Below are 55,587 nucleotides of genomic sequence, written 5' to 3'. Positions count from 1 at the left end.
AAGCGAGTTGGGGAGGGGGGACTACAGGGGGGAGGAGCAAGCTTATCCTGTCGCCGGACAACTTGGCAAGCACAATGGACATGGAACCTTTCGACCTGGTCATCACGAACGGACAGATCGTCACGGCGGCCGAGACGTACACGGCCGACATCGGCGTGCAAGGCGAGAAGATCGCCTGCATCGGTCAGGGATTGCGCGGCCGACGCACGATCGACGCGAGCGGCTGCCTGGTCATCCCGGGCGCGGTGGACGTCCACGTCCACCTGCAGATGCCCCTGGGCGACATCACCTCGTCCGATGACTGGCGGTCGGGCACCGTGGCGGCCGCGCACGGCGGCACCACATCCGTCGTCGATTTCGTGGACCCGCTGCCGGGGCAGCCGCTCCTGGAGGCGCTGGAGGAGCGCCTCGCCGAGGCGGAGGGCCGGGCGTGCATCGACTACGGGCTGCACATGGTGCTGTCCGACGTAAGCGGCAAGACGCTGGCCCAGCTCCCCCGGGTGATCGAGGCCGGCCTCCCCACCTTCAAGCTGTTCATGGCCTATGAGGGGAAGTACCTGACCGACGATCAGCTCTACCTGGCATTGCGGGAGATCGCCCGGCTGGATGCGCTGGCGCTGGTCCACGCCGAGAACTACCCCATCATCCGCCTGCGGGTGCGGGAGCTCCTGGCCGAGGGGAAGAGGGAGCCGCGCTGGCATCCCCATAGCCGTCCCGCCATCATGGAGGGCGAGGCGGCCGGCCGGCTCATCGCGCTGGCGGAGATGGCCGGCGCTCGCGCCTGCATCGCGCACATCTCCTGCGCCCCCGTGGTCGAGCAGATCCGGGCGGCCCACGCCCGCGGGCTGCCCATCTACGGCGAGACATGCCCCCAGTACCTGGTGCTGACCCAGGACGCCTACGAGCGCCCGAACTTCGAGGGCGCCCGCTACGTGTGCTCCCCGCCGCTGCGCGCCGAGGAGGACCAGGCGGCGCTGTGGGGCGCGCTGGCCGACGGCACCCTGCAGGTCGTCTCCACCGACCACTGTCCGTGGTGGTGGCGGGACAAGGAGCGCGGCCGCGGCGACTTCAGCCGCATCCCCGGCGGCGTCGCCGGCATTGAGACGCGCCTGCCGCTGGTATATCATTTCGGCGTGCGCGCCGGCCGCCTGACGCCCCAGCAATGGGTCGACCTGTGCTGCACCCGCCCGGCAGAGCTGTTCGGGCTGCCCGGGAAGGGAAGGATCCAGGTCGGCGCCGACGCGGACATCGTGGTCTTCGACCCCGAGCGCGCCATGCCGCTCACGGCCGACCGCCTGCACAGCCAGGTGGACTACTCCGTCTACGAGGACATCACGGTACGGGGCTGGCCGCGGGTGACCATCAGCCGGGGCCGGGTGCTGGTGGAGGATGGTCAGTTCGTCGGCCCGGACGGGCACGGGCGCTTCCTGCGCCGCCAATAGCCCTCCCCAAGAGGAAGCCCGTCGCCATGCCCCATTGGTATCAAGTTGAGCGATACAGAAGCGTGGCCCCGCATCTCCGGGGTGGCTCGGAGGGGCGGCAGCCCTTCCGAAGAACTCTATTTTCAGAGAACTCTATTTTCAGCCCCTCACCTGCCCCGTGGGGCCGGAGGCCACCGGCCAAAGCCCCAACCAGGCAGGGAAAAGGCGAGAGAAAGAGATTTTCTGCGAAGGGGAAGCCCCTCCGCACCTCCCCTTTCAGGTGCGGCCGCCCGTGGAGGGAAAAAGCGACAGGCGGGAGCCCTCGCCCACGCTGTTAAGTTGACGCGAATAGGGAGCCCGTCGCCATGTCCCCGCAGGATACCATGAAAAGCGCGCCAGGGACATGGCCGCCCTTCGTCGTTCGCCCGTCGTCACATTCCCTGACCAGATGGACCAGCATGGAGGAGATGTCCGGACATCCATGAGTGATAAAGTCTTAGTCGTAGAAGACGAACCCATACTGGTGGAGACGCTGACCTACAACCTGCGGCGGCAGGGCTATGAGGTCCTGACGGCAATGGACGGCCTGTCCGCCCTGAACCTCGCCCGACAGGAGCGTCCAGACCTGATCGTGCTGGATCTGATGCTCCCCAAGTTGGACGGCCTGGAGGTCTGCCGCATCCTGCGCCAGGAGATGAGCATCCCGATCCTCATGCTCACCGCTCGCGCGGACGAGGTGGATCGGGTCGTGGGCCTGGAAATGGGCGCGGACGACTACCTGACCAAGCCCTTCAGCATGCGGGAGCTCCTGGCCCGGGTGAAGGCGCTGCTGCGCCGGGTCCGCATGGACCGGGAATCGATGGAGGCGATGGCGCAAACCGGGCGCCAGGAGACGCTCAACCTGGGCGATCTGATCATCGATCTGCAACGTCGCGAGGTGCGACGACAGGGGGCCCTCCTCCACCTGAAGCCGAAGGAGTACGACCTGCTCGTCTTCCTGGCGCGGAACTCAGGCGTCGTCCTCTCCCGAGATCTGATCCTGGAGCGCGTGTGGGGCTGGGATTATGACGGCGGCAGCCGGACCGTGGACGTGCATATCCGTTGGCTGCGGGAGAAGATCGAGCCCGACCCGGCCCACCCCACCCGCATCGTCACCGTGCGCGGCATCGGCTACCGCTTCGAAGGGTAGAAAGCGGTCGAGGGCGCGGCCCCCGGCCGGGATCCCCAGACCATTTCCTGAAGGCATCTATGATCCATAACATCCGATGGCGTATCGCGATCCCCTATGTGGCGCTGATCCTCCTCATCATGGCCGGCCTCAGCGCGTACGTCTCCCACATCATCAGCGAGACACAGATGGCCAACCTGCAGGCACATCTGACCGCCGAGGCCCGGCTGCTCGCCGATGAGCTCGGCCCCCTCCTGGCCGCCGATGAGGATCGCGCAACCGTGAACGCCCTGGTGCAACACCAATCCGGCCTGCTCAACCACCGCATCACCGTCGTCGCCGCGGACGGCACCGTGCTCAGCGATTCCCACGCCAACCCATCCGAGATGGATAACCACCGCAACCGCCCGGAGGTGCGCCAGGCCCTGTCCACGGGGGAAGGCGTCAGCGTGCGACACAGCCGCACACTCGACGCGGAGACCATCTACGCGGCGGCCGTCATCAAAGCCAACGGGCAGACGATCGGCGTGGCCCGGGTCGCCGTCCCTATGACCCAATACGAGGCCAACGTGTCCCGTCTGCATCGCGCCTTCCTGGGGGCGACGCTGCTGACGACGCCGCTGGCCATCCTCTTGGCCATATTCATCGCCGGACGCACGACCCGCCCCATCCGCCAGCTGACCGCGGTCGCACAACGACTGTCCCAAGGGGACCTGAGCGCCCGCCTCCTGCCCACCACCCAGGACGAGATCGGCCAGCTCACCCGCGCCTTCAACCGGATGGCGGAACAGCTACAGGAGAAGATCACCACCCTGACGCGAGAGCGCGGCCAGCTGATCGGTGTGCTCTCGCACATGGCGGATGGCGTGATCATCACCGACGACGAGGGTCGGATCCAGCTGATCAACGCGGCCGCCGCCCGCCTGCTCGACACCACGGAGGAGGCCGCCATGGGGCGCCCGTGCGCCCAGATCCTGCGCCACCACCAGCTCATCGAGCTGTGGCGACGCTGCTACGAGGCGAACCAGGAGCAGATCGAGACCATCGAGACGAGCCGGCCTCGACTGTTCCTGCAGGCAATCATCACTCCGCTGAAGGGGATCGAACCGCAGGGTTGCCTGATCATCCTGCAGGACCTCACCCGGGTGCGGCGGCTGGAGACGATCCGCCGGGACTTCATCAGCAACATCTCCCACGAGCTGCGCACCCCTCTGGCCTCCCTGAAGGCCCTGACGGAGACGTTGCGCGATAGCGTACGGGAGGACCCGCCGGCCGCCCAGCGCTTTCTGGACCACGTAGAGGCGGAAGTGGATGTGCTGACTCAGATGGTGCAGGAGCTCCTGGAGCTATCCCGCATCGAATCGGGCCAGGTTCCCATGCGGTTCACGCCCACCTCGGCGCGAGATGTGGTGATGCCCCCCGTCGAACGGCTGCGCCCCCAGGCCTCCCGCGCGGGGGTCACCCTCACGATAGACGTGCCCGCCGACCTGCCGCCGCTCCTGGCGGACGCGGAGCGCGTGCGGCAGGTGATCACAAACCTGCTGCACAACGCGATCAAATTCACCCCCTCCGGCGGCGAGGTGAGCATCACAGCGAGGGCCTCTCACGACGAGATCGTCATCTCCGTGCGGGACACGGGCATCGGCATCCCGGCGGAGGACCTGCACCGCATCTTCGAGCGCTTCTACAAGGCCGACCGGGCCCGATCCGGCGGCGGCACGGGCCTCGGCCTGGCCATCGCCAAGCACATCGTCCAGGCGCACGGCGGGCGTATCTGGGCGGAAAGCGTGGAAGGGCAGGGCAGCACGTTCTCCTTCACCCTCCCCGTGAGTCACACTTCCAAGGGAATACACCAGTAGGGCGGCTTTCCGTAGCCGCCTCTGCCACGTCCCGGGCAAACGCCATCTCCCCCAGCGAAAGAGCAGGTATGAGAAACCTGCCCTACCCGCGCCACATCTCCCACACGACCACGTAGGGCGGCTTTCCGTAGCCGCCTCTGCCACGTCCCGGGCAAACGCCGTCTCCCCCGGCGAAAGGGCAGGTATGAGAAACCTGCCCCACCGCGCCACATCTCCCACACGACCACGTAGTTTTCCGTAGCCGCCTCTGCCATGTCCCGGGCAAACGCCGTCTCCCCCGGCGAAAGGGCAGGTATGGGAAACCTGCCCCACCGCGCCACACCTCCCACACGACCACGTAGGGCGGCTTTCCGTAGCCGCCTCTGCCACGTCCCGGGCAAACACCATCTCCCCCGGCGAAAGGGCAGATATGAGAAACCTGCCCTACCCGCTACCCGCTCCACATCTCCCACACGACTAAAGCCACGCAAACCGTTCCACCCCCTTAACAAGACGTTAACATGCCCTTCCACGAGCGTTAACCGGGCTGGGGTACACTCCGAAGTGGTTCACCAATCCACTGAGGAGGAACAGCCATGCGCAAAACCGCAGCCCTGATCGGCATCCTCATGATCGCTGCGCTGCTGGCCGCGTGTAACAGCACCCAGCCCGTGGCTGGGCCGACGGCCGCGTCGGCGGGGGAAACGTCCACCCAGGAAGAGGTCGTGCAGATCACGGGAGCAGGTGCGACCTTCCCCTATCCGCTGTACTCTCGCTGGTTCCACGAATACAGCACGAACGTCGATCCCACCGCCCGCTTCAACTATCAGTCCATCGGCTCCGGCGGTGGCATCCGCCAGATCACGGCCAAGACCGTTGACTTCGGGGCCTCCGACGCGATCCTGGGCGAGAAGGAAAAGGCGGCCGCCCCCGAGCTGCGGATGTTCCCGACCGTCGCGGGAGGCGTCGTCGTCGCCTACAACCTGCAGGACGCCGCCGGCAACCCCATCGACAAAGGGCTCAGACTCTCGCCGGATGTCCTCGCCGACATCTTCCTGGGGAAGATCACCCGGTGGGATGACGCGCGGCTCCAGGCGCTCAACCCGGACATCCCTCTGCCGGGCGAGGACATCATCGTCGCCCATCGATCCGACGGATCCGGGACCACCTTCCTGTTCACCCACTACCTGGCCCAGGTCAGCGAGGAGTGGAAGCGCTCCGTGGGAGCCGGGAAGTCCGTCGAATGGCCCGTCGGCATCGGCGGCAAGGGCAACGAGGGCGTGGCGGGCGTCATCCGTCAACAGCCGAATAGCATCGGCTACATCGAGCTGGCCTACGCCGTCCAGAACGGCATCTCCTACGCCTCCGTCCAGAATCGCGAGGGGAACTTCATCGAGCCTTCCCTGGAGGGCATCACGGCCGCCTCCGACGCCTACGCGGCGGACATGCCGAAAGACATGGGCCAGCTCCTGGTCAACGCCCCGGGCGCCGACTCCTATCCCATCGCCGGCTACACGTTCCTCCTGCTCTATCAGGATATGGACGACTGCGCGAAGGCCGGCAAGATCGTGGCGTTCCTGAAATGGGCGCTGACCGAGGGGGATCCATATGCGATCGAGCTGCTATACGCCCCGCTGGGCAAGCGCGTGGAGGAGAGGGTGATCCAGAAGCTGGATACCCTGACCTGCGAGGGAGGGAATCCCATTCCTTAAGGCGCGGCCAGGCACCGTGAGTCACATGGCGAAGCCATACTCGGCGAATCGAGCACAGAGGGAGGGCGTGCAACGCAACCCTCTGCGCTCTTCGCGCGCTCGCTGGCTGGCGGCTCCCGGCCCCATGAGGCAGGCGAAAGCGGGAAATGTGGACAGCTTCGAAGCCCCCAGCCATCTCAAGGGCGCCGGACCACGCTTTCACGTCATCGAATAGGAGGATCCATGGGGAAACCCACGAACCGTCCCCGCCTCTGGCAGGCAATCTCACGAGGGGAAACGGAATGGCAGCCTTGAGTACCCGGATCACACGGCGACTCCTGAGACGTCCACCCCGTATCAGCATTGGGGATAGGATCTTCCAGGGCTGGACATGGCTCATGGCAGGCGCGCTGCTCGGCCTGGTATTGCTCCTCTTCCTGGAGCTGGTGACCGGCTCCCTCCCCGCGCTGCAACGGTACGGATGGCGGTTCATCGTCCAGAGCACCTGGGACCCCGTGACGGAAACGTTCGGCGCGTTGCCGGCTATATACGGCACCATCGTCTCCTCCCTCCTCGCCCTGGCCATCGCCGGCCCCATTGGGCTCCTCTCCGCCATCTTCCTGGCCGAGCTGGCCCCCGACTGGCTGGACGCGCCCCTCTCCTTCCTGATCGAGCTCCTGGCCTCCATCCCCAGCGTGATCTACGGGCTGTGGGGGCTCTACGTCATGGTCCCCGTGCTACGGGATCTGGAGAAGGCGATCAGGAGGCATGTGGATCTCCCGTTCTTCTCCTGCACGCCGCTGGGCATTGGAATGCTGGCCGGCGTCGCCATCCTGGCCATCATGATCCTGCCCTACACGACGGCCATAGCCCGAGATGTGCTGCGGGCCGTGCCCAACGACCAACGCGAGGCCATGCTGGCGCTCGGCGCCACCCGATGGGAGACGATCTGGCGCGCCCTCGTGCCGTACGCCCGCACCGGGATCATCGGCGGCCTCATGCTGGCGCTCGGCCGGGCCCTGGGGGAGACGATGGCCGTCACCATGCTGATCGGCAACCGCCCAGAGATATCCATCTGTCTCTTCGATCCGGCCTACACCCTGGCCAGCCAGATCGCCAACGAGTTCACCGAGGCCACATCGGATGTATACCTGGCCGCGCTGATCGAGCTGGGGCTGATCCTGTTCGCCATCACCCTGGCCATGAACGCCCTGGCTCGCCTGCTCGTGCTGCGAGCGAATCGGGGTATAATAAGAGGACGTCGATGAGGAAAGCGTACATCTGGCGCAAGCTGACGAACGATCTCATGGCCGCGCTGACGGCGCTCAGCGCGGGGATATCCACATCGATCCTGCTGATCATCCTGATCTACGTCGCGAGGCAGGGGATCCCGGCCCTGAGCCGGGACTTCCTCCTCCACATGCCAACGCCGGTGGGCGTCCCCGGGGGCGGCATCGCCAACGCCATCGTCGGATCGCTCATCGTCGTGGGCCTGGCAAGCCTGCTGGCCCTACCCATCGGTATCAGCGCCGGCATATACCTGAGCGAGTCCGGCGATAACCGGTTCGGCGACGCCGTCCGCTACCTGGCGGACGTGCTCTCCGGCGTCCCATCGATCGTGATGGGCATCTTCGCCTACACGCTGATCGTCGCCAGGCAAGGGCATTTCTCCGCGCTCTCCGGCGGGTTCGCCCTGGGCGTGATGATGCTGCCCATCATCAGCCGGGCCACGGAGGAGATGCTGCGCATGGTGCCCGACTCCCTGCGCGAGGCCGGGCTGGCGCTGGGCATCCCCCGCTGGCGGGTGACGATCCGGATCATCGTCCCCACGGCCGGCCGGGGCATCCTGACCGGGGTCGTGCTGGCACTGGCACGGGTGGTGGGGGAGACAGCTCCCCTGCTCTTCACAGCCTTTGGCAACCCTTACTGGAGCACGGACGTCTCCCAACCCATCGCCACCCTGCCGCACATCCTGTTCACCTATGCCATCTCGCCCTACGACGACTGGCACACGAAGGCGTGGGGGACCGCCCTGGTGCTCACGGCGATCGTCCTGCTGGCCAGCCTGGCCGTCCGGTATGGTGGACGATCACGCTACCAGCCCCAGCCCTGATCCCCGGGCGGCCCAACACGCGGTCCATGGGCGGTAAGGGCAGTCCTTATGGCTGCCCCCTGGGTGCCCACAAGGGGCACCTCTTGTGCATCAACTTAACGACGTAGGCAAGGGCTCTCGCCTACCGCCCATCACCATTCAGAGGCCAACACGCTTCAAAGAGTGTAAGGGCGAGGCATCCTGCAGCGCTGGCACTGCAATGCACGCCCTTCACACCAGATGCGCCGGCGCTCATACCGATGGCGCCCCTAAGGATGCCTCGCCCCTACAAGCTGAACTTGATGCCAACGGGTGCCCGCAAGAGGCACCCCTGCTATGCACATGACAATGAGGAGAGAACGGGAACCATGACCATCAGCGACCTGCAAGTGCAAGGTTTGATGACCCTGGAGCCAGGTGAGGAGACACGGGCCATCCCCGAATCGAAAGCCGGGCTGGTCGTCAGGAGCCTGACGGCGGGGTTCGGCCGCTTCGTGGCGATCCGGGACATCACCCTGACCATTCCCGCCCACAGGGTGACGGCCATCATTGGCCCGTCGGGGTCGGGAAAGTCCACGTTCCTGCGATGCCTGAACCGCATGCATGAGGAGGTACGGGGAGCCTGGATGAAGGGGACCGTGCTGCTGGGCGGCGAGGATATCTACGCCCCCGGGACGGACCCGGTGCGCATTCGCCGACGCGTGGGGATGGTCTTCCAGAGGCCCAATCCCTTCCCCACCCTGTCCATCTTCGACAACGTCGCAGCCGGATTGCGCCTGAGCCATTGGGGACGTGTGCCCGATCTGGAGAAGCGCGTAGAGAACGCCCTGCGCCGGGCAGCCCTCTGGGATGAGGTGAAGGACAAGCTGCACGAGCCGGGGACCGCGCTGTCCGGCGGACAGCAACAGCGCCTGTGCATCGCCCGCGCCCTGGCCGTCGAGCCGGAGGTCCTGCTGATGGACGAGCCCGCCTCCGCCCTGGATCCTATTGCCACGCTACGCATCGAGGAGTTGATGCGAGAGCTGGCCCGCGACTACACGATCGTCGTCGTCACCCATAACATGCAACAGGCCGCTCGCGTCTCCGATTACACGGCCTTCTTCATGACGGATGAACACCGCGCGGGATATCTGGTCGAATACGGGCCCACGCAGAAGATCTTCACCAATCCCAGGGACAGGCGGACGGAGGACTACATCACCGGGAGGTTCGGATGAGAAAGCGGCGCGTCCTGTTCCTGTGCACCGGCAACTCGGCTCGCAGCCAGATGGCCGAGGGATTGGTCAGGCATTTCCTGGGCGACCAATGGGAGGCGCATTCCGCCGGGACGCGGCCGGCCGGGTACGTCCACCCCCTGGCCGTGCAGACGATGGCCGAATTGGGGATCGACATCACCCACCAGCGCTCAAAACCTGTGGAGGCGTTCCGCGACGTCCCCTTCGATCTGATCGTCACCGTATGTGACGACGCCGCGCGAAACTGCCCGGCATGGCCGGGGCAGGGCCAGACGATCCATATCCGATTCCCGGACCCGGCCGAGGCGACCGGATCGCCCGAGGAACAGCTCACGGTCTTCCGGCAGATACGAGACGATATCCGGGAGAGAGTGCTGGGCCATCTCCGGCGATATCCCCTGGAGCCAGGGGGATGAGACAAGCGCCGGGGAGCCCGTGGACCAGATGCTCTCGCATCGCCGATGGCTCCACAACGAGTCCGGCCATACCCCCAGAGAACACCACGAGGAGGAATGATGAGTTTTGAGGTACCTGCCCGACACAATGGGAAATTGCAACAACTGATGGCGCGGATCAACGACGATGCCGAGCTTCTACAGCTCTGGAAGTGCGCCAACGTCAACTCGGTCGACCGCTCCGGCATCAGCGACCACGGCGAAGTCCACATCCGGATCGTGGCCAACGCCGCGCTGCGGCTCCTGCGGCTGCTGGTGGAGGCGGACGTCCAGCCCAACGTGGTCACGGACTACGGACTGGCCGTCGAGGACGCGGAAGTGCTCGTCGTCCTGGGGGCCTGCCTGCACGATATCGGCATCGCCGTGCACCGCGATGACCACGAGCAGTACAGCCTGATCCTGGCCTACCCCAAGGCACGCGAGCTGCTGAGCGAGCTCTACGAGGAGCCCGCCCTGACGACGATGGTCGCCGAGACGCTCCACGCGGTGATCGCCCATCGCTCCGATCAACGCTGCCTGACCCTCGAAGCCGGGGTGCTCAAGGTGGCCGACGCGCTGGACATGACGGAGGGGCGCTCCCGGATCCCCTTTGAGGCCGGCCAGGTGAACATCCACTCCGTCTCCGCGCTGGCGGTGGAAGCCGTCCACATCGAGAAGGGGGAGGATCGCCCCATACGGGTGAACATCAGCTTGAGCAACTCGGCGGGGATCTTCCAGGTGGATGAGCTCCTCAAGCACAAGCTCCGAAGCTCCACGCTGGCCCCCTACGTCGAGATCACCGCGCAAATCGAGGGGGAAACGGAGCGCCGGCTTCTGGGGATCTACAAGCTGTGAGGGACGGCCCCCTCGCGTCACCCTCGAGGATCCGATCCCGCCACACGCCTCGCGCACAACTTGACGCTCTCCGCTTATTTGATAGAATCCGCCGGGGCCTTTGCGTTATCCGCTCGGTGGGGCCGCACGCCCCCGGGCGGATGGCGAACAGCGCCCACAACCGGGGCCAATTTGACCTGAGAAGACGAGGTTCATGATTCGATTCCACATCCTCTCGCGAGGGACCATCCGCCTGTCTCGGGCGCTCCGGCGTCCACGGCGGCCTTCCCGCCTCCGCTCACAGGCGAGCGAGACGATGGCCAGGGGAATCCACCCGTTTCTCATCCGCCTTTTCCCCACGACTCCCACAGACTTCGCCATACATGTCCAATGGACACGCTGGATCCTCACCGGCCTGCTGTGCCTGGGCATCACCCTGGCGGCGATCGGCTGCGGGGCCCAGGCCACCGAATCCGAACATGAGGCGCCGTCCCAGGCCGCGAAGACGATCGAGAACAAGGGGTCGGACACGCTGGTGAACCTGGCGCTGGCCTGGGCGGAGACGTATATGCAACTTCACCCGGAGGTGCGCATCTCCGTCACCGGCGGCGGGTCGGGCACCGGCATCGCGGCCATGATCAACGGCACCGTGGACATCGCCAACGCCTCGAGGAAGATGAAGCCCGAGGAGATCGCGGCCGCACAGGCCAACGGGATCAATCCCATCGAGTTCACCGTCGCCCGGGATGCCATCGCCGTGGTGGTCCACCCCTCCAACCCGGTGGACGGCCTCACCCTCCAGCAGATCTCCGATATCTACACGGGCAAGATCACCAACTGGCGAGAGGTGGGCGGGGAGGACCGTCCCATCGTCCTGCTCTCCCGGGAGTCGAACTCCGGCACATATGTCTACTTTCTGGAACATGTGATCCGCATGGGCGATAAGAAGAGCGACCTGCTCTTCTCTCCCGACACGTTATTGATGCCCTCATCGGAGGGGATCAGCGCGGAGGTGCGCCAGAACCCCAACGCCATCGGGTATGATGGCCTGGGATACGTGACGCCCGACCAGAAGATGCTAGCCATCGCCCGAGATCCGAAGGGGCCCTACGTGCTCCCCTCCGTCGAGACGGTCAACGACGGATCCTATCCCATCTCCCGTTCCCTGTACATGTATACCGCCGGGGAGCCCACAGGCCACGTGAAGGACTACCTGGACTGGATCCTGAGCGATGGGCAGAAGCTGGTCCCCGAACTCGGGTTCGTCCCGCTGAAGTGAGGGAATGACCTGATTCATCGCATTATCAAAGCGATCACGAGGAAGCATAATACTCTCAGCCTGCGGCTGTCGGAATACTTCGAGAGCCTGATCTCGCGAACGGAATGGGTCTATGATGCATGAGTCCTCGCGCGTCCGATGGAGTGAGTTCGCCATCGAAGCGATCATCCGGGTGTTAGGCTTCTCCACGATCGGCTTCGTGTTGTTGATCTTCCTGTTCCTCCTGCGCGAGGGGATGCCCGTCTTCTTCGAGGTCTCCCCGGACAACCTCTTCGGCACACGCTGGTACCCCACTTTTGGCCTGTTCGGCACGCTTCCCTTGATCCTGGGCTCAGCGCTGGTCACGGTGACCGCCATCGTGATCGCGCTGCCGTTGGGAGTGGCGACGGCCGTCTTCGTGCGGGAGGTGGCGCCAGGCTGGGCCCGAGAGGTCCTGAAGCCCACCATCGAGGTACTGGCAGGCATCCCTTCGGTGGTGCTGGGCTTCTTCGGCATGACGATCATCGCCCCTCTGGTGCGCGAGGTCCTGGGCGCGCCGACGGGGCTGACGGCCTTCACCGGGGCGATCATCCTGGCCTACATGGCGCTCCCCACCATCATCAGCGTCGCCGAGGACGCCCTGGACGCAGTGCCCAAGAGCTATCGAGATGCCAGCCTGGCGATGGGGGCCACGCGGTGGCAGACCATCTGGAGGGTGGTCGTGCCCGCCGCGAAGTCCGGCATCGTCACGGCGATCATGCTGGGGATGGGGCGGGCCATCGGGGAGACGATGGCCGTGATGATGGTCACCGGCAACGCGGCCCGTATGCCGCTGACCCTCGATTCACTCTTCCGCCCCGCCCGCACCATGACGGCCACCATCGCCGCCGAGATGGGCGAGGTGGCACAGGGCAGCGTTCACTACCATGCCCTCTTCGGCATCGGCATTATCCTCTTCGTACTGACCTTCCTCATCAACGTGGCGGCCGCTTCCACCATGTTCAAGCAACGGGAGCGGGGAGGGTTGCGCTGATGAACCGCTATCTGGTGCAGCGCATCGGGTTCATCGTCCTGGGCGTGGCGACGTTCCTGGTCGTGGTGCCCATCCTGCTGGTCGTGGGCACCATCGTGGTGCGCGGGATCGGCGCGATCAGCTGGGAGTTCCTGACCGCCGTGCCACGCAACGGCATGAGGGAGGGGGGCATCTTCCCGGCCATCGTGGGCACGCTGCTGCTCACGCTGGGGACCGCCCTGGCGGCGATCCCGGTGGGCGTGGGAGGGGCCATCTACCTGGCGGAGTACGCGAGGGATACCCGGCTCACCCGGGCCATTCGCCTGGCCATCATCAACCTGGCGGGCATCCCCTCGGTGGTGTACGGGCTCTTCGGGTTGGGGTTGTTCGTGCTCTTCCTGCAGTTCGGGACCTCCATCCTGGCCGGCTCGCTGACGCTGGCCATCATGACGTTGCCCATCATCATCAGCACCACGGAGGAGGCGCTGCGGACCGTCCCGAACGAGTTCCGCACCGTCAGCGCCAGCCTGGGGGGCACCCGCTGGCAGGGCATCCGCTACATCGTCCTCCCCCAGGCGCTGCCCGGCATCATCACCGGCGTGATCCTGGGGCTGCTGCGGGCGGCCGGAGAGACGGCCCCGATCCTGTTCACGGTGGCCGCGTTCTACCTGCCGCGGCTCCCCCATTCGCCTTTCGACCAGACGATGGCCCTGCCCTACCATCTGTACGTGATCAGCACTCAGGTCCCGGGGATGCCCATGGAGATCCAGTACGGCACGGCGTTGGTGCTGCTAGCGCTGGTCCTCTCCATGAACATCGTGGCCACGATGATCCGCAGCTATTTCCGACGACGACGGGCGTGGTGATGAGGGGAGATGCGTATTGCGTATTGCGTGTTGCGTATTGCGTGTTGCGTGCTGCGTAATGAGCGTTGCGTAAAACATGAGGTGTAAGGCGCCATCGAGGAACGCGTGGAGCGGGATGCCAGAGGAACGAAACGAACCCAAGATCCGAATTGAAAACGTCAGCTACTCCTACGACGGGAAGCCGGCCCTGCGTAACGTGACGCTGGACGTGCCGGCGCACGCCATCACGGTCTTCTTCGGCCCGGCCGGGGGCGGCAAGACGACGCTGTTGCGCCTGATCAACCGGCTGAATGACCTGGTCGAGGGAACCGAGATGTCCGGGCGCATCCTCCTGGACGGCCAGGACATCTACGCGCCCGACGTCAACGTCTCCGTCCTGCGGCGCCGCGTGGGGATGGTCTTCGCCCTGCCGCTGCCATTGCCCGGCACCATCCGCTGGAACATCGAGTACGGGCCCCGGCTGGCGGGCGTCCGTGACCCCGCCCGGCTTGAGGAGATCGTGGAGCGCAGTCTGAAGCAGGCCGCCCTGTGGGACGAGGTGAAGGACCGACTGGATAGTCCGGCCAGGGCGCTCTCGGGCGGACAGCAGCAGCGTCTGTGCATCGCCCGCAGCCTGGCGCTGGAGCCGGAGGTGCTGCTGCTGGACGAGCCTACGTCCGGCCTGGACCCCATCTCCACGGCCCGGGTCGAGGAGTCGCTCCACCAGTTGAAGCAGGATTACACGATCATCATCGTGCCCCACAGCATCCAACAGGCCGCCCGCGTGGCCGACTATGCCGCTTTCTTCTTGATGGGCGAGCTGATCGAATACCGACGCGGCACCGAGATCTTCACGACGCCTCGCGATCAGAGGACGGAGGATTACATCACCGGACGGTTCGGGTAAAGGACGATCGGACGGACGAAGGGAGCATCGGGTACAGGAGCTATGGCGAAGATCCGGGTTGAACACCTCCACTTCTATTATGGCAACAAGCCTGCGCTGCAGGATATCACCATGGATATCGAGGACCGGAAGATCACGGCGCTGATCGGCCCCTCCGGGTGCGGCAAATCCACCTTCCTGCGCTGCCTGAACCGAATGAACGACACCATCCCGGGCACACGCGTGGAGGGCCGGGTGCTGCTCGATGGGCAGGATATCTACGCGCCCGGCACAGATGTGGTGGAGCTGCGCAAGCGGGTCGGGATGGTGTTCCAGCGCCCCAACCCTTTCCCCCAATCGATTTACGATAACGTGGCATTCGGCCCGCGCATCCTGGGACTCCACAAGAAGGCCGACCTGGATGAGATCGTGATGGAGAGTTTGCGCGGGGCAGCTCTGTGGGACGAGGTGAAGGACCAGCTCGACCAGAACGCGCTGAGCCTCTCCCTGGGACAGCAACAGCGGCTGTGCATCGCCCGGGTCATCGCCGTGAAGCCCGAGGTTATCCTGATGGACGAACCGTGCTCCGCTCTGGACCCCATCGCCACGCTGAAGGTCGAAGAGCTGATGCACAACCTCAAGCGGAACTACAGCATCGTCATCGTCACGCACAACATGCAGCAAGCCGCGCGGGTCTCCGACTGGACGGGCTTTTTCTGGCTGGGCAAGCTGGTCGAGTTCGGCCCCACGGAGACGCTCTTCACCCACCCGCGCCAGAAGCTGACAGAGGACTACATCACCGGCCGGGCGGGGTAAACAACAGGAACAAGGTGCGCCGCCCGGGTAGAACGACCCGTCTTCCATCCCCGAACATGCCCCTTGCCCCCGCCAACCTTCCACAGGTTCCCGCCATATCCGGGTGAAAAGGCCCCCTCCCCAATCTCAGCGCCCTGCCACCCACACCAAGATATCAGTGCGACGTCGCAAAAGAAGCCAAAATGATATGTAAAGTTACCCCATAGGGCACGCGAGATGTCGTGCCTGCGTGCGCCTCAAGGAGGCCCGGAGGGGCTCCGCCCCTTCGGAAAAGTCCTTCTTCTGCCTTCGACCTACCTGGCCTCGGCCCGGGTCCTTCGGGAAGGGCCGAGAACGGCAGGTGCAGGGTGGAGCTGGTGGTTGAGGGAGCCCCCCTCAGGCACCTTGCCGGTAAATTTTCAGACATGCTCTTATCGATTCACATGCGGGGGGATCGCCTACGCTGGGTAATACGCGGGGGCATCCCTACCATCGTGGTTTCCATCGCTGACTTTGAAAAACCCGGGCGGAGATATAGCACGCCTTGCCATGGCAACTATTTCAATGTATAATAAATATACATCACTCACAGAGGTTGCATCATGACAACCCTCACCAAAAAGCCTTTGCAGGTCTATCTGCGCCCGGAGCAGCTGGAGGCATTACGCGCGCTGGCCAAGCGGCGCGGCGTCCCAATGGCGGAGTTGATCCGCCAGGGCGTGGACCGGATCCTGGCCGAGGTGCCCGCCGAAGAAGACCCGCTGTGGGAGATCATGGGCCTCTTTCACTCTGACCTGGACGACCTGGCGGAGAGGCATGATGAGTATATTGCGCGAATGATCGAGGAGGAGAACGGGTAGTGGCCCGCGAGATCTTGATCGATGCCAGCGCCTGGATCGCCATCAGCAACCTTCGAGATAAGCACCACGCGGCAGCGGTTGAGACCTACCAACGTCTGCTGCGGGAGCACCGGGGCCTCGTGACGACCAACTTGATCATCGCTGAAACGTACATCATAATCCGTCGCGCTGGTGGCCACGAACCCGCTATCCGCTTCCTGCACTCCATTCGCCAGAGCAGCCGCCTCACACGAATCTACTCCAACGCGACCTTGGAAACCCAGGCAGAGGAGATCCTGCGCCGCTACGCCGATCAGGATTTCAGCTTCACCGATGCGGTGAGCTTCGCCGTGATGCGTGAGCGAGGCATCGATGAAGCCTTCGCCTTTGATCGCCATTTTCTGACTGCTGGGTTCACTCTGGTTCCCACACCTCGGTGACCCGCCGGTACCACCACAGGCCATAATCGCCTCCGCCGCCGACTCAGAGTGTGTCTGAGAAATGCCGTTGCCTCTGCTGTGGGAAGGCCTGGAGGGGCTCCGCCCCTTCGGAAAAAGCCCTTCTTCTGCCTTCGACCTGCCTGGCCTCGGCCCGTGTCCTTTGGAAAGAGCCGACCCGGTCAACAAAACGGCCGGGCGGCTGTACCCTCCGCCGCCCGGCCCGCATACGCCATAGGTGAATGCCCGCTATCGCCGCCGAACCCGCTCCAGCACATCGTAGGGGTACGGCACCTCCACGGCGCTGACCTCGTTCAGCCGCTTCATGTGTTCCTCGCTCAGCGCCCAGCCACTGGCGCCCAGATTATCCTCCAACTGCTCCATATTGCGGGCGCCGATGATGGGCGCTGTGACGCCGGGACGCTGCAACAGCCAGTTCAGCGCCACCTGCGCGGGCGTCTTGCCGACCTCCTCCGCCACCGCCAGAAGCTCATCGATCACACGCCAGGTACGCTCCGTGTTGTACCGGCTCCAGGACTCACTCCACCCCTGCCGCTCGGCCAGATCCACCCGGGTACCCTCCGGCGGCTTCTCCATCCCTCGCCGATACTTCCCCGTCAGCCACCCGCCACGCAGCGGGCTCCACGGGATCACCCCCAACCCCTCGTTGATGCAAACCGGTATCAACTCCCACTCGGTGTAACGATCCAACAGGTTATAAAGCGGCTGCAGGCATCGGAACGGCTCCCAGCCCATCTGCTTGCTGATATCCACCGCCTTCTGAAGCTGCCAGCCGCAGAAGTTGCTCACGCCGATATAGCGCACTTTACCGCTGCGCACCAGCTCATCCAGCGTGCTCAGCGTCTCCTCCAATGGGGTCGCGTCGTCCCAGGCGTGCACCTGGTATAGATCGATGTAATCGGTGCCCAACCGACGCAGGCTGGCCTCCACAGCGGACAGGATATGCTTCCGGCCAAGCCCCACATCGTTCGGCCCCTCCCCCATGGGAAAGCGCACCTTGGTCGCGATGACGAGGTCATCCCGGCGCTTGCCCTTCATCCAGCGCCCAACGATCTCCTCGGATACGCCCAGGGAATAGACGTCGGCGGTGTCGATGAAGTTGCCGCCGGCCTCCACAAAGCGATCCATCATGCGATAGCTGGTCTCCTCATCCGTCTCCCGCCCGAAGGTCATAGCCCCCAGACAAAGCTCGCTTACCATCAACCCCGTCTGTCCCAGAAACCGATAGTCCATGTGCCATCCTCCCTTCGATCCCTTCCGTCATGCTCGTTCATCGGATGTAGACAAACACAGTATACCATCCAACCGGAGCGAACGAAAAGCCACAGCTATCGGGGAGGCGCGGAGGGCTCCTCCTCCGCCAGGACACCATCTTCGACGAGGCATCCCCGCGAGCGAGCTTGCCTAAAATCCATTCGCCGTTAGAATGGGCTGCGTATTCGCGTGCACGACCGGGCAGGGCGACCGGCCCCAACAGCCGAGGAAGGAGATTCCCTATGCACCTCGCATACGAGCGCTACCTGGACCAAGTGCTGGGCGGATGGATCGGTAAGTCCATGGGGGGCGCCATCGGCGCCCGCTTCGAGGGGAACAAGGGCTGGATCGAGATCAGCCCGGACGAGATGTTCCCCGATCAGATGCCCCCTAACGACGACCTGGACCTGCAGGTCCTATGGCTCAAGGTGTTGGAGGAGAAGGGAGCCGCGCTGACGGCCGATGACCTGGCGGCCGCTTGGCTGGAGGGATGCTGGTACCCCTTCAACGAATACGGCATCTTCCGTCGCAACTGGCGGCTGGGCATCCACCCGCCCACGTCCGGTCGGTTCACCAACCAGTTCTGGGAGACCGGCATGGGCTGTCCGATTCGCGCCGAGATCTGGGGCTACGTCTTCCCCGGCGCGCCCGACCTGGCCGCCCGCTATGCGGCGATGGATGGCTCCCTGGACCACACCGAGCAATCCATCGGCGCCGAGAGGATGTTCGCCGCCATGGCTGCCATGGCCTTCTTCGTGCCCGACGTACGCCGGCTGGCCGCCATGTTCATCCACTACCTGCCCAAAGACACTCCTATCGAGCGGCTGACCCGCGCGGCCTTCCAGGCCTACGACGAAGGGCTTAGCCTGCGCGACGCCCGCGATCGCCTCATGGCGCTGGCCGGCATCCCGGAGGCATGCGATTCCCAGATCAACGTGCCGTTCACGTTCCTGGGCCTGCTATACGGCGGCAACGATCTGCAGGAGACGCTGCTGGCGGCCCTGCGCTGCGGCTACGACACCGACTGCACGCTGGCCACCGCCGGCGCGCTCATCGGGCAGATCCTGGGCGCCAGCCGCATCCCCGAAGCGCTCAAGCGGCGCGTGGGCGATGAGCTGGTGATGGGCATCCAGTACCGCCGGCCGGAGATGACCCTCTCCGCGCTGGCCCGGGACACCGCACGCATGGGCATGCTCCTGGCCCGGGAATGCCACACGGGCGTGCAAATCGACGACGCGCCGGAGATGGCTCCATTGCCCCCCACCGCGCGCCCGCCAGCCACCCGATTGACGGTGGAATACGCGGGCCTGCCCGCGGCCGCCCCAGGGGATACGGTGACGGTGACCGTGCGGGTGGAGGGGGAGGCGCCCCCGAACGGGCAACTGACCCTGGAAGGCCCGCCCGGCTGGACCATCGTGCCCGAGACGGCGACGATCGACCCGATCCGCCGAGCCGTCACCGTCGCCCTGCACGCGCCAACCGACGCCACCGAGTGGCCCATGCGCAACCTCTTCACCGCCCGCCTCAACACCGATCCGCCGCTGGCGTATACCTTCGGCGTCGCCGGGGCCGGGCTGTGGCGGCTCCTGGGCGTCTACTACGACGCGCTGCCAGACGAGAGCGATCCCGTGCAGCAGAGGCGACGCTTCAACCAGCACTTCGTCTCCCTGCAACGGCTCTACCTTCCAGAGCCGGACGTCGACGCGGAGCGGCTATATCGGGAGTGGTCACAGAAGCTGGGACGTCCTGCGATCATCCCCTCATACGAGCACGAGATCGATCTCCCCCGACTCATCGGGCTGCGCGGCCCCTACTGCGCCTACCTGGATCGGACCATCCTCTCCCCGGACGACCGCCCCGTGTATATCGTCATCGGCAACAACGACGGCTATCGCCTCTACCTGAACGGCGAGCTCATCGCCGAGGTGGACGAATGCGTCTGGTGGGCGCCCTTCAACAACGTCCACCGCGCCCGGCTGCGGCGCGGCCCCAACCACCTGTTGGTCAAGCTGCTTAAGCGGGGCGACGAGCTGAGATTCACGCTGGGGCTGCGCGCCGACAGCGGCGACGCACACCCGTTCAGGCCCAACGGCGGCCACAACGTCGAGGATTGGCTGGTCGATCTGGCAGACGAGGTTCCGAGGTGATGAAAGAAGCGCGAAGCGTAAAACATAAGGCGTAAAACGTAAGACGCAAAGCGTAACAAGGGAGGACCTGTTGAGCGAAAAAGAAGCCGAGAAGGCACGAGAGACTCAAGCCGAACACAAGCCCACCACGCTGTTGCTCATCCGACACGCCCTCAACGACTGGGTTGGGAAGAAGCTGGCCGGGTGGACGCCGGGCGTCCATCTGAATGAGCAGGGGCGCCGGCAGGCCCATGCGCTGGCGGATCGATTGGCCCGGGAGAAGATCGCCGCCATCTACAGCAGCCCACTGGAGCGCACCGTCGAGACGGCGGAGATCGTCGCTCAACCCCACCGCCTGCCGATCCGCATCCGTGACGGGCTGGGCGAGGTCAAATATGGGGACTGGACGGGATATTCCACCCAGGAGATGGCGAAGAAGTATCCCGATCTCTGGCGGGTGATCCAGACCTTCCCCACGGGCGCACGATTTCCCAACGGGGAGAGCATCCATGAGATGCAATCACGCGCCCTCCATGAGCTGGATGCGATCGTCCGGGCACACCCTGGGGAGACGGTGGCCATCGTCTCCCACGCCGACGTCATCAAAGCCTGCGTGGCGCACTACCTGGGGGTCCACCTGGACCTGTTCCAGCGCATCGTGATCAGCCCGGCCTCTCTGACCACCGTCCAGATGTTCCCCTGGGGGCCGCGTGTCGTCTGCGTCAACGACACATCCCATGTGCCCGAGGAGCCCCAGCCGCAGGGGCAAGATCCATCGGCTTCCTCGTCTCAGTAGCCCCGCACCCAATCCCGGGACGAGGGCCAACGCATGAGCATGAGGGGCGATCCGGCGGGTCGCCCCTCCCCATCTCCTCCCAAGCACAGCCCTGCCATACCTTCCCTTCCCCGCGGGCCGGGCAGCGCCCATGGATAATCACCGCGAGCCGCTCATTGACACTCTACCATAAGTATGTTAGGATAAAAACGCAACATTTCCATCCTACATCGTTCCCCGACCTTAAATCTGCTACTATCCCCATCGACACCGTCGGTTCCGTGTCCCCCAACGGCCACACAGGTGGCTTGTCAGAGTCAGAAAGGAGAGGTGAAATGAGCGTTCTGGCTTCTCGGTCCCTGAGTCGACGACGATTCCTCTCTCTAGCGGGCAGCGCGGCCGCCGGTGCCCTCATCGCAGCATGTGCTCCCCCCGCCCCAGCGCCAGCGCCGGAGGGCGCCACACCTCCGCCAGCGGAGAAGGAAAAGGTCAAGCTCACCGCATGGTTCACCGACCGCCGCACCATCAATGAGATGACCAAGGAAGTGATGAAGAGCGAGTTCCAGGCGCGGAACCCCAACATCGAGGTCGATATCCAATTCATCCCGGAGCCCGACATCCCCGCCAAGATGGCGACCGCCTACCAGGCCGGCCAGGCACCCGACCTGAGCTCGCTCGACGAGACCCATCTGCCCGGCCTGTGGTCCAACCACTTCGTGAAGCCGATTCCCGAAGGGATCATCGACGTACGGGCCGAGATGGGCGCCCGGGTGGCGGACGTCTACAAGATCCCGCTAGGGGATCCCGACGCCAAGTACTACGCGCTCCCCAACGGCAACATGACCAGCGCCGTCCACTACAACGAGGAGCTGCTGGACCAGTACGGCTACACATGGGAGGACATCCCCACCAAGTGGGAGGACTTCATCAAGTGGGCCCAGGAGCTGACCATCTGGGACGGGGATGAGGTCAAGCAATGGGGCTTCACCTTCGCCGGCAGCGGCAGCGCGCTGGCGGACGCCGTCTGCTTCCAGCTGGGCGGCTGGACCTACAAGAACCACAAGGAGGTCCTGATCGACTCCCCGGAGATGAAGGAGGCGTACCAGTTCGTCCTGGACCTGTTCGACAAGTACAAGCTGGACAGCCGCTTCTCACCCCTGACGCCGCGCGATCGCCTGGGCCAGGGACAGGCTGTCACCGCCTATGAGTGGACCTGGGTCCAGGGCTTCCTCACCAATCAGTATCCGGACCTGAAGTGGGGAACAGTGGTGAACCCCACCTTCACGGGCGAGCCCCCCTACGGGCGGGCCTCCGACGATCTGGGCTTCGCCGTGACCACACAGACGGAGGACCCGGACCGGCTGAACGCGATCTGGACGCTGTGGCGCTACTTGGTCGGGCCGGACTACCAGCGACGTTACGTAAAGTTCCGGGGCACCCACCCCTCCCTGCTGGAGCTCTGGGACGAGCCGGACTTCACTCCGGAGAACCCTCGCTGGCGCGCCATCGCGATCACCACGCAGCCCGGCAACTATCGGGCGCCCGGCATCTGGCCCATCGAGATCGTCCCGCTCTGGGGCAACGCCTGGACGCTGATCCGAGACGAGGGCGTGCCCATCGACGAGGCCGTCGCCCAGGTGAAGCCGCAGATGCAGAAGATCCTCGAGGAGAACGACTACAGCAGCTTCCTGCTGGGCAAGGACGGCTGGGAGGCCAACCCGATCTGGATGACGGAACGATAAACCATACCACAGCTCAGAGCCCCGGCTTCGTGATGAGGCCGGGGCTCTCCTGCTCGGGGGTCGGAGATGAACCAACGCTGGCTGCCCAAAGACTGGATCGCCACCCTGGTGCTCCTGGTGACCGCTGCTTTCTTTATCCTCGTCCTGTGGCAGTCCATCGCCCAGACGTTCGCGTGGAGTCTGTATAAGAAGCAATACTTCCAGATGGAGTGGGTAGGCCTCAAGAACTACAAGACCCTGTTCACGGATGACCCGGTCTTCCTCAAATCGCTCCAGGTATCCTTCCACTACACGCTCATGGTCGTGCCCAGTGTGATGATCCTCGGGCTGATCCTGGCCGTCCTGGTCAACAGCATCACCAACCTGACGCTGCGCGGCTTCTTCACCGCCGCGTACTTCATCGCCTACGTGGTGCCGCTGGTGGCCGTGGCGGTGGTCTGGCGCTACATGTTCGAGCCCTCCAGGATCGGGCTGTTCAACGCAGCCCTCGATCTGATCGGGCTGGGGCCGGTGCGCTGGCTGCGCAGCACCAAGACCGCGCTGCCCTCCCTGGCGATCGTGGGCGTGTGGAAGAACATCGGCTATGCCATGGTGATCTACCTGGCCGGCCTGCAAGCGATCCCCCACGTCTACTATGAGGCCGCCATGATCGACGGCGCCTCCCGCTGGCGCCGCTTCCTGAACATCACGCTCCCCCTGCTGATGCCGACGATCCTGTTCGTGCTCATCATCAACACCATCGGCACCCTGATGATGTTCACCGAGACCTATGTCATGACCGGCGGCCAGGGAGCCGTGTCTGAGCCGCGCGGCGGTCCCAATTACGCCACACACACCGTGGTCTACAACATCTACGAGACGGCCTTCAGCTACGGCAAAGAGGGATACGCCAGCGCGATGTCCGTCATCTTCTTCGTCATCATCGTGCTCATCACGCTTCTGCAGTTCCGCTTCGTGCCATCCAGCCTGGAGGAATAATCCCCAATGCCCGCGACGGAACACCCTCTCACAGCAAAGGCCGCACGACCGCGCATCTCCATCCGGCTGGGACAGGCGGTGGAGCGTACGATCCTCTACGCGGGGCTTCTGCTCTTCTCGCTGATCTTCTTCTTCCCCTTCTATTGGGTCATCACGGCCTCCGTGAAGGAGTCCAGCGAGCTGCTGCGCGTGCCCCCCACCCTCTGGCCGCATAGCTTCACCCTGGAGCATCACATCGGCGTGTGGACCCCGCAGTTCGCCCGCTACTTCCTGAACACCTTCATCTACGCGGGCGGAACGACCCTCATCGTCCTGTTCACCAGCACGCTGGTCGGCTTCGTCCTCGTCAAGCACCGCTCCCGGTTTGGAGACCTCCTGTTCTACGGGATCGTGGCCACCATGACCGTGCCCTTCGCGACGTACATCATTCCGCTGCACGGCCTACTTCTCCGCATCGAGCGCACGTTCGGCATCCCCATGCTGAACACGTACTGGGGCATGATCCTGCCCTGGATGTTCTACCCCTTCGGGATCTTCCTGATGCGCCAGACGATGTTCACCATTCCCGACGATCTCATCGACGCGGCCAAGATCGATGGCGCCGGCCTGCTCAGCACGTACTGGCGGGTCGTGCTGCCCCTGGTGCGCTCCAGCCTGGCCGCCATGGTGGTCTTCGTCTTCATCTTCAAGTACGACGACCTCCTCTGGCCCCTGGTGGTGGCCACCGAGAGCCGCATGTACCCCCTCACGCTCGGCCTGGTGGAGTTCATCGGCGTCTACTTCGTGGAGTACGGCCTGTTCACCGCGGCCTCCGTCGCCGCCATCATGCCGATCATTATCCTCTATATCTTCGTGCAGCGCTTCATCGTGCAGGGCGTGGCGCTGACGGGGCTGAAGGGGTAGCCCGGCGACGGACGACGATCTCCTGACCGGGCTCGGCGCGCAAGGCCGCAGTTCAGGCCAGCGCCTCCAACACCCGGCTTACCCCCTCGATCGTCTCCTCGACGTCCTCGTTGGTCAGCAGCGGGTTGACATCCAGATGGACGGCGCGGCCCAACAGGTCCAACGTGCGCGGGCACATGTCCGGAGCATACCGGATCTCCCGACGCGCCCAGCGCCAGGGACCGACCTCCGGCGTCCAGGTCCTCCGCTCCATGATGGGCGTCCAATGCCTGTAGATATGGTAATCCGCCCGATCCGGATGATACAGCACGCTCGCGCCGATGTTCTCCGCCCGCAACGCCTCCACGACCCTCCCGGCCACCTCGGGACCCTCCATGAAGAACACCAACGCGATGCCGGTATCCCCCTCTGGATCGGTGATCTCTCGAAAGCGGATGCCTTTGCGCCGCACCACCTCGTCCAGGCCGGCCTTGAGCATGCGTTTGCGCTCCCGCATGGCCGTGAGCAGCCCATCCAATCGACGGAGTTGCACCAACGCCACGGCGGCCAGCAGCTCCGGCATGCGGAAATTGACGCCCCACAGGATCTCGTCAGCCGGGAATCCGTTGCGCAGCCCGCCGATGACGTCGTGGAACATGACCGCCCGCTTCCACACCTGCTCGTCATCAGTGATGACCATCCCGCCCTCGCCGGCGGTGATGATCTTATTGAACTGCAGGCTGAAGCAGCCCACGTCGCCGATGGAGCCCAGCCGCCGTCCCTTGTAGCCGCCGCCGTTCGCCTGCGCCGCGTCCTCGATCACCTTGAGCCCATGCTGCCGGGCGATGGCCATCAGCTCGTCCATCCGGCATGGCGCGCCCCGCATGTGCACAGCCATGATCGCCCGAGTATGGGGCGTGATCTTCGCCTCTACGTCCTTCGGGTCCAGGGTGAGGGACGCATCCACCTCGGCGAGCACGGGCACGGCACCCACAGCCAGCACGGCGGAGGCGGACGCGATCCACGTGTAGGCGGGGACGATCACCTCATCCCCGGGGCCCACCCCGATCCCCTGCAGGCCGCAGATCAGGGCCGCCGTGCCCGAGGTCACAGCCAGAGCATGGCGAACGCCCATGTGGGCAGCGAACGCCCGCTCCAGTTCGTCCACCCTGGAGGGGCCCGGATGCGGGCCGTAGTAGCGGAACAGACGCTTGGTGCGCAGCACTTCCAAGACCGCCTGCTCCTCCTCCCGATCGATCATCATCCCCCCAGGGTACATGGGCGGGTCCGGCCGCCGCCTGGCGGGCGTCCCTCCCTCGATCGCCAACCTCTCATAGCCTTGTGACATCATTGGAATCCCCCTCCCGATGGTATCCCGCCGCCCGTCCCGTCATCCAAGCCTCCCCCCAGGAAGGGGGCCAGCAGGCGCTCAGCGTTCCGATGACAGATACGATGCCGATCCTCGTCATCGATGTCGGCGGAGAGCAGGGCGCCGATCGCGTGATGCGGATCGAACCACGGTAGATCCGTCCCAAAGAGCAGACGATCGGAGCCGGCCTCGCGCACGAACTTCTCCAGCACGCCCCGATCGTCGAACACGGCCGTCAGCTCCAGATAGACATGGGGAAAATCCCGCGCCAATTGCACGGCCGCGTCCCAGTCCCCATGACAGGCATGCGCCAGCAGCAGCCTGACGCGCGGGTAACGCTCGGCCATCCGGCGGATCACGTCCGGCCCATCCAGCGCGCTCCCGCCCCAGGTGTGGGTCAGGATCAGCAGCTCCCGCTCGTTCGCGTACTCCCACGCGGGCTGATAGCGCTCGTCCGTGAGAGCGATGCCGTGATAGTCAGCCAGAAATTTGAATCCGACGTACACATCACGATGCGACTCGAAGGTCGCCAGGTCCCGATCCAGATGCTCCGGATAGTTGGGGTTGACGACACAGTACGCCCGCAGGCGATCCGGATATCGGCGGACGGCCTGCACGCTGGCCACGTTCCCCACGTCGGGGGCGAAGAGCGCCATGTGATGGGAGAAGACCAGCATCCGCACGCCGCACTCGTCCATGGTCTGGATCATCGCGGCCGCGTCGGCTCGGGGGAAATAGATGGAGTGCCAGATCCCCATGTGTCCGTGCATATCATAGATGGGACAGGACTCCACCCTTCCTGACTCCCAGAACTCCCGGGCCAGCTCCGAAGGTCCGATCACAGGCGCACCTCCTTCAGGATCCGCTCCAGGTTGCCGCCGGCGATGGCCGCCCGAGCCTCGTCCGGGATGCCCGCGTGTCGCAGGGCCAACATCATGCCGCCGAAGTAGGATTCGGGGAATCCGCTGCCGAACAGCATTCGCGTGGCCCCATAGTCGGACACCAGGGCCTCCAGGCCGCCATCCAGCATGTACTGGGCGATGTCCACATACACATGCGGATAGCGCTCCAGCAGCGGCCGAAACAGGCGATCGCTGCCCCAACTGCCGTGGTCGCAGATCACGCACACCAGATCCGGGAACTCGGCCAACAGGGCATAGATGTCACGCCATTCCATGCCGCGCCGGAGGGAGACGAGGAGCGGTATCCGACGGGCCACCATCTCCTCCAGCAGATCCCCCATGGACACGGCGTTGAGCAGGAAGCGGTGGGAGCCGGGAAAGACCCGCAGCGCGGCGATTCGGGCCTCTCGCATGTGCTGGAAGAAGAGGGGAGGCGGGGGAAACTCGCGCGTCTGATTGGGGAGCACGGTCCAACACCCTACCAGGCGCGGGTAGGGCCGAATGGCCTCGGCCAGCAGCCGATTGCCGACCTGGGGCGAGGCATCATGCTGCGCGATGTGCCAGACCAGGGCCCCCTCCACACCCGCGCGATCCATCTCAGCCAGCAGATCCTCTGCGGTGGGGACCGGGGCGAGCGGGCGTCTCATCGGCAGCCCGAAGAAGACGTTGCAATCGAAGAAACGCACATATCCCTCCCAACTCATGAAAGGAGAGCCCATATCCTGGCCATATCGTACACCCGCCTCCCGGGCCTGTAAAGCCCGCTTCCCCCATGAGATGCGCTCCGCGGGCATGCACTGGACGGCACAGATAGGGGCACTGTCTTCGTCGTATATGCCAATATGAGCGATTGCGTTACTACTTCCGTGGTCGCACGTCAAATCTTGAAAGATCATCTCCGGCCAAATAGGCGCTCGATCAACGAGAGTGTGTTATACTTATGAGCACATACTTGCCCCCTCAACATTTTGCGTCTTCTCGCGCTGCCGAGGCGGTTCCGCCCGGTGGTCGAACAAAGGAGGTGCAACCATGACAGGGCTTTCTTCTCCCGCCCAACGGTGGCTCCCCCTCATCTGCGTGCTGCTTCTCGTCGTCGCATGTGCTCCCATGCCCCCGCCCACCGTTGCTCCCACAACCACGCCGGCCCCAACAGCCACATCGCCGCCCGCTCCCTCGATTAGCGAGGGCACGGTGCGGCACGCGATCACGGGGCACCCCCTGGCCAACGCCCAGGTGCGTTCCAGCCTGGAGACGGTCACCACCGACAGCGAGGGATACTTCCGCGTCCGGGCCACCGAGCAGGAACAGCTTCAAGTCAGCGCCCCCGGCTTCGAGCCCAAATCAGTCTACCCGCTGATGCAGGGGATGGTAACCGTCAACCTGGTGCCCGGGCCGGAGGAGACGCTGAAGCTGATCCATCGCTGGCTCAACGAGCGTGACTACGACCGGGCCTATGATCTCCTCCATCCGCACAGCAAGCAGGTCATCGAAAAGGAAGCGTTCGCCGCATATCAGGAAGCCACCCGAACCTATGAGGTGCTGCGAATCGACTATGAGGAGGTCCGCTATCTGGACACATGGATCTATCGCGGCCGCAGCTACGGCCACGTGGCCGAGATCGCCTACACCATCACGGGCCGTAGTGACGGCCAGGAATGGCAGCGAGGCGAGGTCGCCCATCTGGCCCAGGTAGACGGGATCTGGCACTGGTTCCACGATGAATTGCCGACGCCCACGCCGACCCCATCGCCGATCCCGCCCACGCCAACCCCCAGGCCGCCGACGCCCACACCGAAGCCCAGCCCCACACCCACCCTGGCGGAGCGCATCCGCCAGCTCAGCAAGTCGCTGGTCCTGATCATACCCGGGCCGGGAATGCACCCGCCCAGCGGCACGGGCGTCATCATCCGATCCGATGGGCTGATCCTGGCCAACTATGAGCAGATCGGCGCCCCGCCCCTGGGGGCCGAGGTGCTCGTATACAGGAGCGCCTCGCCGGAGCAGCTGGCAGATCTCGCCTACTACGCCGAGGTCCTCTCGGTGGACCTGACGGCAGATCTGGTCCTGCTCCAGATCACCCGAGACGCGGACTACCGCCCCCTCACCTCCGTCACCCTGCCCGCCGTCCGACTGGGCGACGCCACCAGCGTGCGCACGGGGGATGAGCTCCTGCTCATGGGCTACCGCGACAAGAACGATCCGATCCTTCGCAGCGGGCTCGCCCGCGTCATCAGCGGGATCTTCGTGGGCGACGAGGCCGCCGCCCTGGAGATGGACGCCACCTCGCCGCTTCAATTCGACGGCATCGTGGCCTTCGACAGCTCCAATCGTCTGGTGGGACAGGCCAACCTGGCGCTACAGCCGGAGCCCCCGCCGCTGTGGATCATCGCCATCAACCGAGCGGCGGACCTCATCGCCGAAATGGGCGGCATGTTCCCCATCGGCAGCCTGGCCCGCGTCGATCCGGTAAGCGCGTGGGACGGGTTGAACATGCGGACGGGGCCGGGCGTGCACAACCCGAAATTCTACACGATCCCGCCCAACGGGGTCGTGACGATCCTGGACGGCCCCGTGGACGTGAGCGGCAGCCCGTGGTATCTGGTCCGAGATGCCGTCGCCAACAAGCAGGGTTGGGTGAACGGGCGCTACCTGCTGCCGTTCGCCCTGACAGCCGCCGACTTCTTCGACCTGTACTGGGTCCCCGGCTGCGATCCCACGCGCCTGGAGATCGCGCTGCGGCTCCCCGGGCAATCCGGATGCGATCCGGGTGTGGAGACGCGAGACCTGGACTGGCTGGCGGATGAGCTGCGCGATCTGGGCATTCTGAAGCAGGGCGAGTGGCTGGTCCCCGTATCCCTGGGCGGCAAGCCCAACCAGGGATTGGTGATCCGCAACAAGGCCCGAAGCAGACTGGGATGGATTCGGATCGGTGGCGGGAAGCCGGGCAGCGTGTGGCGCATCACCTACTACAGGCCCGGCAAGCAGATAGGGCCTCGCTGTTGGCTGCGCACGGACTACACATGGCAATGTGAGTGACGACACGCTCCCGGAAAGCGGTCAGGGTCGCGGCCGCCGCGGCCCTGACCGGCCATCCCATCCCTGAACAGAGGAGGTCTCCCTTGCCCCACACGACGCCGATCAAGATGGGAGCCGTCGGCGGCCGCCGGGCGATGGCATTTCGCCAGGCAGCCTCCCACCTGAGCGATCAGGTGAGGTTCACCGCCATATGCGATCCCGATCCCGAGGTGCTGAAGACCTGGCGCAGACAAGACCCGGAGATCCAGGCCTTCTCCCGTTTTGAGGATCTGTTGGATCGGGGCGACTGCGACGCCCTGCTCATCGCTACGCCTCTGTCCCTGCACGCCGCCCAGGCGATCCAGGCGTTGGCGGCGGGCAAGCACGTGCTGAGCGAGGTGCCCGCCATCTGCACACTGGAGGAGGGATGGGCGCTGATCGAGGCGGCGGAGGCCTCCGATCGCGTCTACATGATGGCCGAGAACTATTGCTACACGCGCCCCAACCGGTTGGTGCTCAGCATGGTGCGCCATGGCCTCTTCGGCGACCTGACCTACGCGGAGGGCGCCTACATCCATGACTGCCGCCATCTGCTATTCGATGAGAACGGGGAGCTGACCTGGCGTGGGCGCTACCGTCGGGAGGTGAACGGCAACAGCTACCCCACACACTCGCTGGGGCCGGTGGCCCAGTGGCTGGGGATCAACCGTACGGACCGGCTGGTGAGCCTGGCAACATGGATGACGAGGGAGGAGGCGGCCCATCGCTACGCGGCCGAGCGGCTGGGGGCCGATCACCCCGCCGCGCGGCCCGGATACTTCCAACATGGAGACTCCGCCACGACGGTGATCCAGACCGAACGAGGGGCGCTGATCGTGCTGCGCGTGGACTGGGTATCCCCCCGCCCACACAACATGACCCACTACGTGCTGCAGGGCACTCGAGGCGCGTACGTCTCCCCGCGCTACGACGGGGAGCGCCCCCTGGTCTGGATCGATGGGCACGACCGGGGGGCCAGCCCACCCGACCCCGAGAGGGGCGAGGCGACCTGGAGTTCCTTATGGACATACGCGGAGCGCTACGAGGACGAGGCCTGGCGACAGTGGGGGGAGAGGGCCACGGGTGCCGGTCACGGCGGCGGTGACTTCTTCGTGCTGCTCGATTTCGTCGAGGCCATCCGGAACGACATCCCGCCCCCCATCGACGTATACGACGCCGTGACCTGGAGCGCCGTCATCCCGCTCTCTCAGGAATCGGTGCGACGCGGTGGCGCTCCAGTGCCCGTCCCCGACTTCGCCGCGCGGCGACGTTGAGCCACGACGACAAAGGAGGCGCTTGCAGCCGAAAAGCGATATCCTTTCCGTCCCTCGAACGTTTGATCCTTATGAGCTGCTGCGCGCCGGCATCACCGGTCGGGATGCCATTCCTCGGGGCGATGGGAGATATTCATCCCAACAGTAGGTAAGGAGGGACGATTGACACCTCAGATTGTATGTGTTACACTCCTGGTCGGAAGGAGGCTCCTCCGAAGCCACGCGCTTCGTAACCTGCCAGGCGAGTCAATTCGTTCATCCTCTTGTGCAAGCACACAAGCTCGACTCTCTACATCTCTCTCAAGGCTAAGCGATCTTGTATCGCGTCTCCCCATGTCGAGGCTAAATCCAGAGAATTCACCCCCATCGCTTGGGTAATCAGAAAGGAGGCGATCTCTAATGAACATCTCACTCTCCCATGCACGCCACCGCATCGCCCTGTCTGTAGGGGCCTTCGCCCTGACCATGTTATTGCTGGCACTACTCATGCTATTTGCCACCGGTCCATCCTCCGTTCAAGCGGCCGCTGGCACCGGCGCCATCCGGTACGTAGCCCCCACAGGCAGCGATGCGAGCAACGACTGCACGAATAGCGCAACCCCCTGTGCCACCATCCAGCATGCAGTAGATGTGGCCGGTTTCGACGACGAGATCCGTGTCGCCACCGGCGTCTACACGGATGTGCACGCGCGCAACGGTATCACCCAGATCGTCTACATCACCAAGACGGTGCTGATCCAAGGTGGCTACAGCGCCGACTTCACCGGGACCCCATCGTCCGATCCCAACCTCACCACCCTGGACGCGAAAGGGCTCGGCCGCGTCTTTGTGATCAGCGGGAGCATCACCCCCACGATCGAAGGGCTCCGGATCACCGGAGGAAACGCAACCGGCTTTGGCTCCGCGCCGACAACCAATGACGCCGGTGGCGGCGTCTACATCGTAGGCAATCCGGAAACCCCAGGCACCACTACCATCACCAACTGCGTCATCATCAGCAACACCGCAACCACCACGAACACCGTGGGATTTGGGGGCGGCGTATACGCCTACGCGAGCAACCTGAGGATGTACGGCAGCGTGGTCGAGGCCAACACCGCCAGCACTCTGGGAACCGGCTGGGGCGGTGGCATCGCGGTGTATAGCAATACCACCTATCTGTGGAACAACACCATCCGAAACAACACCGCAAGTGACAATAGCGGAGGACACGGGGGCGGGGTGCACGCCCAGTCCAGCTCTGTGACCATGCGAGAGAACATGGTGCGGGGGAATACAGCGGGCAAGGAGATGGTGCCTGAAGGCGGCGGCTTATCCTTCGATGAGAGCACCGTATCCCTGCAGGCGAATACCATCATCAGCAACACGGCCAGCCCTAGCGCCGCGGGCGAAGGCGGTGGCCTGTACGCCTCGAGAAGCACACTGGACATGGACAACAACATCATCGCGGGCAATCTCGCCAGCCCCTCGTCCGGACAGGGAGATGGCATCTACCTGGAGGGCACCGCCGATCTGCAAGGGACGCCTCTTCAGGCGAGGCTGCGCCACAACACGATCGCCGACAACAACGAGACCGGCCTGGTCGCCGGCCCGTACACCACGGTGAACATGACGAATACCATCCTCTCCGGGCACACGATCGGGATCAGCACCACGGTCACCGACACCGTGGCCGTCCTGGCCGACTATACGCTGTGGTATCCCACCTACGCCATAGCCGATGCGGGGACCACGATCACAACGACGAACAATCTCCTCGGCACACCCGACTTCATCGACCCGCCCAACTGGGACTACCACATCGGCCCCAACTCGACCGCCATGGATCAGGGGATCGATGTCGGCGTGACCACGGACATCGACGGAGACAGCCGGCCCCGGGGCAGCGGCTTCGATATCGGCGCCGATGAGGCCCCCGGCACGGGGCAGGTGGTCGGCTATGTGTTCATCGACAAGGATGGAGACGGGCATCGCAACCCGTGGCCGCCCGATGAGGAGACCACTGGAATCTCTGGCGTCACGGTGTATCTTAAGCAGGGGAGTACCATCGTCCAGACGGTTCACACAACCTTCCCATCCGGCTGGTATGAGTTCTCCCCGGTGTGGCCCGGCGACTACACGGTTGAGGAGCAGCAGCCGGCCGGGTACGCCAGCACCAGCCCGGATATCGTGTCCGTCTCGGTCATCGCCGGCCAGACGCACGTCGTAGACTTCGGCGAGCAGGCGTTCACACCAACGCCAACGCCGACTGCGACGCCGACGAATACGCCGACGCCGACGAACACACCGACGCCAACGAACACGCCAACGCCGACGAACACGCCAACGCCGACGCCCACCGCAACACCGACGAGCACACCGACGCCAGCGCTCTATAAGCTCTGGCTGCCGCTCGTCATGCGAGACGGCATCGGCTTCTAGCGACGACAAGCCGCAGAGGATCGCACATCAACGGGCCCCTCCTGGAATCAGGAGGGGCCCGCTCGCTTCACCCCGTGCGCAAGAGCGATTCCGCTTGGAAGGGATGGTATGGAAGGCCTTGCTTTCCTGGCCATCGTGTTGTTGGAGCACGGCGGCGCCGTATTCCCTGCCTGACCTACGGCACCCAACCCTACGGAGTAGAGAAAGGCTAAAAGGATGTCCTCTTCAGGGCTGGCGCCCCTCCGAGTCCCCTGACAGCCGGGGCTTTTCAAATCCCGGCCCTTCCCGAAGGGCCCAGGCCGAGGCCAGGCAGGTCGAAGTCAAAAGAAGGACTTTCTCCGAAGGGGCTCCGCCCCTCCGAGCCTCCCCACAGCAGAAGTGGCTGCCTCAGGCACCCACAAGGGGCGCCCCTACGGCAGGATTTCAGGGGCAGGTGTTTGAGCTGTGAAAAGCCCTGCCCGGCAGCGCCACCACCTTGACAATCCCCCTCACTATGTCACAATAAAGCAACCCTGATAGAAGGAGCGCAATCCCCCATGAGTATTCAGGTGCACTTCACACAAGAGGACTGGGAACGTGTGGAGCGGGATTGGTCGGCCTGGTGGGCCGGCGAGCTGGATCGCCCCCTGGTCATCATCGAGGGGGTAGAATCGCCAGGGGATGCCCCCTTACCGGAGGTCCATCACTTCACCAGCAACTATCCCCTCGACATGCCCGCCGATCAGGTGCTCGACCTCTACCAGACCCATCTGGAGGCTCGGCGCTTCTACGGCGACGCCTGGCCCAAATGGTGGCCGAACTTCGGCCCGGGGATCCTGGCCGGATTCCTGGGGTCCAGGGTCCACTCCACGACCGAGACCGTCTGGTTCGAACGGACCGACCCTCTCCCCCTGGATGAGATCCGCATCCGATACGATCCCGATAACGTCTGGTGGCGGCGCGTGCGAGAGCTGACGCGACTCGCCGTGGAGCGTTGGGGCGATCAGGTATCCGTGGCCCACACCGACCTGGGCGGCAATCTGGACGTGCTGGCCTCCTTGCGCACCACGCAGCAGCTCCTGGTCGACCTCATCGACGCCCCGGAGGAGGTGGAGCGGCTGGTAGGCGAGATCACCCAGCTCTGGCTCCGCTATTACGACGAGCTGTACGAGATCATCCGCCGGGCAGGGCGTGGAACCACCCCCTGGGCGACCATTTGGTCCCCCGGACGATGCTACATGCTCCAAAGCGACTTCTCGTACATGATCTCGCCGCAGATGTTTGAACGCTTCGTCCTGCCGGATCTCACCGCATGCTGTGATGCGCTGGATCACGGCTTCTACCACCTCGACGGTAAGGGGCAGATCCCGCACCTGGACATGCTCCTCTCCATCGAACGGCTGCGCGGCATCCAATGGATCCCGGGAGACGGCGCACCCCCTCCCGAGGAGTGGCTGCCGCTATTGAAACGGATCCGGGACGGCGACAAGTTATGCCAGCTATATGTGACCCCGGAGGGGGCCCGTACCATCGTGCGTGAGCTGGGAGGACGGGGATTCGCGCTGCACATCTCGGCCCTCATGTCCCAGGAGGAGGCGGAGGCCTTCCTGCGCACGTTGGCCATGGAAGATGCCAGCGCTACGGGGTGACGGAATACGACCGAACGGCGCGAGCTTCCCCCGCATCTACACATCTCCGGCCTCCGAAGCGGAGGCCTATTTCCCGTCGCGATCGACGCGAAATATGGCGCTGTCGCGCCAGGACGTTATCATACGAAACGGGATCAAACACTCGCGGATATTGAGAAGGGAGGCGGGAAGGAGGAGACGTGCCACACGTCTCCCAAGAACACTCGGTTTCTAGAGAGGACGAGAAAGCCACCCCCGACTTTAGGGGACCTTGCTTTCAGCCGGTCATGGCCACTCGATAACGTGAAGAGGGCGATCTCTGGGCGATGCAGTGGGCGTATCTTTGCCAGCTAGGAAAGAGAGCTCGACGATGAACTCACCATCCCTTGACGGTCTGCACTACCAGCCACATCAGCAGTGCGAGAATCACGAGCGCAGCCGTGAGCATTGGGGGCTTCCTCCGGGTCTCTCCGTTTCTGCAATCCTTCTACAAAGAGGCAAACGGTTTACCACCGCGGAGCGATACGGCCTCTAAACCAAGTTGGCAAATAAATCATACCACAAAAAGCAGATAGTGTCAATAAAAGAATGTTACGAGTTTCATAAAGTTGAGCCCCCCTCCACGATTAGAATTTTGTCCCCTCTCGTGTTGGCGCGTTCACAGGAGGCCATTTTGTGAGCAGCGCTGCATGAATGGTGCCTCCTGAGGGCCTTTTCCCAGACGGGAGGATTTATCTGCTGCCGCCTACCCGTGGGCAGGCGATTCATGAATCGCCCCTGCCCCGGCAACACCCATGAGGGAGACTACCCCAGCACTGACTTTGAAAAAACCTGACCGTAGCCTCCGTGATTCTTGCGCGACCGGCCGAATTAAGGCAGAATTATGAGAGGAAAGGAGAGCCTGGGTCTGAGAGCGCGTTCTGACGACCATCTCCCCAAATCTCGCTCCGAATAGGGAACGGAGTTTACAGACCCGGTCGCCGTCGAGAGGGAAGGTTGAGTGTAGGGATCAGGAGATCTCTCCCACCCAATGCTTGATCCGATTCCGACGATATCACGAGCGCAAATGCGAAGGCAACAAACAGCATGGTCGGAGATGCGAGACCGTTCCCTTTGAATCCACAACCATCCGCTTTCGATTCCCTACCGCCCTCCGAGAAAGGCACACGCTCTCGCCTACGCGATCTCCGACGCCAGCATCGGACCACGCTGCTATTCCCCCATGACGTCCCAAATCCCTATCCCCGACGGCGCCTACAAGCTCCCCTAGCACTCCATCGGGGCGACCACCATCGACGTGTGAGGATCCCCATTTTCAGGAAGTCGATGGTAGCTCCCGCCCGATCCCTCCAGAGCGGCGGCTACCATCGACATCTCCGAGCCCCAAGCGACCCAGACATGCATCCCCATCTGCTCCCTCATCGCGCGGGGGTCCCGTTCACTCGTGCTCCTCACATCGAATCGATGCAACGCCCCGCGGGTCAGGCGCATCAAAGAAGGTGGACGCATCCATGACGCCGGAAGAGCCGTTAGGTCAGGCTCGACCAGACGGAATCGACCACCTCAGAAGTGGAGTTATCGATTGATTATCACGGTAAGATCCGAAGGGCACAGGGGAGCCATCCGCTGCTTATCCACGGGGACATCATCTTCCACGCATCGGCTTGTCTGCCCTGGTGTTTTCACCCTAGCAAGCACTCGCTCGATCCCCTGGCGCCGCGGGGGTCGAGGGGAGGCAGGAGCTTTGGTTTATGGATCATGTCCGGCTTCACATCCCATTCGACTCGTCCCGACCGCCTCGTCTTTCTAATGACGCGGTCATACCCACTACTTCAGTCCTAAGGAGGTATCTGTGAGCAAACAGCAACAAGAGCTGGCCTGGCGGGTGGGAGGCCCCCAGGGAAGTGGCGTAGACACGGCAGCGGGGATCTTCTCCCGTGCCTGCGCCATCGGGGGACTCCATCTCTATGGCCGAAGAGAGTATTACTCCAATATCAAAGGACGCCACAGCTACTACGACGTACGCGTGGCTCATTATCCGGTTACCTGTCATCGTGAGACGGCGGACCTGCTGACGACCTTTGAGGCGGAGAGTCTGGCTCGCCACGCCATTGCCGTCGTGCACGGCGGCGGCATCGTCTACAACGCCAGCCATGCGGATACACCGTTGAACCGGATCCCGTTCCTGGGAGAGCGTCTGCGGAACGATCTGAGCGCCTATCTGGAGGAAAGGGACCTGCCCCCCACCACGGGCGGCCTTCTGGAGGACGCCCGCCGACGGGGTGTGCAGACCTATGCGGTGTCCTACGACGAGATCACCAGCGCCCTGGCCAAGAAGCTCGAGGTCCCCAAGGCGATCGCGGATCGCACGCTGAACACCATCGCGGTGGCCATCTCCTGCGCCCTGCTGGACTACCCCTCCGACTACCTGGCCAAAGCGCTGGAGAAGACCTTCCCGGGCCGGGCCAAGATCATCGACATGAACGTACAGGCGGTGGAGCTGGCCTACGAGTTCGTCCACGAGCGCTTCGACACCCACGATCTTGACTTTCGCCTGGTGCCCATGGACATCAATGAGCACCGTCTGCTCATCAACGGCCACCAGGCCGTGGCTTTGGGCAAGCTGGCCGCCGGATTGACCTTCCAGACTTACTATCCCATCAGCCCCGCAACGGACGAGAGCGTCTTCCTGGAGGCGCACGCCAACTTCCCCCTGCGCAATGGCAAGGACGGGCTGGCCGTCATCGTGCAGACGGAGGATGAGCTCTCCGCCATCGCGATGGCCTCCGGCGCGGCCCTGACCGGCGCCCGAACAGCCACGGCGACCTCCGGCCCCGGCTTCTCCTTGATGGTCGAAGGCCTGGGCTGGGCGGGCATCAACGAGGTGCCCCTGGTGATCACCCTCTACCAGCGCGGCGGCCCCTCTACGGGCCTGCCCACCCGCAGCGAGCAGGGCGACCTGATGCTCGCCATCCACGCCGGCCACGGCGAATTCCCCCGCATCGTCCTGGCCTCCGGCGACATCGTGGAAGCCTTCTACGACACGATCCACGCGTTCAACTACGCCGAGCGCTATCAGATGCCCGTGATCCACCTGGTCGACAAGGCGATGGCCAGCACCACGCAGACGGTGCGCCCCTTCGACACGGAGACCATTCGCATTGAGCGAGGGGAGTTCTACACGCCCACCACCGAGGACAACGGCCGCAAACACTACCCGCGCTTCGCCATCACCGAATCGGGGATCTCCCCGCGCGCGTTCCCGGGACAGCCGGGCGGCATCCACTGGCTCACGGGCGGCGAGCACACCGTATACGGGCGGGTCACGGAGGATCCGGTGATCCGCGAGCAGATGATGGAAAAGCGGATGCGCAAGTTGGAGCTGGTCGCCCGGGAGATCCCCCAGGAGGAGAAGCTCAAGGTATACGGCGATGTGGACGCCGCCTTCACCATCGTGAGCTGGGGCTCGAACAAGGGCAGCATCCTGGAGGCCCTGGATCGGCTTAAGGCAGATGGGATCTCCGCGCGGCTGGTGCAGGTCCATCTGCTGTGGCCCTTCCCGACGGAGGCGATCGCCCCCCTAATCGAGGACGCCTCCCCCCTGGTCGCCGTCGAGTCCAACTACTCCGGGCAGTTCGCGGAGCTCCTGCGGGCGCACACCGGGCGTGCCAGTGATCACCTGATCCTGAAATACAACGGTCGCCCCATGTCCGGCCAGGAGGTCTATTGGGCCCTCAAGACCATCCACGAAGGCACCGCCGAGCGGCGGATCGTCCTGCGCAATCCATACGAGTGAGTGAAAGGTGGTGGAACGAACATGGCAACGATGACCATGACGAAGATCACAGCGAAAGATTACCAGGTAGAGGAACCGATCGATTGGTGCCCTGGCTGTGGAGATTACGGGATCCTGAACGCCCTGCAGCAGGCCCTGGCCAAGCTCGGCCTGACCCCTCATAAGGTGGCCATCTTCGGCGGCATCGGCTGCTCCGGCAAGACGCAATATCACGTCAACGCGTATGGCGTGCACACGCTACACGGCCGTGTGCTCCCCTACGCGATGGGGACCAAGCTGGCCAACCCGGAACTCACCGTCATCGCCGTCGGCGGCGACGGCGATGGGTTCGCCATCGGCGCGGGACATTTCGTGAACTCCGGCCGCCGAAACGTCGATCTGACGTACATCCTCTACAACAACGAGGTCTACGGCCTGACCAAAGGTCAGGCCTCCCCCACGCTTCCCCTGGGGCTGCAGACCAAGAGCCTGCCGGAGCCGAACATGCAAGGGCAGGTGAACTCGCTGTTGCTGGCGCTGGCCTCCGGGTTCACATGGATCGGGCGGGGATACGCCTATAACATCCGCCAGCTGGTCGACCTCATCCAGAGGGCCATCAACCATCCCGGGCTGGCCTACCTCGAGGTGATCCAGCCGTGCCCAACATACAACAACCTCCACACCCGGGATTGGTTCGCCGGCAAGGACCTGGGACACTCCCGCATCTACGACGTGGCGGAAGAGGGATACGATCCCCTCGTCCCGCAGGACGCGGATGAAAGCTACCTGTATGAGAAGATCTGTTACTACATCGAGAAGGCACATGAGTGGGGCGACCGCATCCCGACCGGCGTGTTCCTGGAGAATCACCTGGTCCCCACCTTTGAGGACCGCCTGTGCCAGCGGACCCCGACCTATCGCGAGCGGCCACCGGCCCGCCGAGTCATCGCCGATGAAGAGGGGCGAACCCTGACCGACCTGAGCAAGATCTTTGTGGAGATGATGATGAGATAGCGCCGGCACAGTGGCCGGGCACGACGCCGAGATGAGGAAGGATTTCAGGCCAGCGCGGAGGGCATTCGCGCTGGCCTTCTTCTTTCCATCACAGCGCCCGCAATCCCTCTATCCGACTCCATCCTCGACAGCAAAGCCCGAACATGCTATATTTCCTTCCAGCGAGCAAACGGGCGAGCAACGAACCGAACGTATCGGAGGGAGTATCCATGGATCCGCGCATCATTCGTATGAAGCTGGACATCCTACATCGCCGGGCCATCGTGCAAAGCTGGCCCATCGCTCCCTACCAGGCGCGTCTCGCCGACCACCTGGCTCCCAACGAGTATCGCTACGAGGGGGATTGGGTTCAGGTGGACGGCGAGGGATGGTGGCCCGCCGGGAAGACCGTCTTCCTGCGCGCCCAGGTCACCCCGCCAACTGATGTCCCACTGGAGCAACTGTTCCTGGTCTTCGACGGCGAGGGATTGGAAGGTCTGCTCAGCATCGATGGGCGACCATATGCGGGCATCGATGCCAATCACTCTCGTGTGCGTGTTCCCCACGCGGGAACGCTGCACCTGGAGGCCGAGTTCATCGCGATCCCCCATGTGATGTGCCTGCCGGAGCTGGCAAGCGAAAAGGCTCGATTACGCCAGATCCGCCTGGAACAGGTGGACGCCGAGATCGAGGCCGCGTGGTATGACCTGCGCCTCGCCTGGGACGCGTCCCAGGCCGTGCGAGACGAGCGGCGCCGGCAACGGATCGCCGATGCCCTGGAGGACGCGCTCCTGGCCATCGATCTCACGCTGCCCCAGGATCGGTTCCGCCGGGAGGTGATGGAGGCGCGGCGCATCCTGAAGGATCGGCTCGAGGGGATCGCCCCCGATCCCGAGGGAGGCCGCATCTTCCTCACCGGCCACTCCCACATCGACACCGCCTGGCTGTGGCCGATCCGGGAGACGATCCGCAAGTGCGGACGCACCTTCAGCACCGCCTGCCGTCTACTGGAGCAATACCCCCGCTACCGGTTCTCCTGTAGCCAGCCCCAATTGTACGCCTACACCAAGAAGTACTACCCGGCGCTGTACGAGGAGATCAAGCGCTGGGTGCGGGAGGGGCGATGGGAGACCACCGGCGGCATGTGGGTCGAGGCCGACTGCAACATCTCCTCCGGCGAGGCGCTGATCCGCCAGATCTTGCACGGCCTGCGCTTCTTCCGAGAGGAATTCGGGACCCGGCCCCGCGTATGCTGGCTGCCCGACGTCTTCGGATATCCCGGCAACCTACCTCAGATCCTGAACGGCTGCGGGCTGACCTCCTTCTACACCAACAAGCTCCACTGGCAGGCGCGCAATCCATTCCCCTACCATCTCTTCTGGTGGGAGGGGATCGACGGCACCCGCGTCCTGGCCCACATCCCCCGGCTCAAGCGCGGCTACAACGGGAACCCCACGCCGGAGGAGCTGGCCCTGGCGTGGGAGCACTTCCACGAGAAGGCCATCTACGACGAGATCCTCTTCCCCTTCGGCTTCGGCGATGGGGGTGGCGGCCCCACCGAGGAGATGCTAGAGTACGCCGACCGGCTCGAGCGCTATCCGGGGCTGCCCGCCTGCCACCAGGGCCTGGAGGAGGCATACTTCGATCGCGTCCGGGCGGCCGCGCCCGAGCTGCCCGTCTGGCACGGCGAGCTGTACCTGGAGACCCATCGCGGCACGTATACCTCGCAGGCCGCCACCAAGCGAGGCAACCGCAAGAACGAACTCCTGCTTCGCGAGGCGGAGATCGCCGGCGTGCTCGCCCAATGGGTGGACGACGCGATCGACATGTCGCCGCTGCACGACGCCTGGGAGAACCTGTTGCTCCTGCAATTCCACGACATCCTGCCGGGCTCCTCCATCGGCCAGGTGTACGAGGAGGCCGTCCGAGACTACGCCCGCATCGAGCGGACTGCTCGCGCCGTGCGCGACGCGGCCCTGCAAGCCATCGCCCACCGCGCCCCGACGGCCGACCTGCTGGTCTTCAACAGCCTGTCCTGGGCCCGCAATGATGTGGCCACCGCCACGATCCCGGCCCCCACAGGTCCCGTGGAGCTCGTCGACCCGCAGGGACGGGCCGCCTCAGTTCAGGTCATCGCCCAACGCGACGGACAGGCGGAGATCGTGTTCGCCCCGCCGGAGGTGCCTCCCGTGGGATACACGACCCTCACGCTGCGCCCCGCCGATGGGGAGCCCGAGACCAGCCTGGTCGTCACGCCACAACGGGTGGAGAACCAGTTCTTCATCATAGAGCTCAACGACGTGGGAGAGATCACCCGACTGTACGACAAGCGACATCAACGAGAGGTGATCCCGTCGGGCCAGGTCGCTAATCGCCTGCAGCTCTTCCAGGATGGGCCGGAGCGGGAGGCGGCGTGGAATGTGCACGCGACGTTCGAGCGTCGCGAGTATCCCTTCGAAGGGGAGTGCACCGTAGAGGTCGTGGAGACGGGCCCCGTGCGGGGGAGCATCCGGGTCATCCGCCACCACCGAGACAGCCGCATCGAGCAGGACATCGTCCTCTACGACGCGATGCCCCGCATCGATTTCGTCACCCGGGCGGACTGGCAGGAGCGGCAGGTGATGCTCAAGGCCGCGTTCCCGGTGGAGGTGCTGGCCGACCAGGCCACGTTCGAGATCCAATTCGGCGCCCTGCAGCGGCCCACCCATCGCAACACGTCCTGGGACCAGGAGAAGTTCGAGGTCGCCGCGTACCGCTGGGCCGATCTATCCGAGGCGGGATACGGGGTCAGCCTGCTCAACGACTGCAAGTATGGCTACGACGTGAAGGGCAACGTGCTCCGGCTGACGCTGCTGCGCGGCCCCGAATGGCCCGATCCCAACGCCGACCGCGGCCATCACGAGTTCGTCTACTCGTTGTGGCCTCACGGCGGGGACTGGCGCCAGGGGGAGACCGTGCGGCGAGGATGGGAGCTGAACGTGCCGCTGGTGTGTCTGCCCGCCGGCCAGGGGGATGGATCCCTCCCGGCGGCACAGAGCTTCGTGCAGGTGAACGGCCCGGCCGTGCTGGAGACGCTGAAGCCGGCCGACGACGGCCAGGGATGGATCATGCGCCTGTACGAGCCGAATGGCGGCCGGGGGCAGGTGACGATCACGACACTGAGCGAACTGCGAGGCGTCACCGCCAGTAACCTGGTGGAGGAGCCGGAGGGACCGCAACCGTCCGAGGGGAACCGGTTTGCCTTCCCCATCCGCCCCTTCCAGATCCGCACCTTCCGTCTGGAGATGTGATCGCCGACAACAGAGGGCATGACTTGGCGACACACAGGGCAGGACGTCCGTGCATGGGCGTCCTGCCCTGCTACTCCCTCCCTCGATAGATGCGAACCTGCGCCTTTTCCAGGGTGACCAGCCCCTCCCGAACGACCTCGTCGATCGTCACCAGGAATGATTCCAGCTTATCCCTGGAGTCGACGATCTCCACGACGATCGGCAGGTCTTCCGACAGCCGCAGTATCTTGCTGGTGTATACCCGGCTGCTCGGGCCGAACCCCATCATCCCCCGCAACACCGTCGCCCCGGCCAGCCCTTGCTCGCGTGCCCGTAAAACGATCCATTCGTACAGCGGCTTGCCCTCGCACTTATCGCTCTCGCCGATGAAAATGCGCAGCAGATACCCTTCCTCGGAGAGTGTCATCCTCTTACCTCCACATGAGCCGGACCAGCACGCGCCCCAGCCACACCATGCCCAATCCCCCGCCCAGCTGCGCCGCCATATTGGAGAGGGCGAAGAGATCCTCGCCATCCAGCAGCAAGTTCATCGTCTCATTGCTGAAGGTAGAGAAGGTCGTGAAAGCCCCCAGAACGCCGATGAAGACGAACAGCCGGGTTTCGCTGGTGAAGACGCTGCGGCTCTCTGTGAGCTGCGAGAGCAAGCCGATCATCAGGCAGCCGAGAAGGTTGACGGCCAGCGTCCCATGGGGGAAGTTCACGCTTCCGCTCCACTTCTGAACCCAGCCACTCACACCGTATCGAAGGACCGCTCCGACGAACCCGCCCAAGCCTACCCAAAGTATCCGATTCATACAAATGACTCCTACAATCGATCCAGATGGTTGTAGGAGTCATCAGCCTGTCGGCGGTTGATGGTGGACCCCATCACCATGGTCTGCATTTTCAAGCGATTGATCCAGAGCACCGGGACGGGGTGACGCACGCGTCACCTACCCATCGGCACCCTGCGGGAGAGATATCCCATCTTAACACCGGTATGACATTCCGTCCAAAACGTCGCCGGCCATTCGCCGGCGATCAATCCTGTAGCGTCGAATCCTCGATATCCACTTCCCCTTCTCGATCCTCCAAACCATATCCCTCAACCCGCCGGCGGCTTCGTGCCCAGGATCAAGGCAAATCCTCGCGCCCTCATCAGGCGAATCCGCCGGCGATCGACGAAGCCGGCCTGCGCCAGCCAACCGCTCACGTCCTCGAAATGATAGGCCTGCCCCCCTCCTTCCACCAGAAGGTTCAGCCCCAACAGCGAGGCGAGCACACCGGAAATCCCAGAAGACCGTTTGTCCAGGATGGCATCGTAGATGACGACCAGGCCATTCGGGTTCAGGGCGTGGAAGACCTTCTCCAGCAAAGCCGTGTTCTCGACGCCGCTATTGCTATGGATGAGGTTGAACATCAGGATCACGTCATAGCCATCACCGATGTAATCGGAGAAGAAATCGCCCACCTGAACGCCCACCCGGTCTCCCATCCCCTCCTCGGCGATGGTCTCCTCCGCCATATCGATGCCCTCAGCCCAATCGAAGATCACCGCCGACAGCTCGGGATAGGACCGGCAGAACTGGATCGCGTACAGGCCATGCCCGCCGCCCAGATCAAGTAGCCGCCTGGCCCCGGCGGGCAACCTGACCTTGGAGACGATCTCCTTGCCCCCCATTCGGGCGAGGCTGCGCCAATGGAGTTGGGCGTGTCGATAGGTCCCAGGGCGCTGAGCCATCCACTCCCAGGCGCTGATGGGAGGCGCCCCTCTGCGGATGGCCTCCTCCGTGTATTCCGCTCGCTGCCAGAACTCGTGGAAGAACGTCAGGGAGTGAGCCAGGGTATCGGGAGATCGCCGGGCCAGCCACCTGGAGGCCATCTTGGTGTTCGCATACCGCCCGTCGCTGCGAGCCACATAGCCCAGCGAATCCAACACCTCCAACAGCACACGCACGCCCTTCTCGCTGGCCTCCACCGCCTCGGCCAGCTCCGAGGCGGAAAGGGGGCCCATCTCCAACACATCAAACACGCCCAGATCGTTGGCGACCAACAAGGCCTTGCTGGCCATCCAGTAGATGAACCCATCCAGCAACGGCGCGGGGAACGCGCCCGCTTTAAGCATCACTCTTTCCACCCAAACAGGATGGATCGGCATCTTCCCTCTCTCCTTCACCAGGCAGGGAGATCACACCCCCACAAGGCGACCTATATCAAAGTCGGGTAATCGGGCCGCGTCCGGAAGTGCGCCTCCAGCGCGGCCATCACGGCCAGCGCGATGTCCTCTCGCCAATGGCGGGCGACCACCTGCACGCCTACCGGCAAACCCGCGCTGTCCTGCTCCACCTGCTGAGCCGTGATCTCTACCAGATCGCGTCCCACAGGACGGTCGCTCTCCTCGCCGGGGCGCACTCGCGTCGCGGCGACCACGCCCGCCGGCGCGCCGATCACGTTATAGGGCAGGCCGTAGCTCATCGCCGGGAAGAGATCGCCGCTGGTACCGTGGATGATGGCCGGCAGCGCACACGGAGGACAGAGAATCGCATCAAAGCCGCCCTCCTCCAGCGAGCGGACGAATTGCGCCCGGTACGCGGTGCGTGCTTCCACGATCTCCCAGTATGCCTGCGTGGAGCGGGCACCCATACACTCGATCATATGTGCCACGTAATTCTGGCCGCGAGCGCCCATGATCTTGGGCAGAAACCGCATCACCAACGCCGGGGTGGACATGCTCCGGAACATGTTCTGCATCTGTGGAATCGGTTTCTCATCCCCCAGCAATTGCTTGAAGTCCGCACCGCCCCCGGCCGAGGCCGAACCCAGGAAGATCCGAATCGCCTCGGCGGCGTCGGGTGGGGTGAAGGGGGCAACGATCGCGCCCATCGCCCGTAGGGCCTCGGCGGCCTCCTCCACCGCGCGGCGCAGCGCGGGCGAGGCCGGGAAGTACCCGTTGTCGGTGTAATAGCCGATGTGCAGAGTACTCACGTCCACCTTCGCCGGATCGGGCCAGGGGACAGGGGGGACCATGTCGAACGTGGTCTCGAGGGACGTCTCGGCGAAGATCGCCATCGCTAGCTGCAGGTCGGCCACGGTGCGGGCGATGGGGCCGGGCTGCGGGATGACGGTCTCCTGTCCCCCGGTGAGCAGATCAGGCGGGAAATCGGCGTTGGAGAGCCGCCAACTGGTGGGCTTGAACCCCTGCACGCCGCAGAAATGGGCCGGGATGCGGGTGCTGCCGCCGTAATCTCCGGCCAACCCCAGGGGGGAGCCGCCGGCTGCGATGATCGCGCCCTCGCCGCCGCTGCTGCCTCCGGGGGTGCGCTTCAGGTTCCAGGGGTTGTTGGAACGCCCGTAAACCCGGTTGTCGCTCTCGAAATTGGACAGCGTCTGAATGATGTTCGTCTTGCCCAGGATGATGGCCCCCTCCTCCCGCAGCTTGGACACCAGTGGTCCCTCGTCGTGATACACGTTACCGATCTTGTTCAGCGCGCCCAGGGTGACCTGCGTCCCGGCTATCCGGTATTGTTCCTTGATGGTCACGGGGACGCCGTGCAGCCGGCCAAGCGGCTCGCCGCGAGCCCGCTTGGCGTCGGCCTCGGCGGCCGCGGCGCGGGCCTGGTCGAACAAGGGGATGACGACCGCGTTCAGAACGCCGTTTACTTCCTCGATGCGTTGGATGTGTGCTTCGATCACCTCCACGGCAGAGAGTTCGCCAGCGCGGACCTTCTCGGCCAGTTCTGTCGCGCTCAGGCTGGTGATTGCTCGGGTGCGCTGTTGTTCCATTTGCAGCATGATGATCTCCTGGGCCAACTTCTCACTGCGTCTCTCCCCATGGTTTCCTCGGCCTTGACAGGCTGGCCTTGAGCTAAACCCTCAGGATGGAGATGGCCTCGAACAGGGACTCGACGGGCATTTGCAGGAAGGCGCGTGCGTGACGAGCGGCGCCGTCTGGGTCATCCAGCCAGGGCAGATGGCCACCGCCGGGCAGCACCTCCAGGGTGGCATATGGCATGGTCCCCACAACCCGTTGTGCCAGGGCAACGTCGCCAAAGGCGTCCTCGCTGCCCCAGAAAAACGTGGTCGGCGTCCTTATTTGCCGCAATTGCTCCCACGTGAGGATGGACTGCGGCCGTGGGCCGCGCCAGGTCATCGCCTGTTGAATGCCACTGACCTCGTTGGCCATGGTGTCGGTGTAAGCCTGCAATGCCGTATACCATTCCAGAAACACATCCGGAATGCGGTTGGCATCCAGAGAAGCCCCATGACCGATCTGGCGCAGGATGTTCTTGGAAGCAGCAACGGTCGGCTTTTGCTTGCCCATCAGGCGGGCAATCGGTGGAATGGTGAGCAGACGCATGAAGACGGGGATCTTCATCCCGGGTAGAAAAGCCGGACATCCCAGTTGAATCATGCGGCCGACCCGCTCTGGATGCGTGCGCGCCAGTTCCAGCCCAAGGTACCCGCCGAACGAACTGACGATCAGGTCTACTCTGGGCAATTCCAGCGCGTCTATGACCGAGACGATCGTATCGACCAACAGGCTGCGAAGCGATGGCACGCGCAGATCAAGCACCTCCGAAAGCCCGCTGCCCGGCCGATCGAGAAGGATGCAGCGAAAATCGCGCAGCCGCGCCGCGAGCGGCGCCCAGGTGCTGCCCGCGTTCGGGCCGCCGTGGATGAAAAGCAGCGGGCTACCCTCGCCCACCTCCTGGACCCGCACCCAAACCGCGGGCTTTGCCAAGTCGAGGAAACGCTCACGCGGGGTCACGCCATAATGCGCCCACAAGGCGCGTTCGGCCTGACGGTAGCGTTCAGTACGCTGGTTGTCCATAAGTTCTCCGTTTCTCACTCCAAGGACTTCCGTACCTGGACAGCGTACAGGAAGAGGGCGAAGAAGACCGCGCCGATAAGGAATGACTGCCCGTGGCGGTAGAACCACAGCTTCCCGGATTCGACATCGTTGACGGTCCCCATCAAGGCGCCGGTTGCGATGCCGAGTGCCAGAAGCGCGATCACGGACAACATCGCGTTGATGAAGCAAAACCAGGCTGCGATGGCGGTCAAGGCTTTGTACGTGGAAGACATGAGAAAGCCCCCAGTGGCTGTGAGATGAATACGGTTGGTGTCTCCTAGATCTTCTGTTAGCGGCTAGGTACTTCAATCCATCTCCGCTACTCTTGAGCTTCTACCGGATCGAAGAGGTTGAAATCGAGCCCCCTCGCGTAACCGGCCTCCACCAGGAGTTCCAGGTCGGCTGTCCCCTCTGCCCACCGATTCCCATCTCCATTTATTCCGGTTGCTGCTACCTGAATGCTTTTCATCCTTCCAACCACACTACCACTTCCTACACCCTTCTTGGCATGGACGATGACATCCGCAGAGAGGTAGACATCACCACTATCAACCACCCCCTGGGCGAGATCAAACTCGAAATACACCTTTCCATCACCGTCGATGAAAACTCCATTCTGGGCAGGTCCGCTGAATACTATCCTGCCCATTCCCCTCTTATTACTGCTGTGCTCGAGAACCTTCACCACCTCAAGCCTAAAGTTCACCGAAGCTTTGATTGGGGCGGATTTTGTACCCTTGCCCCCATGGGCCAGGGCCGTCGAGGGCGCTGGCCAGATGACGCTTGCCAGCAAGGCCAGCGCCAGCAACAGAGTTACCAGTCCGAACACAGAAAGTCGCTGTAACTTTTCCATGGGATCCCTCCTATGCATTGAATGACTAAAAGATGTTTGTTGGTCTGAAAGTACGCCGAACTCACAGCAAAGTCATCGTACTTTAGTACGATCCGAAGGTAGGAGAGGTATGATATTCGGATGGGAAATCAGATACCGAAACTATGGTCTCCACGCCAGGGTCCGGTGCAGCCGCCAGTCACCGTTTTCATATTCGCGGTTGAAGATGTATACCCAGAAGTCACCATTTGGATCTACAACGGTCAGGGTCTCGGGGTCTTTGCGCGGCGAGGCAGAGGAACCGGCGGGGGTTACTACGGTAAAGGACGTGTCGGCAGGCTGGACAGTCGGGCCAGCCAGACCCATGTAGGCAAACTCGAAGACACAGACCACGCCCGGGGCGGAGTTGGGGTTGCCGGGCCTGTTCATCAAGGTCAGGGCAATGCAGGGGTTCCCCATGGGATCGATATAGGACTCATCGTCACCGATCCAACGGTAAGCCTCATGCGGCCCCAGAGGCGGCAGCGGAACCGTGCCGCGCAAAAGCTCGGCTGAGGCGGCGAGGTCATCGGGATGGTAGTCGAAGATATAGAAGTCGATGTGATCATTTAAGGCCTGGTCTCTGCGTAGCACGTACACGAAGTAGCCGTCGCCCGCAGGGTGGACGTTGGGATTCAGCTGATTCAGCTTTTGCACCCCCACCCCGAGAACCACGTCAGGCCCCGAGTTGCTGTGCAAAGGGGTAAAAGTAAAGTTGTCAGCCGGATCGCGCAAGTCTTGCCAACGCAGCTCCCAGGCACTAGGGGTCTGATCTGGAAAATTGAAGGGATCAAAAACACCGAGCGGCCAGGTATACTTGATTTGAATGGTAGCCGGATGCTCGGGCACGACCCGCATGGCCCGATTCGTTGTATTCGAATAGTAGGCATCGAAATTCGGCACCACCCGCTCGCCTTGCAAGCCTGTCACGCTTCCGGTGAGGTCACAGAACATGAGACGTCCAAACCTGTAGTCAGCCCCTGCCTTCACCCGCACGTACAAAACCATCGGGGCGTTCAAACCTTCCCAGCCGTCGACGAGCCAGTAGTCAGAATTCGGGTCCTGTTGCAAAGGCGGGTATGCTGCAAAGGTCGGGATCGGTTGAGATAAGGGCGGCTGGGCCGGATCGATCTCCATGATGACCTCTGTGCCGCCGAGATTCTTGTTGAAATACAGCCCCATGACATAGCCCGCACCATTGGGATTGTTGATAAGCCCCCACTCGGCCATGTTGGGGAAGCCTAAACTGGCACCGACGGCGACTATGGCGCCCTTTTTGGGCATGCCACTGCGATTGACTCTGGCCACGACGACCGGATTATTGGCACTCGCGGCATTCCAGCTAATGCGACAGTTTTGCCGGTCTACTTCGCTGTCCCTGACACCCGGCGGGAGCCACTGCGGCAAAGGAACCGGGATATCTTCCAGTTGGGCTGGGGTGGGAATGGGCATTTTTCACCTCCGATAGGGCACTTTGGATTAGCAACATCCATTGGAAAGCACATGACCACATGCGTGAAATAGGTTACCCCAAGGAATTCCTCAGCTTGACAGAGTGTAGGAAGATGGCGAAGAAGACCGCGCCGATGAGGAATGACTGCCCATGTAAGAACCCTACTCTTGATTGCGCACCTGATTGCGCACCGGACAGGGTTGGTATGCCCAACATACAAAAACCCTCCGGCACTTTCATCGTACTTTGGTACGATCCGGAGGGTAAAAAGAGTATGAAACGAGCGCTCTATCTGTTTGGTTCCTGGCTCGTCGTACAAAAAAGACGGCCACAAATCACATGGATTCAATCAAAGACAATCCGATAAATCCGCAGCTAGCCTCCTGGTTCCGGTTTGCCTGAGAATCAGAAAACGCGCATCTCCCGGGCCTTTGCGGCCGCCTGGGTGCGGGAGGTAACGCCTAGTTTGCTCAGAATGCTGGTCACATGGGACTTCACCGTGCGTTCGGTGATCACCAGCGCTTCGGCTATGTCGCGATTGCTGGCCCCTTGCGCGATAAGCTGCAACACCTCCATCTCTCGAGGGGTCAACATCTTGCCGGTGGTAGTGATGGAGACGGATCGTGATTGGCGCGTCTGTGCCAGCATATCCAGCAATTGGCGAGCAAAGGAAACGTGCACGCCCCGATCGACCGCCAGGCGCAGCACGGGGATCATGGCAGCGCCCTCCATCAGGATCAGGCCCGGCATGCACATCCGCTCGTACTCGGTCAGCAACGGGCGCAATTCCGCCAGGGCCTCCTCCGAGCGCCCCCACCGCCAATAGAGATGGGACAGCAACAGGCGGGCATTGCCCCAGAGCAGGCTATAACGCACGTGCCGTTGGAGATCGGCCGCCTGGCGCAGGGCCTCCTCGGCGGCGGGGTATCGTCGATCGCCTATGGCCAGCAGAGCGCGCATCATCGCCCTGACGATGTGATTCTCCGGCACATCCTGGGGCCGCTCGGCCGCCACCATGCGGGCGTAGATCTCCCGAGCCTCCCTGAGGCGGCTCTGCAGCCAAAGCGCGCGGCCCTGACAATAGAGGAAACAGGCCAGCCACTCTCGAGCGCCACGCAATCGCTCGTAGCGGGGCAACTGGGCGCGCCAGTATCGCTCCAACTCGCCGTAGTCGGCACGTACCAGGGCGGCGGACAGGACGCAAAAGTCCATATTCACTTCCAGGAAGACGAACCCGCCCAGCTGCTCATTGATCCGTCGGGCACGCTCCAGCGCCTGATACGAATCATCCAGCCTGGCCTGTAGCGCGTAAATGTTGCCCAGGAGCGTGTACGCCCCAGCCTGGGCCAGGCCAACCCCCTCGCCAAAGTGCGCCAACACCTGATGACAGTAGCGCTCGATCGGGGCGATGCCACCGGGAGCGAAGATCAACGGCACGTGTAATTGCAAGGCCAGGACATTGAACACAGCCGGATCCTCCGCGGCCAGCGCCGTCTGTATCGCGGCAGCAAGCTCCGCATCCACCTGTGTCCAATCGCCCTTGTAGACGCCCACCCAGGCGCGGCTGATGTGGACGAAAGCCCGCCTCTCGGGCGGCAGAGAATAGGCCTGGGCCCGCTTCAGGAACTCGTCTGCGCGCTGGACATCGTGCAGTCCGCTGGCAATGCCGCCCAACAGCGCCAGGGCTTCCCCCTGTCCGGCGGAATCCCCAGTGGCCTCAAAGCCAGCCAGCGCCCGTGTGAGCAGCCGTTGCGCCCGGTCGAACTCCCCCCGGTACGAGGCGATCGCGCCCAGGAAACAGGTCAGCCAGGGGCGCTCCTCCCGCGCGGACGCGGGCAAGGCCGTGATCCAGTCGCGCAGTGTGTCCAGCGCTCCCTCATGCAGCAGCTGCTCCCCGACTCGCTCGATCACTTGAGCGGCCTCCTGCCAGGCTCCGGCCTCCAGATAATGATGCAGGGCCCGCGCGGGGTCCCGCTGCACCGCTGCGGCCCGACGGTGCAATACGGCCGGCAGTTCGGGCATCCTCCGCGCCAGTTGCTGACGCAGAAACTCGGCGAACAAGGCGTGATAACGATACGATGGATGATGGGGCGACGCCGATCGCCCATCGTCCGTCCGTGCCCCATGATCCAGCGCGACGAGGAAGAGATTCCGGCGGTGTAGCTCCTCGAGGATCCGATGCGCGTCGTCCCGTCCGGTCACCGCCTGACACAGCGCCGGGGTCAGCTCAGGCAGGATGGAGGTTCTAAGCAAGAAGTCCCTCACCTTCGGCTCCTGACGGCTCAACACCTCCTCCGCCAGGAAGTCGAAGACGTAGCGATCCGCCTGGGCCGCGTGGGCGATGAAGGTGGCCCGCTTCTCAGGAGGGATGCGGTCCAACGAGGCCGCCAGCAGACGCAGGCCTGCCGCCCACCCCTCGGTATGCGCCTGTAGCGCCGTCAGATCGGCGGGCGAGAGGTCCAGCCCCAGCTTCTCGTTCAGGAACAGGGCGATCTCCGTCAGGTCGAAGCGCAGATCGGACAGATGCAGTTCGGCCAGTTGGCCGCGCGCCCGCAGGCGGGCCAGAGCCAGGGGCGGATCACGTCGGGTCGCGATGGCCAGGTGCATCTGCGGTGGGAGACGTTCGAGCAAGTGATCCAGGGAAGCGTAAATGGTCGCCTCCGTGATCTGGTGCAGGTCGTCCAGCACCAGGATGAACGGATCGGGGAGTGACTCCAGCACCTCGTTGATCAGCACGCCCATCAGGCGCGGCAGTTCGGCGGCCGGATCGGTGAGGCTCGCCAGAAGCGCCCGGGTCGCCGCGCCACATCCCGGGCTCAGGGACTGCAAAGCGGTGGTGAGGGAGAGCAGGAATGGGGTGGGAGCATCGTCCCCCGCGTCCAGCGACAGCCAGGCCAGCGGGACATCAGGGTAAGCTAGCGAGAACGCCGCCAACAGGGTGGTCTTGCCGGATCCTGCCGGCGCGGAGAGCAGCGTCAAGGCATGTGACGTCAACGCCTCGTTCAGACCTTCGAGCAGGCGCGGCCGCGGGATGATATCCTCAGGGGGCAAAGGAGGATGAAATTTCGTTTTCGCCAGCCAGTCCGGCGGCCCGGATGCCAGAGGGATCAATCTGGGACTCCATCAGTCGAAACGCGATCGTCGCGATGACGATCGCCCGGAAAACGGACGGACCACAAACCACGGCCTCGAGAGGCGGACAGCTGGGGGGATGTAGGAGTAGGAAGTGAGATCGTGAGGGCGAGCAGATCGCTACGATCACTATCCGCTGCCGCAGAGAGTGTCCACGGCCAGCCATCGGCGAAGATGGGGACGGCCCGTGTCTCCACCGCCGTTGCGGCCCCTTCATCCATCGTCCGAGGAAATCACATGATTCCAAGAGAGTATATCCTAAAAATGCGAGCATGGCAACAGCCGGAATAGCGGTGATTACCCACAAGTGTCACTGATCTTGTCGATCACACCGTTTTTCACCGCAGAGTCGCAGAGGACGCGAAGTCAGGCTCATAGATCCGTCTCCACAGGGGGAGGTGTGGAGGGGTCCTCCCCTCCACGGAAATCCCACTTTTCCGGCCTGTACCTGCCTTTCTCGGCCCTTCCCGAAGGACCCAGGCCGAGGCCAGGCAGGTCGAAGGCAAAAGAAGGGCTTTTTCCGGAGGGGCTTCGCCCCTCCGGGCCTCCCCACAGCAGAAGCAACGGCATTTTTCAGACATACTCTCAAATGAGGTCATTTCCCTGTCCTGCCTTCTCTGCGCTCTCTGCGTCTCGGCAGTGAGATATGGACAATCACCGTCCGGAACAGCCCGATCGTGCCTCCAACGCGGTGGAGATTTGCGAAACGGCCCACGGCACCCACCACGAGCCCGATCGGAGGTTTCTTTATCTTCCAGGTGCGGAGGGGCATCGATCCACGTGCAAGAACCGCCGACATTCCTCGTCCGTCAGGGGGCGGGTCAGGCGAGATCGCGCCAGGGCCACGGCAGCTTCGAGATCCAACACATAGACGCGATCGGTCCCATCCGTGCTGGCGGTATACAGGCGCATCCCATCGGGGCTGAAATCCACGTCCGTGACGGCGCCGGCGTGGCCGTAAAGAGTGAGCAGATTCTGACCGGTTTCTACGTCCCATAACTTCGCCGTGCCATCGTAACTGGCCGTGGCGATCCGCGTCCCGTCCGGGCTGAAGGCGACGCCGAAGACCGAGCTGGAGTGCCCGACCAGCATAGCCTCCTCCCTTCCGGACTCAGCATTCCACAGGCGCGCCGTCCCGTCCTGGCTGGCCGTCGCGATGCGGCGCCCATCGGGGCTGTAGGCCACCCCGTAGACGGGCGCATCGTGACCGGCCAGGGTGTGCAGGCGCTCCCCCGTCCCGGCATTCCACACCCTGGCCGTGCGATCCCAACCGCCGGTGACGATCCGGGCTCCATCGGGGCTGTAGGCTATGGAGAAGATCGCATCCGGGTGAGCCGCGATGCGGAGCTGCTCGGAGGCTTCAGGCCCGGCGCGAAGCTCGAACACCGTCACCGTCCCCGCCGAGTCCCCGGCAGCCAGGAATCGGCCGTCCGGGCTGAAGGCGATGTCGCACGAGGCGATCTCGTATTTCCCACACTCGAAGCCGGCGGTGGTCCATCGCTCCTCCCCGGTGGCCGTGTCCCACATCTTGATGACATCATCGTGGCCGGCCGTGGCCACGGTTGCGCCGTCCGGGCTGATGGCGATGACCTCGACCCGATCCCCGTGGCCGGACAGCGCGTGCACCATCTGACCGGTGGCCGTGTCCCATACCTTCGGCGTCCCATCCGAGTTGGCCGCGGCCAGGTAGGTCCCATCCGGACTGAGGGCGATGGCGACCGCATAGGCCGGGCCGGGCGCATCGCCGTTGACGAACACGTGCCCCTCCGCGCTGCCCTCAGGGCCGATATCCCACACCCTCACCGTCCCATCCCAGCTTGCCGAGGCCAGGCGCGCCCCGTCAGGGCTGAAGCTGACGCTCTGGACCGCCGAGGTATGACCGGCCAAAGTGAGGAGCTCCCGGCCGACACCAGCCTCGATCGAGGCCGGCAGGTCCCAGACCTTCACCGTCCGATCCCAACTGGCGGTGGCCAGCAGCGAGCCATCCGGGCTCAGGGCGATGCCCATGACCTCGTTCGTGTGGCCGGACAGGGTGACCAACAGATCGCCGGT

Annotated in this window: 42 protein-coding genes; 28 read left to right on the top strand and 14 right to left on the bottom strand. The window is 64.0% G+C overall.

Annotated elements, in window-relative coordinates; translation table 11 throughout:
• Window positions 1-80 precede the first annotated feature (80 nt).
• From hydA to GXP39_17720, 16 genes are all read left to right on the top strand, one after another.
• Window positions 81-1,442: a dihydropyrimidinase gene (gene hydA / locus GXP39_17795; protein ID NOZ29885.1), complete on the top strand. Its 1,362-nt coding sequence runs from the start codon at window positions 81-83 to the stop codon at window positions 1,440-1,442.
• A gap of 460 nt (window positions 1,443-1,902) precedes the next feature.
• On the top strand, window positions 1,903-2,610 hold the full coding sequence (locus GXP39_17790; GenBank protein ID NOZ29884.1) for a response regulator transcription factor: 708 nt from the start codon (window positions 1,903-1,905) through the stop codon (window positions 2,608-2,610).
• A gap of 59 nt (window positions 2,611-2,669) precedes the next feature.
• Window positions 2,670-4,448: a cell wall metabolism sensor histidine kinase WalK gene (locus GXP39_17785; GenBank protein NOZ29883.1), complete on the top strand. Its 1,779-nt coding sequence runs from the start codon at window positions 2,670-2,672 to the stop codon at window positions 4,446-4,448.
• 575 nt (window positions 4,449-5,023) lie between these two features.
• A complete protein-coding gene (gene pstS / locus GXP39_17780; GenBank protein ID NOZ29882.1) occupies window positions 5,024-6,139 on the top strand; it encodes a phosphate ABC transporter substrate-binding protein PstS in 1,116 nt (371 codons plus the stop codon).
• A gap of 281 nt (window positions 6,140-6,420) precedes the next feature.
• Window positions 6,421-7,386, top strand: a complete 966-nt coding sequence (pstC, locus tag GXP39_17775; protein NOZ29881.1) for a phosphate ABC transporter permease subunit PstC — start codon at window positions 6,421-6,423, stop codon at window positions 7,384-7,386.
• Entirely contained in the window at window positions 7,383-8,231 is an 849-nt protein-coding gene (pstA, locus tag GXP39_17770; GenBank protein ID NOZ29880.1) for a phosphate ABC transporter permease PstA, read from the top strand. The genes pstC (GXP39_17775) and pstA (GXP39_17770) overlap by 4 nt, the downstream gene beginning before the upstream one ends.
• A 380-nt stretch (window positions 8,232-8,611) precedes the next feature.
• Complete coding sequence (gene pstB / locus GXP39_17765) at window positions 8,612-9,427, top strand: phosphate ABC transporter ATP-binding protein (GenBank protein ID NOZ29879.1); 816 nt, start codon at window positions 8,612-8,614, stop codon at window positions 9,425-9,427.
• Window positions 9,424-9,861 (top strand): arsenate reductase ArsC, encoded by a 438-nt coding sequence (locus tag GXP39_17760; protein NOZ29878.1) that lies wholly within the window; start codon window positions 9,424-9,426, stop codon window positions 9,859-9,861. The genes pstB and GXP39_17760 overlap by 4 nt, the downstream gene beginning before the upstream one ends.
• A 96-nt stretch (window positions 9,862-9,957) precedes the next feature.
• Window positions 9,958-10,734 carry an HD domain-containing protein gene (locus tag GXP39_17755; protein ID NOZ29877.1) on the top strand — a complete coding sequence of 259 codons (777 nt, stop codon included), beginning with the start codon at window positions 9,958-9,960 and terminating at the stop codon, window positions 10,732-10,734.
• Between the two features lie 295 nt (window positions 10,735-11,029).
• Window positions 11,030-11,992: a phosphate ABC transporter substrate-binding protein gene (locus GXP39_17750; GenBank protein NOZ29876.1), complete on the top strand. Its 963-nt coding sequence runs from the start codon at window positions 11,030-11,032 to the stop codon at window positions 11,990-11,992.
• A 115-nt stretch (window positions 11,993-12,107) separates the two neighbouring features.
• A complete protein-coding gene (gene pstC / locus GXP39_17745) occupies window positions 12,108-13,004 on the top strand; it encodes a phosphate ABC transporter permease subunit PstC (protein ID NOZ29875.1) in 897 nt (298 codons plus the stop codon).
• Window positions 13,004-13,849 (top strand): phosphate ABC transporter permease PstA, encoded by an 846-nt coding sequence (gene pstA, locus GXP39_17740; protein NOZ29874.1) that lies wholly within the window; start codon window positions 13,004-13,006, stop codon window positions 13,847-13,849. The genes pstC (GXP39_17745) and pstA (GXP39_17740) overlap by 1 nt, the downstream gene beginning before the upstream one ends.
• Window positions 13,850-13,964: 115 nt before the next feature.
• Complete coding sequence (locus GXP39_17735) at window positions 13,965-14,735, top strand: phosphate ABC transporter ATP-binding protein (protein NOZ29873.1); 771 nt, start codon at window positions 13,965-13,967, stop codon at window positions 14,733-14,735.
• Window positions 14,736-14,777: 42 nt separating this feature from the next.
• Entirely contained in the window at window positions 14,778-15,530 is a 753-nt protein-coding gene (locus GXP39_17730) for a phosphate ABC transporter ATP-binding protein (GenBank protein ID NOZ29872.1), read from the top strand.
• A gap of 581 nt (window positions 15,531-16,111) precedes the next feature.
• The gene (locus GXP39_17725; protein NOZ29871.1) at window positions 16,112-16,369 is read left to right on the top strand and encodes a ribbon-helix-helix domain-containing protein; all 258 of its coding nucleotides are present in this window, start codon (window positions 16,112-16,114) and stop codon (window positions 16,367-16,369) included.
• On the top strand, window positions 16,369-16,788 hold the full coding sequence (locus GXP39_17720) for a type II toxin-antitoxin system VapC family toxin (GenBank protein ID NOZ29870.1): 420 nt from the start codon (window positions 16,369-16,371) through the stop codon (window positions 16,786-16,788). The genes GXP39_17725 and GXP39_17720 overlap by 1 nt, the downstream gene beginning before the upstream one ends.
• A 246-nt stretch (window positions 16,789-17,034) precedes the next feature.
• Here the strand turns inward: GXP39_17720 and GXP39_17715 are convergent, their stop codons facing one another.
• Window positions 17,035-18,039, bottom strand: coding sequence for an aldo/keto reductase (locus GXP39_17715; GenBank protein ID NOZ29869.1), 1,005 nt, complete (start codon window positions 18,037-18,039; stop codon window positions 17,035-17,037).
• A 263-nt stretch (window positions 18,040-18,302) separates the two neighbouring features.
• On the opposite strand from GXP39_17715, the gene GXP39_17710 reads away from it, so the two are divergent.
• The 5 genes from GXP39_17710 to GXP39_17690 all read left to right on the top strand — a co-directional run bounded on the left by GXP39_17710 (window position 18,303) and on the right by GXP39_17690 (window position 24,584).
• Window positions 18,303-20,207: a hypothetical protein gene (locus tag GXP39_17710; GenBank protein NOZ29868.1), complete on the top strand. Its 1,905-nt coding sequence runs from the start codon at window positions 18,303-18,305 to the stop codon at window positions 20,205-20,207.
• Between the two features lie 70 nt (window positions 20,208-20,277).
• Complete coding sequence (locus tag GXP39_17705) at window positions 20,278-20,982, top strand: MSMEG_4193 family putative phosphomutase (GenBank protein ID NOZ29867.1); 705 nt, start codon at window positions 20,278-20,280, stop codon at window positions 20,980-20,982.
• Window positions 20,983-21,296: 314 nt separating this feature from the next.
• On the top strand, window positions 21,297-22,703 hold the full coding sequence (locus GXP39_17700; GenBank protein ID NOZ29866.1) for an extracellular solute-binding protein: 1,407 nt from the start codon (window positions 21,297-21,299) through the stop codon (window positions 22,701-22,703).
• Window positions 22,704-22,769: 66 nt separating this feature from the next.
• On the top strand, window positions 22,770-23,681 hold the full coding sequence (locus GXP39_17695; GenBank protein NOZ29865.1) for a sugar ABC transporter permease: 912 nt from the start codon (window positions 22,770-22,772) through the stop codon (window positions 23,679-23,681).
• Between the two features lie 6 nt (window positions 23,682-23,687).
• Complete coding sequence (locus tag GXP39_17690; GenBank protein ID NOZ29864.1) at window positions 23,688-24,584, top strand: carbohydrate ABC transporter permease; 897 nt, start codon at window positions 23,688-23,690, stop codon at window positions 24,582-24,584.
• 52 nt (window positions 24,585-24,636) lie between these two features.
• On the opposite strand, the gene GXP39_17685 is transcribed toward GXP39_17690, so the two are convergent.
• Genes GXP39_17685 through GXP39_17675 form a run of 3 tightly spaced genes read right to left on the bottom strand, consistent with a single transcriptional unit; the run spans window position 24,637 to window position 27,520 of the window.
• Window positions 24,637-25,911 carry a DegT/DnrJ/EryC1/StrS family aminotransferase gene (locus tag GXP39_17685; protein NOZ29863.1) on the bottom strand — a complete coding sequence of 425 codons (1,275 nt, stop codon included), beginning with the start codon at window positions 25,909-25,911 and terminating at the stop codon, window positions 24,637-24,639.
• A complete protein-coding gene (locus tag GXP39_17680; GenBank protein ID NOZ29862.1) occupies window positions 25,911-26,774 on the bottom strand; it encodes an amidohydrolase family protein in 864 nt (287 codons plus the stop codon). The genes GXP39_17685 and GXP39_17680 overlap by 1 nt, the downstream gene beginning before the upstream one ends.
• A complete protein-coding gene (locus tag GXP39_17675; protein ID NOZ29861.1) occupies window positions 26,771-27,520 on the bottom strand; it encodes an amidohydrolase family protein in 750 nt (249 codons plus the stop codon). The genes GXP39_17680 and GXP39_17675 overlap by 4 nt, the downstream gene beginning before the upstream one ends.
• A 343-nt stretch (window positions 27,521-27,863) precedes the next feature.
• Here GXP39_17675 and GXP39_17670 point away from each other — a divergent pair, with 343 nt between their 5' ends.
• The 7 genes from GXP39_17670 to GXP39_17640 all read left to right on the top strand — a co-directional run bounded on the left by GXP39_17670 (window position 27,864) and on the right by GXP39_17640 (window position 43,248).
• A complete protein-coding gene (locus tag GXP39_17670; protein ID NOZ29860.1) occupies window positions 27,864-29,870 on the top strand; it encodes an SH3 domain-containing protein in 2,007 nt (668 codons plus the stop codon).
• 83 nt (window positions 29,871-29,953) lie between these two features.
• Window positions 29,954-31,162, top strand: coding sequence for a Gfo/Idh/MocA family oxidoreductase (locus GXP39_17665; protein ID NOZ29859.1), 1,209 nt, complete (start codon window positions 29,954-29,956; stop codon window positions 31,160-31,162).
• Between the two features lie 399 nt (window positions 31,163-31,561).
• Window positions 31,562-33,583, top strand: a complete 2,022-nt coding sequence (locus GXP39_17660; GenBank protein ID NOZ29858.1) for a hypothetical protein — start codon at window positions 31,562-31,564, stop codon at window positions 33,581-33,583.
• 536 nt (window positions 33,584-34,119) lie between these two features.
• On the top strand, window positions 34,120-35,211 hold the full coding sequence (locus GXP39_17655; protein NOZ29857.1) for a hypothetical protein: 1,092 nt from the start codon (window positions 34,120-34,122) through the stop codon (window positions 35,209-35,211).
• A 1,831-nt stretch (window positions 35,212-37,042) separates the two neighbouring features.
• Window positions 37,043-38,986: a 2-oxoacid:acceptor oxidoreductase subunit alpha gene (locus GXP39_17650; protein ID NOZ29856.1), complete on the top strand. Its 1,944-nt coding sequence runs from the start codon at window positions 37,043-37,045 to the stop codon at window positions 38,984-38,986.
• 36 nt (window positions 38,987-39,022) lie between these two features.
• The gene (locus GXP39_17645) at window positions 39,023-39,979 is read left to right on the top strand and encodes a 2-oxoacid:ferredoxin oxidoreductase subunit beta (protein ID NOZ29855.1); all 957 of its coding nucleotides are present in this window, start codon (window positions 39,023-39,025) and stop codon (window positions 39,977-39,979) included.
• Between the two features lie 209 nt (window positions 39,980-40,188).
• On the top strand, window positions 40,189-43,248 hold the full coding sequence (locus tag GXP39_17640; protein NOZ29854.1) for an alpha-mannosidase: 3,060 nt from the start codon (window positions 40,189-40,191) through the stop codon (window positions 43,246-43,248).
• Window positions 43,249-43,318: 70 nt separating this feature from the next.
• Here GXP39_17640 and GXP39_17635 read toward each other — a convergent pair whose 3' ends face one another.
• The 10 genes from GXP39_17635 to GXP39_17590 form a co-directional block, all read right to left on the bottom strand.
• Window positions 43,319-43,654: a DUF190 domain-containing protein gene (locus GXP39_17635; GenBank protein ID NOZ29853.1), complete on the bottom strand. Its 336-nt coding sequence runs from the start codon at window positions 43,652-43,654 to the stop codon at window positions 43,319-43,321.
• A 4-nt stretch (window positions 43,655-43,658) separates the two neighbouring features.
• Window positions 43,659-44,042: a fluoride efflux transporter CrcB gene (gene crcB / locus GXP39_17630; protein NOZ29852.1), complete on the bottom strand. Its 384-nt coding sequence runs from the start codon at window positions 44,040-44,042 to the stop codon at window positions 43,659-43,661.
• 290 nt (window positions 44,043-44,332) lie between these two features.
• A complete protein-coding gene (locus tag GXP39_17625) occupies window positions 44,333-45,385 on the bottom strand; it encodes a methyltransferase domain-containing protein (protein ID NOZ29851.1) in 1,053 nt (350 codons plus the stop codon).
• Window positions 45,386-45,435: 50 nt separating this feature from the next.
• Window positions 45,436-47,019: an amidase gene (locus GXP39_17620; protein NOZ29850.1), complete on the bottom strand. Its 1,584-nt coding sequence runs from the start codon at window positions 47,017-47,019 to the stop codon at window positions 45,436-45,438.
• A gap of 73 nt (window positions 47,020-47,092) precedes the next feature.
• Window positions 47,093-48,058, bottom strand: a complete 966-nt coding sequence (locus GXP39_17615) for an alpha/beta hydrolase (protein ID NOZ29849.1) — start codon at window positions 48,056-48,058, stop codon at window positions 47,093-47,095.
• A 14-nt stretch (window positions 48,059-48,072) separates the two neighbouring features.
• Window positions 48,073-48,312, bottom strand: a complete 240-nt coding sequence (locus GXP39_17610) for a hypothetical protein (protein ID NOZ29848.1) — start codon at window positions 48,310-48,312, stop codon at window positions 48,073-48,075.
• 86 nt (window positions 48,313-48,398) lie between these two features.
• Complete coding sequence (locus GXP39_17605; GenBank protein NOZ29847.1) at window positions 48,399-48,932, bottom strand: hypothetical protein; 534 nt, start codon at window positions 48,930-48,932, stop codon at window positions 48,399-48,401.
• 141 nt (window positions 48,933-49,073) lie between these two features.
• Window positions 49,074-50,402 (bottom strand): hypothetical protein, encoded by a 1,329-nt coding sequence (locus GXP39_17600; GenBank protein ID NOZ29846.1) that lies wholly within the window; start codon window positions 50,400-50,402, stop codon window positions 49,074-49,076.
• A gap of 406 nt (window positions 50,403-50,808) precedes the next feature.
• A complete protein-coding gene (locus tag GXP39_17595) occupies window positions 50,809-51,159 on the bottom strand; it encodes a response regulator transcription factor (GenBank protein ID NOZ29845.1) in 351 nt (116 codons plus the stop codon).
• A gap of 3,123 nt (window positions 51,160-54,282) precedes the next feature.
• A partial coding sequence (locus tag GXP39_17590) for a hypothetical protein (GenBank protein ID NOZ29844.1) occupies window positions 54,283-55,587 on the bottom strand: 1,305 nt, incomplete at its 5' end.

This window comes from Chloroflexota bacterium, from assembly GCA_013152435.1.
GTDB lineage: Bacteria > Chloroflexota > Anaerolineae > DUEN01 > DUEN01 > DUEN01.
Note: the sequence above shows the minus strand (reverse complement) of the source record. Positions and strands in the feature narration are given on the sequence as shown.

What these genes read in the sequence shown, in the direction of transcription:
- hydA (NOZ29885.1), top strand. Translation starts at nt 81, where the DNA reads ATGGAACCTTTCGACCTGGTCATCACGAACGGACAGATCGTCACGGCG.
- GXP39_17600 (NOZ29846.1), bottom strand. Translation starts at nt 50,402, where the DNA reads ATGCCCATTCCCACCCCAGCCCAACTGGAAGATATCCCGGTTCCTTTG.
- pstB (NOZ29879.1), top strand. Translation starts at nt 8,612, where the DNA reads ATGACCCTGGAGCCAGGTGAGGAGACACGGGCCATCCCCGAATCGAAA.
- crcB (NOZ29852.1), bottom strand. Translation starts at nt 44,042, where the DNA reads ATGAATCGGATACTTTGGGTAGGCTTGGGCGGGTTCGTCGGAGCGGTC.
- GXP39_17690 (NOZ29864.1), top strand. Translation starts at nt 23,688, where the DNA reads ATGCCCGCGACGGAACACCCTCTCACAGCAAAGGCCGCACGACCGCGC.
- GXP39_17620 (NOZ29850.1), bottom strand. Translation starts at nt 47,019, where the DNA reads ATGCTGCAAATGGAACAACAGCGCACCCGAGCAATCACCAGCCTGAGC.
- GXP39_17610 (NOZ29848.1), bottom strand. Translation starts at nt 48,312, where the DNA reads ATGTCTTCCACGTACAAAGCCTTGACCGCCATCGCAGCCTGGTTTTGC.
- GXP39_17595 (NOZ29845.1), bottom strand. Translation starts at nt 51,159, where the DNA reads ATGTGCATGCCGGGCCTGATCCTGATGGAGGGCGCTGCCATGATCCCC.
- GXP39_17785 (NOZ29883.1), top strand. Translation starts at nt 2,670, where the DNA reads ATGATCCATAACATCCGATGGCGTATCGCGATCCCCTATGTGGCGCTG.
- GXP39_17750 (NOZ29876.1), top strand. Translation starts at nt 11,030, where the DNA reads ATGGCCAGGGGAATCCACCCGTTTCTCATCCGCCTTTTCCCCACGACT.
- GXP39_17645 (NOZ29855.1), top strand. Translation starts at nt 39,023, where the DNA reads ATGACGAAGATCACAGCGAAAGATTACCAGGTAGAGGAACCGATCGAT.
- pstA (NOZ29880.1), top strand. Translation starts at nt 7,383, where the DNA reads ATGAGGAAAGCGTACATCTGGCGCAAGCTGACGAACGATCTCATGGCC.
- pstS (NOZ29882.1), top strand. Translation starts at nt 5,024, where the DNA reads ATGCGCAAAACCGCAGCCCTGATCGGCATCCTCATGATCGCTGCGCTG.
- GXP39_17660 (NOZ29858.1), top strand. Translation starts at nt 31,562, where the DNA reads ATGAACATCTCACTCTCCCATGCACGCCACCGCATCGCCCTGTCTGTA.
- pstC (NOZ29881.1), top strand. Translation starts at nt 6,421, where the DNA reads ATGGCAGCCTTGAGTACCCGGATCACACGGCGACTCCTGAGACGTCCA.
- GXP39_17655 (NOZ29857.1), top strand. Translation starts at nt 34,120, where the DNA reads ATGAGTATTCAGGTGCACTTCACACAAGAGGACTGGGAACGTGTGGAG.
- pstC (NOZ29875.1), top strand. Translation starts at nt 12,108, where the DNA reads ATGCATGAGTCCTCGCGCGTCCGATGGAGTGAGTTCGCCATCGAAGCG.
- GXP39_17685 (NOZ29863.1), bottom strand. Translation starts at nt 25,911, where the DNA reads ATGTCACAAGGCTATGAGAGGTTGGCGATCGAGGGAGGGACGCCCGCC.
- GXP39_17730 (NOZ29872.1), top strand. Translation starts at nt 14,778, where the DNA reads ATGGCGAAGATCCGGGTTGAACACCTCCACTTCTATTATGGCAACAAG.
- GXP39_17755 (NOZ29877.1), top strand. Translation starts at nt 9,958, where the DNA reads ATGATGAGTTTTGAGGTACCTGCCCGACACAATGGGAAATTGCAACAA.
- GXP39_17695 (NOZ29865.1), top strand. Translation starts at nt 22,770, where the DNA reads ATGAACCAACGCTGGCTGCCCAAAGACTGGATCGCCACCCTGGTGCTC.
- GXP39_17625 (NOZ29851.1), bottom strand. Translation starts at nt 45,385, where the DNA reads ATGCCGATCCATCCTGTTTGGGTGGAAAGAGTGATGCTTAAAGCGGGC.
- GXP39_17760 (NOZ29878.1), top strand. Translation starts at nt 9,424, where the DNA reads ATGAGAAAGCGGCGCGTCCTGTTCCTGTGCACCGGCAACTCGGCTCGC.
- GXP39_17715 (NOZ29869.1), bottom strand. Translation starts at nt 18,039, where the DNA reads ATGGACTATCGGTTTCTGGGACAGACGGGGTTGATGGTAAGCGAGCTT.
- GXP39_17615 (NOZ29849.1), bottom strand. Translation starts at nt 48,058, where the DNA reads ATGGACAACCAGCGTACTGAACGCTACCGTCAGGCCGAACGCGCCTTG.
- GXP39_17710 (NOZ29868.1), top strand. Translation starts at nt 18,303, where the DNA reads ATGCACCTCGCATACGAGCGCTACCTGGACCAAGTGCTGGGCGGATGG.
- GXP39_17790 (NOZ29884.1), top strand. Translation starts at nt 1,903, where the DNA reads ATGAGTGATAAAGTCTTAGTCGTAGAAGACGAACCCATACTGGTGGAG.
- GXP39_17605 (NOZ29847.1), bottom strand. Translation starts at nt 48,932, where the DNA reads ATGGAAAAGTTACAGCGACTTTCTGTGTTCGGACTGGTAACTCTGTTG.
- GXP39_17635 (NOZ29853.1), bottom strand. Translation starts at nt 43,654, where the DNA reads ATGACACTCTCCGAGGAAGGGTATCTGCTGCGCATTTTCATCGGCGAG.
- GXP39_17700 (NOZ29866.1), top strand. Translation starts at nt 21,297, where the DNA reads ATGAGCGTTCTGGCTTCTCGGTCCCTGAGTCGACGACGATTCCTCTCT.
- GXP39_17735 (NOZ29873.1), top strand. Translation starts at nt 13,965, where the DNA reads ATGCCAGAGGAACGAAACGAACCCAAGATCCGAATTGAAAACGTCAGC.
- GXP39_17725 (NOZ29871.1), top strand. Translation starts at nt 16,112, where the DNA reads ATGACAACCCTCACCAAAAAGCCTTTGCAGGTCTATCTGCGCCCGGAG.
- GXP39_17670 (NOZ29860.1), top strand. Translation starts at nt 27,864, where the DNA reads ATGACAGGGCTTTCTTCTCCCGCCCAACGGTGGCTCCCCCTCATCTGC.
- pstA (NOZ29874.1), top strand. Translation starts at nt 13,004, where the DNA reads ATGAACCGCTATCTGGTGCAGCGCATCGGGTTCATCGTCCTGGGCGTG.
- GXP39_17640 (NOZ29854.1), top strand. Translation starts at nt 40,189, where the DNA reads ATGGATCCGCGCATCATTCGTATGAAGCTGGACATCCTACATCGCCGG.